Annotated in this window: 38 protein-coding genes; 11 read left to right on the top strand and 27 right to left on the bottom strand. The window is 74.0% G+C overall.

Annotated elements, in window-relative coordinates; translation table 11 throughout:
* Nucleotides 1–52 precede the first annotated feature (52 nt).
* The 3 genes from IGA62_RS25310 to IGA62_RS25300 are packed head-to-tail and all read right to left on the bottom strand — an operon-like array spanning nt 53 to nt 1,706.
* Nucleotides 53–580, bottom strand: a complete 528-nt coding sequence (locus tag IGA62_RS25310; RefSeq protein ID WP_145818542.1) for a hypothetical protein — start codon at nt 578–580, stop codon at nt 53–55.
* Between the two features lie 41 nt (nt 581–621).
* Nucleotides 622–1,176 (bottom strand): hypothetical protein, encoded by a 555-nt coding sequence (locus IGA62_RS25305; RefSeq protein WP_145818543.1) that lies wholly within the window; start codon nt 1,174–1,176, stop codon nt 622–624.
* Complete coding sequence (locus IGA62_RS25300; RefSeq protein WP_145818544.1) at nt 1,158–1,706, bottom strand: RNA polymerase sigma factor; 549 nt, start codon at nt 1,704–1,706, stop codon at nt 1,158–1,160. Before IGA62_RS25300 ends, IGA62_RS25305 begins: the two co-directional genes overlap by 19 nt.
* Nucleotides 1,707–1,844: 138 nt before the next feature.
* Between IGA62_RS25300 and IGA62_RS25295 the strand changes: the two genes are divergently transcribed.
* From IGA62_RS25295 to IGA62_RS25285, 3 genes are all read left to right on the top strand, one after another.
* Nucleotides 1,845–2,420: a GNAT family N-acetyltransferase gene (locus IGA62_RS25295; protein WP_198501111.1), complete on the top strand. Its 576-nt coding sequence runs from the start codon at nt 1,845–1,847 to the stop codon at nt 2,418–2,420.
* A gap of 128 nt (nt 2,421–2,548) precedes the next feature.
* Nucleotides 2,549–2,947, top strand: coding sequence for a DUF805 domain-containing protein (locus IGA62_RS25290; protein ID WP_145818545.1), 399 nt, complete (start codon nt 2,549–2,551; stop codon nt 2,945–2,947).
* Between the two features lie 179 nt (nt 2,948–3,126).
* The gene (locus tag IGA62_RS25285) at nt 3,127–4,338 is read left to right on the top strand and encodes a S8 family peptidase (RefSeq protein ID WP_145818546.1); all 1,212 of its coding nucleotides are present in this window, start codon (nt 3,127–3,129) and stop codon (nt 4,336–4,338) included.
* Nucleotides 4,339–4,379: 41 nt separating this feature from the next.
* Here the strand turns inward: IGA62_RS25285 and IGA62_RS25280 are convergent, their stop codons facing one another.
* The 3 genes from IGA62_RS25280 to IGA62_RS25275 form a co-directional block, all read right to left on the bottom strand.
* The gene (locus IGA62_RS25280) at nt 4,380–5,048 is read right to left on the bottom strand and encodes an FAD-dependent oxidoreductase (RefSeq protein ID WP_198501110.1); all 669 of its coding nucleotides are present in this window, start codon (nt 5,046–5,048) and stop codon (nt 4,380–4,382) included.
* A gap of 29 nt (nt 5,049–5,077) precedes the next feature.
* Nucleotides 5,078–5,272: an FAD-dependent oxidoreductase gene (locus tag IGA62_RS31000; RefSeq protein ID WP_377464279.1), complete on the bottom strand. Its 195-nt coding sequence runs from the start codon at nt 5,270–5,272 to the stop codon at nt 5,078–5,080.
* 108 nt (nt 5,273–5,380) lie between these two features.
* Nucleotides 5,381–5,839 (bottom strand): hypothetical protein, encoded by a 459-nt coding sequence (locus tag IGA62_RS25275; protein ID WP_145818547.1) that lies wholly within the window; start codon nt 5,837–5,839, stop codon nt 5,381–5,383.
* A gap of 217 nt (nt 5,840–6,056) precedes the next feature.
* On the opposite strand from IGA62_RS25275, the gene IGA62_RS25270 reads away from it, so the two are divergent.
* Nucleotides 6,057–7,400 carry a cellulase family glycosylhydrolase gene (locus IGA62_RS25270; protein WP_145818548.1) on the top strand — a complete coding sequence of 448 codons (1,344 nt, stop codon included), beginning with the start codon at nt 6,057–6,059 and terminating at the stop codon, nt 7,398–7,400.
* A 34-nt stretch (nt 7,401–7,434) separates the two neighbouring features.
* Here the strand turns inward: IGA62_RS25270 and IGA62_RS25265 are convergent, their stop codons facing one another.
* From IGA62_RS25265 to IGA62_RS25210, 12 genes are all read right to left on the bottom strand, one after another.
* The gene (locus IGA62_RS25265; protein WP_232624768.1) at nt 7,435–9,750 is read right to left on the bottom strand and encodes a lantibiotic dehydratase; all 2,316 of its coding nucleotides are present in this window, start codon (nt 9,748–9,750) and stop codon (nt 7,435–7,437) included.
* Nucleotides 9,750–10,805, bottom strand: coding sequence for a methyltransferase (locus tag IGA62_RS25260; protein WP_145818550.1), 1,056 nt, complete (start codon nt 10,803–10,805; stop codon nt 9,750–9,752). Before IGA62_RS25260 ends, IGA62_RS25265 begins: the two co-directional genes overlap by 1 nt.
* 43 nt (nt 10,806–10,848) lie before the next feature.
* Nucleotides 10,849–12,192, bottom strand: coding sequence for an MFS transporter (locus IGA62_RS25255; protein WP_145818551.1), 1,344 nt, complete (start codon nt 12,190–12,192; stop codon nt 10,849–10,851).
* Nucleotides 12,185–16,720 (bottom strand): non-ribosomal peptide synthetase, encoded by a 4,536-nt coding sequence (locus IGA62_RS25250; RefSeq protein ID WP_145818552.1) that lies wholly within the window; start codon nt 16,718–16,720, stop codon nt 12,185–12,187. The genes IGA62_RS25255 and IGA62_RS25250 overlap by 8 nt, the downstream gene beginning before the upstream one ends.
* Nucleotides 16,717–20,064, bottom strand: coding sequence for a non-ribosomal peptide synthetase (locus IGA62_RS25245; RefSeq protein WP_190289212.1), 3,348 nt, complete (start codon nt 20,062–20,064; stop codon nt 16,717–16,719). The genes IGA62_RS25250 and IGA62_RS25245 overlap by 4 nt, the downstream gene beginning before the upstream one ends.
* On the bottom strand, nt 20,061–20,795 hold the full coding sequence (locus IGA62_RS25240; RefSeq protein WP_145818553.1) for a DUF6875 domain-containing protein: 735 nt from the start codon (nt 20,793–20,795) through the stop codon (nt 20,061–20,063). The genes IGA62_RS25245 and IGA62_RS25240 overlap by 4 nt, the downstream gene beginning before the upstream one ends.
* The gene (locus IGA62_RS25235) at nt 20,789–22,162 is read right to left on the bottom strand and encodes an FAD-dependent oxidoreductase (protein WP_145818554.1); all 1,374 of its coding nucleotides are present in this window, start codon (nt 22,160–22,162) and stop codon (nt 20,789–20,791) included. Before IGA62_RS25235 ends, IGA62_RS25240 begins: the two co-directional genes overlap by 7 nt.
* On the bottom strand, nt 22,159–25,413 hold the full coding sequence (locus tag IGA62_RS25230; protein WP_145818555.1) for a non-ribosomal peptide synthetase: 3,255 nt from the start codon (nt 25,411–25,413) through the stop codon (nt 22,159–22,161). Before IGA62_RS25230 ends, IGA62_RS25235 begins: the two co-directional genes overlap by 4 nt.
* Nucleotides 25,410–31,394, bottom strand: a complete 5,985-nt coding sequence (locus tag IGA62_RS25225; protein WP_145818556.1) for a non-ribosomal peptide synthetase — start codon at nt 31,392–31,394, stop codon at nt 25,410–25,412. The genes IGA62_RS25230 and IGA62_RS25225 overlap by 4 nt, the downstream gene beginning before the upstream one ends.
* Before the next feature lie 399 nt (nt 31,395–31,793).
* Nucleotides 31,794–32,003 (bottom strand): MbtH family protein, encoded by a 210-nt coding sequence (locus IGA62_RS25220; RefSeq protein WP_145818557.1) that lies wholly within the window; start codon nt 32,001–32,003, stop codon nt 31,794–31,796.
* A 296-nt stretch (nt 32,004–32,299) separates the two neighbouring features.
* Nucleotides 32,300–32,794, bottom strand: coding sequence for a GNAT family N-acetyltransferase (locus IGA62_RS25215; protein WP_145818558.1), 495 nt, complete (start codon nt 32,792–32,794; stop codon nt 32,300–32,302).
* Nucleotides 32,795–32,978: 184 nt separating this feature from the next.
* The gene (locus IGA62_RS25210; RefSeq protein WP_091462436.1) at nt 32,979–33,302 is read right to left on the bottom strand and encodes a TraR/DksA family transcriptional regulator; all 324 of its coding nucleotides are present in this window, start codon (nt 33,300–33,302) and stop codon (nt 32,979–32,981) included.
* Nucleotides 33,303–33,705: 403 nt separating this feature from the next.
* On the opposite strand from IGA62_RS25210, the gene IGA62_RS25205 reads away from it, so the two are divergent.
* Nucleotides 33,706–34,344, top strand: a complete 639-nt coding sequence (locus tag IGA62_RS25205) for an SRPBCC family protein (RefSeq protein ID WP_145818559.1) — start codon at nt 33,706–33,708, stop codon at nt 34,342–34,344.
* A 72-nt stretch (nt 34,345–34,416) separates the two neighbouring features.
* Here IGA62_RS25205 and IGA62_RS25200 read toward each other — a convergent pair whose 3' ends face one another.
* Entirely contained in the window at nt 34,417–35,634 is a 1,218-nt protein-coding gene (locus tag IGA62_RS25200) for a low temperature requirement protein A (RefSeq protein WP_186499879.1), read from the bottom strand.
* Between the two features lie 195 nt (nt 35,635–35,829).
* On the opposite strand from IGA62_RS25200, the gene IGA62_RS25195 reads away from it, so the two are divergent.
* On the top strand, nt 35,830–36,420 hold the full coding sequence (locus IGA62_RS25195) for a hypothetical protein (RefSeq protein ID WP_198501109.1): 591 nt from the start codon (nt 35,830–35,832) through the stop codon (nt 36,418–36,420).
* A 75-nt stretch (nt 36,421–36,495) separates the two neighbouring features.
* Here IGA62_RS25195 and IGA62_RS25190 read toward each other — a convergent pair whose 3' ends face one another.
* Nucleotides 36,496–37,074 (bottom strand): hypothetical protein, encoded by a 579-nt coding sequence (locus tag IGA62_RS25190; protein ID WP_145818561.1) that lies wholly within the window; start codon nt 37,072–37,074, stop codon nt 36,496–36,498.
* Between the two features lie 109 nt (nt 37,075–37,183).
* Nucleotides 37,184–39,697 carry a CHAT domain-containing protein gene (locus tag IGA62_RS25185; protein WP_145818562.1) on the bottom strand — a complete coding sequence of 838 codons (2,514 nt, stop codon included), beginning with the start codon at nt 39,695–39,697 and terminating at the stop codon, nt 37,184–37,186.
* Nucleotides 39,698–39,749: 52 nt separating this feature from the next.
* On the opposite strand from IGA62_RS25185, the gene IGA62_RS25180 reads away from it, so the two are divergent.
* Both IGA62_RS25180 and IGA62_RS25175 read left to right on the top strand, forming a co-directional pair.
* A complete protein-coding gene (locus tag IGA62_RS25180) occupies nt 39,750–41,390 on the top strand; it encodes a glycosyltransferase family 4 protein (RefSeq protein WP_145818563.1) in 1,641 nt (546 codons plus the stop codon).
* A 727-nt stretch (nt 41,391–42,117) separates the two neighbouring features.
* On the top strand, nt 42,118–42,951 hold the full coding sequence (locus IGA62_RS25175; RefSeq protein ID WP_186499880.1) for a glycosyltransferase family 8 protein: 834 nt from the start codon (nt 42,118–42,120) through the stop codon (nt 42,949–42,951).
* 116 nt (nt 42,952–43,067) lie between these two features.
* On the opposite strand, the gene IGA62_RS25170 is transcribed toward IGA62_RS25175, so the two are convergent.
* From IGA62_RS25170 to IGA62_RS25155, 4 genes are all read right to left on the bottom strand, one after another.
* Complete coding sequence (locus IGA62_RS25170) at nt 43,068–43,346, bottom strand: DUF5988 family protein (RefSeq protein ID WP_232624767.1); 279 nt, start codon at nt 43,344–43,346, stop codon at nt 43,068–43,070.
* Between the two features lie 292 nt (nt 43,347–43,638).
* Nucleotides 43,639–44,376: an ABC transporter permease gene (locus IGA62_RS25165; protein WP_145818565.1), complete on the bottom strand. Its 738-nt coding sequence runs from the start codon at nt 44,374–44,376 to the stop codon at nt 43,639–43,641.
* A complete protein-coding gene (locus IGA62_RS25160) occupies nt 44,373–45,314 on the bottom strand; it encodes an ABC transporter ATP-binding protein (RefSeq protein WP_145818566.1) in 942 nt (313 codons plus the stop codon). The genes IGA62_RS25165 and IGA62_RS25160 overlap by 4 nt, the downstream gene beginning before the upstream one ends.
* 229 nt (nt 45,315–45,543) lie before the next feature.
* Nucleotides 45,544–46,215 carry an HAD-IA family hydrolase gene (locus IGA62_RS25155; RefSeq protein WP_198501287.1) on the bottom strand — a complete coding sequence of 224 codons (672 nt, stop codon included), beginning with the start codon at nt 46,213–46,215 and terminating at the stop codon, nt 45,544–45,546.
* A gap of 238 nt (nt 46,216–46,453) precedes the next feature.
* On the opposite strand from IGA62_RS25155, the gene IGA62_RS25150 reads away from it, so the two are divergent.
* Nucleotides 46,454–47,860, top strand: a complete 1,407-nt coding sequence (locus IGA62_RS25150) for an acyl-CoA synthetase (RefSeq protein WP_145818567.1) — start codon at nt 46,454–46,456, stop codon at nt 47,858–47,860.
* 108 nt (nt 47,861–47,968) lie between these two features.
* On the opposite strand, the gene IGA62_RS25145 is transcribed toward IGA62_RS25150, so the two are convergent.
* Both IGA62_RS25145 and IGA62_RS25140 read right to left on the bottom strand, forming a co-directional pair.
* A complete protein-coding gene (locus IGA62_RS25145; RefSeq protein WP_190289211.1) occupies nt 47,969–48,628 on the bottom strand; it encodes a 4'-phosphopantetheinyl transferase family protein in 660 nt (219 codons plus the stop codon).
* 146 nt (nt 48,629–48,774) lie between these two features.
* The gene (locus IGA62_RS25140) at nt 48,775–50,157 is read right to left on the bottom strand and encodes an AMP-binding protein (protein WP_145818568.1); all 1,383 of its coding nucleotides are present in this window, start codon (nt 50,155–50,157) and stop codon (nt 48,775–48,777) included.
* A 1,371-nt stretch (nt 50,158–51,528) separates the two neighbouring features.
* On the opposite strand from IGA62_RS25140, the gene IGA62_RS25135 reads away from it, so the two are divergent.
* Both IGA62_RS25135 and IGA62_RS25130 read left to right on the top strand, forming a co-directional pair.
* The gene (locus IGA62_RS25135) at nt 51,529–54,291 is read left to right on the top strand and encodes a helix-turn-helix transcriptional regulator (RefSeq protein WP_145818569.1); all 2,763 of its coding nucleotides are present in this window, start codon (nt 51,529–51,531) and stop codon (nt 54,289–54,291) included.
* 537 nt (nt 54,292–54,828) lie between these two features.
* Complete coding sequence (locus tag IGA62_RS25130; RefSeq protein WP_145818570.1) at nt 54,829–57,660, top strand: helix-turn-helix transcriptional regulator; 2,832 nt, start codon at nt 54,829–54,831, stop codon at nt 57,658–57,660.
* The last annotated feature ends 11 nt before the right edge of the window (nt 57,661–57,671 follow it).

Here is a 57,671-nt window from a genome sequence, read left to right as displayed (position 1 = left end):
GCGGCTCGCAGCCAGGCGACGACCCAGCGCACCGGGACCGGACGCTCCGGGGTCAGGCAACGATGACGTACAGCCCGTCGCTCGGATCGACCACGGCGTTGAGTCGCGCCCCGACCTTCAGCGCCGGGTGGTCCTTGCACTGCGAGGCGGACCCGAACGGTGCGAACCCGGGCCCACTGATCAGCAGACTCAGCTCGATCCCCTCCTCCTCGCCCAGCGAGGTGGGCCGAATGGCCGTGATCTCGGCGGTCGCGGCGACCCCGACCGTCTCCAGCCGGCGCAGGTCCCGCCGGGCCCGGTCACGAAGCCGCGCCTCGTACCGGACCAGCCCGACGCTCGATGCGGTGACCCCGACCCCGGCGACAGCCATGATCCAACGGTTGGTGGTGGGTTCGTCGGTGGCGAGGAAGGCGGCGGCGCACACCATGAACGGACCGAGGAGCAGCAGCGGGACCTCCAGGACCCGCAGCAGGAGCCGAGCGGATCCGCCGGAGGGCAGGTTCGCCTGGCGCGGCCCCTCGGTGCCGGGCAGGGTGAGCGCGCTCCGGCCGGGCGCGTGTCCCCGCGGCACCGTCGGCATGCCGTCACCCTCACCGAGAGCACCAGCCGACCCAGCGCCGCTCAGCCGCAGAAATCGGGTGCGGGTGCGCCCGTGGCAACGAAGTCGGCGACCGTGACCAGGGTGTCGCCGTCGTCGGCCAGGGCGACCCAGAGCACCTCGTCAGCAGGGATGACACCGGGACGGACGACGAAGACACCGTCGCCGGCGGCGTCGAACGCGTACAGCTCGGGGCGTTGGTCCGGCGACGGCGGGCCGGTCATCGGCGGGTGCGACGGGACGACCGACGGCGCGCCGAGCACGCCGAGGCAGTCGTGGGTCGTGGCGACGAGTTCGATCCGCACGCCCCGGCTCCTCAGGTCGGCCTCGGCCTCGGCCACGTCGTCGGCGTCCGTGCTGTTCATGGTGACCGTCAGGCTGCCGTCGTCGGCGACCTCGATGGCGTAGGCGGGTTGGACCATGGTCAGCCCGGCGAGCGCCGTACCGGTCACCGCCACCATCGCCGCCGCCGCGACCAGCCACGGTTTCCGGCCGGCTTCCGCCCGGGGTGGCAGCTCGGTCCTGAGTTGCGCGAGCAGGCGCTCCTCGAACGTGTTCGTCAGGGCGTCCTCAGGCATGGTTCCTCCTCGGGGGTGTCGACGAGGGCGCGGCGGGCACGGAACAGCCGGGCCCGTGCCGCGCCGGGGCGGATCCGGAGGGCGGCGGCCGCCTCGGTGACCGTGAGACCGTCCACGGCGACCAGTTCGAGGACGGCCCGCTCGGACTCCGGCAACCGTTGCAGCCGCCGGTGCAGCTCCCGGGCGGCCCGGTTGGCGTCGATGCGTTCCTCGAGCCGGCCGATGTCGTCGTCGTCGAGGAGCCGACGACCGGCCACCCGTCGACGCCCGACCGTCTCCCGGGTCCGCCGCCGGGCGTCGTCGACGATGTGGTGGCGGGCGATGCCGTAGAGCCAGGCGATCGGCGTGCCCCGGTCCGGTTCGTACGTCGCCGCCGAGGCGATGACCGCGAAGAACACCTCGGCGGTGATGTCGGCGGCGAGGTGCGGGTCGTCGACGCGGCGCGTGACGAAGTGCAGCACCGTATCGACGTGCGCGCGGTAGAAGGCGGTGAACGCCTCGGGATCGGTCAGCGGGGGCGGGCGACCCATCGGCGGCTCCTCGGTACGGTGGGCGTGTCACCTGTACTTCGTCCCGGAGCCGCGCCGCGTTACGCGCACCGGGAGCCTACGCGGGTGGCCCCGGTCAAATGGTTTGGTGGGTCACCCGGATTGGGCCACGATGGCCCCGTGTCTGACGTCGATGGCTCCACGGATGGCATCACCACCGGGCGTCTGATCCTGCGCGAGCCGACCCCGGCGGACCTGCCGGCGCTGTTCGCGCTGTACGCCGACCCGCTGGTGTGGGGGCCCGATCCACTGAGCCGCCACCACGACACCGGGCAGACCGCTCGGATGATCGAGAACTGGCGCGCGGCGTGGCACCGGGACGGCCTCGGCATCTGGACCGCCTGGCGGGCGGAGCCGGACGGGGACGCCTTCGTCGGGATCGGCGGCTGCTTCGTCCGCTACGGCGTCGCGTGGAACCTCGGCTTCCGCCTCCTCCCCCGGTTCTGGGGGCGGGGCCACGCGCAGGAGATCAGCGCTGCGGCGATCACCGCGGCGCACCGCCTGCGCCCGGACCTGCCGCTGACCGCCTACGTGCTGGAAGGCAACGACCGCTCCCGGCGGGCGGTGGAACGCGTCGGACTGGAATTGGTCTGGCGGGGCCCCGACGCGGGCAACCCCGACGCCTCCGCCGTGCGACTGCTCTACAGCGACCGACCGCTGTCGTCGGAACTGGCGCACACCCTGACCGAGCGCTGAACCCCTGACCCGGCACGACGACGTTCGACACGCTCGTCGGGTCCGCAGAAAAGTACTGGTGGAGGCACCTAGCGGCCGCCGCTTACCCTGATGCCCCGCATCGCAACCGCCGAGACGCTGGAGTCGTCATGTCCTTCACCGCTGCTGTTCGTTCGGTGCTCTCCCAGTACGTCGGGTTCGGAGGGCGGGCCCGCCGCGCCGAGTACTGGTGGTTCGCCCTCTTCTCGCTCCTCGTCGGCCTCGCGGCCTCGATCCTCGACATCGCGCTGGACACCAACATCGGAGAGTCGGTCACCAGTGGCCTCTTCAGCCTGATCGCCAATCTGGTGCTCCTGCTGCCGTCACTGGCGGTCGGGGTACGACGCCTGCACGACACCGACCGTTCCGGTTGGTGGGTTCTGATCGGGCTGATCCCGCTCATCGGTGCGATCGTCCTGGTGGTGTTCTTCGTGCAGGACGGCACACCCGGTCCGAACCGCTTCGGTCCCAGCCCGAAGTACGACGCCACGCCCCGCTGGGCCGTCTGATACGACGATCGTCCCGAACGGGCCGCACCGGTGCCGGGCATTTATTTTCCGTCACCGCGAGCAACCTTCAAAAGCATCGACTGATCTGGATCGACTGGTTAGCGTCGTCGGTACCGTCCGCACCACCGCCCGCCCCGTCCTGGGAGTTCGTGGCGGCCAGAGCAGGGAGGACCGAATCGATGACACTCCTTCGCCCCCGTCGACGCCGACTCGGCGTCGTCGGCATGCTCGCGATCTCGGCCATGGTCGCCGCCACGGCCGGCGTCCCGGCGACCGCCGCACCGGCCGGCGGTGCGATCCTGCGGGCCGGCGGTGCGACCGCCGTCCCGGGTAGCTACCTCGTCGTCCTCCGGGACGGCGCCGTCGGCGGCCCGGCCGGCACCAGCGTCGGCGCCGTGGCGCAGCGGGCCGACGACCTCGCCGACCGGTACGGCGGGACCGTCGGTCACCGCTACGGCCACGCCCTCAACGGGTTCGAGGCACGGCTGTCCGAGCCGGCCGCCCGACGCCTCGCCGCCGATCCGGCGGTCGCCTTCGTCGAGCAGAACCACACCGTGCAGATCATGACCACGCAGCTCAACGCCCCGTGGAACCTCGACCGCATCGACCAGCGGACCACGGCGCTGTCCGGGACGTACAGCTACACCAGCACGGGTCTCGGGTCCACCGCGTACATCATCGACAGCGGCTTCCGGCACACCCACGTCGAGTTCGGCTGGCGGGCCGGGGGCGGCTACGACGCGGTCGACGGCGCGCTGCCCGCCGACGACTGCAACGGCCACGGCACCCACGTCGCCGGCATCGTCGGCGGAAAGACGTACGGCGTGGCCAAGGACGTACGCCTGGTCCCGGTACGCGTGATCAACTGCTTCGGCAGCGGCACGTGGGCCGGAATCATCAGCGGTATCGACTGGGTGACCGCCGACCACGACCCCGGCGAGCCGGCCGCGGCCAATCTCAGCCTCGGCGGCAGTTTCAGCTCCTCGCTCAACACGGCGGTGGCCAACTCCATCGCGGACGGAGTGGTCTACGCGGTCGCCGCCGGCAACAGCAACGCCAACGCCTGCAACTACTCCCCCCAGTCGGTCCGCGAGGCGATCGTGGTCGGGGCCGTCCAGAGCAACGACGTCCGGGCCAGCTTCTCGAACTGGGGTGACTGCGTGGACATCTACGCCCCCGGGGTGAACATCGTCTCGAGCTGGCACAGCGGTGACACCGTGACGAACCTCGCGAGCGGCACGTCGATGGCGGCACCCCACGTCACCGGCGCGGCCGCCCGCGTGCTCCAGAACAACCCGACCTGGACGCCGGCCCAGGTGGCGGCGTACCTGATCGCCCAGGCGACCCTGGTGAACAACCTGCGCCTGCTCTACATGGATCCGCTGACCTGACCCGCCCCGATTCCGTCCGACCGGTGCCCGGCGGCAGCGCCTCAGGTCACTCCCACTCCTTGTAATAGGACGTCAGGGCCTGCCGCAGCGGGTCGTGCAGATCCTCGTCCAGCACGTCGTCGATCTCGACCAGCAGCTCCGACGGCGGCGTGAAGGTCGGGTGCAGCTTGTCGGCGATGCTGCGGTACGTCGCCCGCAGGTTCGACGAGAGGATCCTGGGCCACTCCCCGTTGACGGTCCACGATCTCGTCACGGGTACCGGTCGGCAGGGGTGGGCGGACCGGCACGAAGTCCCGCAGTGCCGGGTGCGCCTCGCGGCCGCCGAGCATGTCGGCCATCTGCTGCGCGAGCAGCGGCGACTGGTGCAGGCCGTCGCGGTAGGTGCCGGTCGCCATCCAGACGTTGGCCGTCCCGTCGAGCCGCCCGAAGAGTGGAAAGCCGTCGGCGGGAATGGGCCGGTTGCCCACCTGGAGCTTCTGGAGGGAGGCGTCGTCCAGCCCGGTGTGCAGCTGGTCCATGGCGCACTCGATGAGGAACTTCAGGTCACTGAGCAGCGCGTACTTCCGGGGCTCGTAGGAGATGATGTTCGTGGCGCCGACGTACAGGCTGCCGTCCGACCGCGGCACACAGTGCAGGCCACAGGCGAAGGAGCGGTTCGGTGTCCGGAGCACGGAATCGGGCACCCGGCCGTCCTCGGTCTCGACGACCACCACCCGCTCGTAGGGCTCGTCGTAGGTCCTCAGGGCCGACTCGATGGCCTCACCTCGCCGAAGCAGCCCAGCATGGCGCCGGACGCCGTCGACGCCGCGTACTTCCGGTTCGGTTCGCCGATGCGGGCGACGCGGGCCCCCCGGCGCGACAGCTCGAAGGCGATGGAGGAGCCGACGACTCCGTTCCCGACTACCACCACGTCGTAGTGACCACTAGATGACATCAGCTTCCCCTGTCCCCTCAGGCTGTGTGTCCCGGACGTCAACTCTGGTTCGCCATCGCCGACTTTCGCCGTGGCACGTCGTCGGGCGGGGTGGCCGGCGTCGCGGCTCTAGTCCAGCAGCCAGGTGCGCAGCTGCGCGCCGTACGGGGTCAGCGTGACCACCGTGACCGACGCGCACAGCAGCGTGCCGACCAGAAGACCCACGAACCGGTCCCGTTCCGTGGCCGCTGTCCTCCCGGCGAGCCGGACGAGCCGGGCCACCCCGACGACGACGCCGACGAGCCCCAGCACGGTGACCCCGGAGAGCACCACGAGAACCCTGCTGACCACGAGGATCCACAGGAGCGGGTTCCACGCCGCGAGGAAGGGCGGTTGCCAGTCCTTGGGGTCGCCGTAGCGTTCGAGGCGGGGGTCGGCCAATCCGGCCCAGTCGCCCGTGCCGGCAGCGGCGGCGAGAAGCGGGTAGACCGCGCCGACCAGGAACACCACCACCGTGGCGTACTGGAACAGCAGGGTCCGACCTCCCGGGCGACGGGGCACGGCCGTGACAGGCGGCTGCTCGTCCATTCTCGACACCGTACCCACCGGGGATGGTGCTGCGCCGGGCCGGGCGGACGCGTTGCGTCGCCCACCGTCCTTGCGTACCGTTCTGCACGAGCCGGGTCGTCCTGTGACGTCCCCCATCGGGCCGACCGACGACCGTCCGGGGCAACGCGTCGTCGGGCCCGTACGCCTGCGATCCGGCCATTCCCCGGTCTCGGGCCTCCCCCATTCGAGGTAGGTCATGAAGAAGCGACTCATCCTTTTCGGTGCCGCGTTGCTGACGCTGGTCAGCTCCGTCCTGATGTTCGTGTCCCCCGCCCACGCGGCCGTCGGCCTGCACGTCGAGAACGGCACCATCGTCGAGGCCAACGGCCAACCGTTCGTCATGCGCGGGGTGAACCACCCGCACGTCTGGTACACCGGCCGGACCGACTCGTTCGCCGACGTCAAGGCGCTCGGCGCGAACACCGTCCGGGTGGTGCTCGGCACCGGCAAGCGCTGGGGCCCGTCGCACGACGTGGCCCAGGTGATCTCGCTGTGCAAGGAGAACCGGCTGATCTGCGTCCTGGAGGTGCACGACACCACCGGATACGGCGAGGAGGGCGCCGCCGCCTCGCTCGACGAGGCGGTCGACTACTGGATCAGCCAGAAGAGCGCGCTGGTCGGCGAGGAGGACTACGTCGTCGTCAACCTCGGCAACGAGCCGATCGGCAACGTCGACGCCGCCCAGTGGACGGACGCGACGGTCGCCGCGATCCGGAAGATGCGGGCCAACGGTTTCGCGCACCTGCTGATGGTCGACGGCCCGAACTGGGGCCAGGACTGGCAGCACGTCATGCGGGACAACGCCCGGACCGTCCTCGACGCCGACAGCCAGCACAACACCGTGCTGTCGATCCACATGTACGCCGTGTTCAACACCGCCGCCAGCATCGTCGACTACCTCGACCGGTTCGAGGCCAACGGCTGGCCCCTGGTCATCGGGGAGTTCGGCTGGCGGTTCCGGGACGGCGAGGTCGACCACGAGGCCCTGCTCGCCGAGGCGGACGCCCGTGGCCTCGGCTACCTCGGGTGGTCCTGGAGCGGTAACACCGACCCGGTCCTGGACATGGCCGTGAACTTCGACCCCGCGCAGCTGACCACCTGGGGTGAACGCATCTTCAACGGCGCCCACGGGATCAGGGCCACCGCCCGGGAGGCCACCGTCTTCGGCGGCGCAACGCCGACCACCCCGCCGACCACCACCCCGCCCCCCACCAGCCCGACGCCCACGCTGCCGCCGCCGAACCGGTGCGCCGCCACGTACTCGGTCGTCGGGCAGTGGCAGGGCGGCTTCCAGGGTGAGGTGACGGTGACCGCCGGCACCTCGGCGATCCGGGACTGGACGGTCGTCTGGACCTTCGCCGACGGGCAGACCGTCGCGCAGTCCTGGAACGCGACGGTCACCAGCAGCGGGCCGACGGTGGTCGCCCGCAACATGGCCTACAACGGCTCACTCGGGGCCGGGGCCAGCACCACCTTCGGGTTCATCGGGGCGGGCAACGGCACCAACAGCAGGCCGACGCTCTCCTGCACCGCGACCTGACCCGACCGGGGCGTCCCGTCGACCGGCCCGCCCGTCACGCGGGCCGGCCGGCGGGCAGCGGGGCGGCGACGACGCGCAGCTCACAGCTGTGTCGACGGCCGTCCGCGTCGGTGAACCAGAGCTGCCCGGGATCCGGGAGCATCTCGGTCACGGCGACCTCGGCGCAGGCACCGCCGGTCCGCTGCGCGCGGCGGGCCGCGCGGCACAGCACCTCCACCGACGCGAGGCTGGCCAGGTCCACGTGCACCGGCTTCCGCTCCCCCGTGCACCGGACGAAGACGTGCCGGGGCAGGCCGTGCCGGCCCGCCCACGCCCGGAGCCGCCGGAAGCGACGCGGCTCGTCCAGGTCACCGGCGAAGTCCACGGCGGCGGCGGGGAACGTCCACGACTCCCGGCTGACCACCAGCCGGTCGATGGTCACCCGGGGCCGGTGCGGCGCCGGGGAGAGCAGCCGGAAGTGGGGCATCAGGTTCGCGGCGACCAGGTCCGCGAAGACCTCCAGCAGGTCGTGGCAGGCGCCGTCGGCGCGACGGCGGACGAGCAGGCGGCCGTCCCGGTCGACCACGTCGCAACCGCCGACCACCAGGTCGTGGCCGGGATCGTGGCCGCAGGTGTCAGGGGCGAAGACCAGCCGCTGGTCCTCTGGGGCGAGCAGTCGGGGCGAGAAGCGGGTGGCGCTGCCGCCCTGACCGCCGGTGGCACCGATCCGGACGACCCCACCGGGCAGGTCCGCGGCCATGGCCCGGGCCAGCTCGGCCGGGTCGGGGTGGCAGTCGACCCAGCTGGCGTAGCGCATGGTGTGGTAGCCGGGGTGCAGCTCGCCGAGGACCCAGTCGACGTCACCGGCGGCGATCGCCGCCAGGTCCGGCGCGGCGATCATCAGGTCCGGGCTGTGCTGGGCCGCCGCCGGCCAGCCGGACGGGCCGGCGGGGAAGGCGGCGGCTGCTGCGGTGCGCAGGTCGGCGGCGGCCCGCCACACCCGCCGCTCGTCACCGGGCGCGAGCAGCCGTTCCCACCGGTGGTGCAGGGCGCGGGTCAGCGGCCGGACGACCGGCCCGGGGTCGTCGATCAGGAGGCCCCGAGCGGCGAGCCACAGCTCGGCCAGGGGCACCGGCGCCCCGGCCCGCCCGGCCGCGAGCTGGTCGAAGAGGGCGCGCAGCGCCCGCCGGTAGAGCGCCGCACCGGCTGCGGTGTACCAGCGGGCGCTCTCCAGCAGCAGGGTCAGCGGTGCGGCGAGGGTGTCCAGCGCCGCCCGGCCGAGCCGGATCGAGTCCGGTCGGCGGCACTCCTCGAAGACGAGGGTCCGGCCGGCGTAGAGCTGACCGGCCTCGCGGACCGGGGCCTCGCCGGTGAGTTCGGTGAACGTCGCACCGAGCCCGGCCAGGGCGTCACGGACCGCCGTGGCGTCGCCGCGTGCCGCCGCCACGGTCGCCGCCGCCGAGGTCAGCCGGTCGAGGGCGGCCAGCGCGGGTGCGCGTACCGCCGGGTCGTCGACGGCGGTGACGACGGTCCGCATGGTGGCGGCGGCGCGCAGGTCGTCTGGAGCGGTCTCCAGGGTCCACTCGATCCGGCCGTCGCCGTGCAGCCGGTCCAGGGCGGACCGGACCCGCGCCGGGTCCGAGGTCGGTGCGGTCGGGTCGGCGCAGACCGCCGCGACGACCTGCCGGGCGGTCCGGTCCGGACGCAGGGCCCGCAGGACGGCCGCCTGCACCGGGTCCAGCGGCACCGGATCGGCCAGCGGCACCCGCAGCGTGTCCCCGTCGACGTCGAGCAGGGGCAGCAGTCGGGGAACCAGCCAGGGACGCAGTGGCGGGGCGAGCGCGCGCCCGAGCGCGGCCAGCGCCCAGCCCTCCAGGTAGAGGGTGCGGTCGCCGGTGGTGCCGTCGTGTACGGCCCGGACCGGAACCGTCTGCTCCGGGTCGATCCGGGCCCAGCGCAGCGGGCCGAAGAAGCCGATCGTGTCGTTCTTCGCGCAGTACCGGTGCAGGTAGCTCGTGACCAGCGCCTCGGTCTTGCGGTGCCGGCCGGTGCGCGGCACGGTCTCCGGGTCGCGGCGCAGCAGGGTGTCGAAGCCGGTGTCCAGCGCGCCGGGATTCTGCCAGGCGACGGCCTCGCGGACCCCCGGGTCCGCGGCGACACCGTGCAGCGCCCGCGCGAGGTTCCGCTCGGCGCGGCGGAACCGGGCCCGGTAGGCGTCGTCGTCGCCCCCCGCGTTGACCGCGTCGGCGAGCGCGGCCAGGTCCGGGTCGGCCAGGGGTTCGAGCAGGTCGACGGGGAAACCGGCGGCCCGGACGCAGAACCAGCGCCACAGGCCCCACCCGCCGCCGAGCGGCACCAGGTGCGCGGGCATCAGCCGGCCAGGACCGCGGTCACCAGGTGGTCGGTGTCGGAGCCACGGAGCAGGTGCTGACGTACGTCGGTGAAGCCGGTCTCGTGCAGCAGCGTGGCCAGCTCGTCGTGGGTGTACGCCCGACCGCCCTGGGTGTGGAAGAGGTTCAGGCTGAACATCCGCACGAACGCCTCCCCCGGTCCGGCCGGCCGGTCCGGCACCTCGGCCAGCGGTTCGAGCAGGACCACCTGACCACCGGGGCGCAGCGCGGCGGCGGACCGGCGCAGCAGGGTGCGCACCGCGTCCCGCTGGTAGCCGTGCACGATGTTGAAGAGGAGCACCAGGTCGTGGCCGGTGCCGAAATCGGCCTCGAAGAGGTCTCCCGGGCGCAGGGTGACCCGGTCGCCCAGGCCGGCGGCGGCGACGGTCCGCGCGCCCTGGGCGAGTGCCCCGTCGAGGTCCACCACGGTGGCCCGCAGCTGCGGGTGGGCGGTGAGGAAGGCGACCGGGTAGGCGGCGTGGCCGCCGCCGACGTCGAGCAGGCTGCGGGCTCCGGGCGGCAGCGGCACCAGCTCGACGATCTCCGGGCCGAGCACGTCGGCGAGGCCGCGCAGCATGGTGTGGAAGTCGGCGAGGGCCTCCGGCTGCTTCTCCAGCCAGGCGTAGAAGTCACCGGTGGGGCCGCCCACGCGGATCGAGGACTCCAGGTCCTGCCACCAGCCGGTCAGCACCGTCGACCAGAAGGAGAGCGCCGGGGCGAAACTGCCCGGCGTGTCGCGCAGCAGCCAGCGGGCCGCGTTGGCGCTGTTGGCGTACTGCCCGTCGGCGCGGGTGAGGTAACCGAAGCCGGCCAGCGCGTCGAGCAGGATCCGCAGGCCCAGCGGGTCGGTGCCGGTGCGGGTGGCGAGCCGGTCGACCGGCAGCGGGCCGTCGGCCAGCGCCTCGAACACCCCCAGCCGCAGGCCGGCGGCGGCGCTGCGGAAGGAGACCGCGTCGAGCAGGTCGAGGTACGCGGCGGGGGCGGCGTCGGATTCGAGGAACAGGTGGGCCTCGTCCGGGCTCAACGGCACCGGCATGGCGGGACGCTCCTTCGGTCGGGTCGGGTACGGGAGGACGGGATCAGCGGTCGGCGGGGACGGTCTCGGGGGCGGCGGGGGCGGCCGGTTCGTCGGGGAGCGCATCCGGCAGGTCGTCGACGCCGCGCAGCGCCGGCCAGGCCCAGGCGGTCGCGGCGAGGAGCACCATCAGCGCCCCGGTGACCGCGAAGACCAGCGCGATGCCCCGGCCGTCGCCCGTGCCGATCACGGTGCCGACCGAGTCGGCGAGCGCGCCGTCCGGCCGTAGCAGCGGCTCGAAGACGCCGTCGGCGATCGGCCCGGCCAGCAGGTACGCCACCGGCACACTGGCGTCGCCGATCACCCGGGCGGTGGCGAGCACCCGGCCCAGCACCGACGGCTCGGTCTTGGTCTGGATCAGCGTCATGGTGGAGCTGTTCACGATCGGCAGGGTGAACAGGAACAGCGGGGCGACCACGCCGATCAGCCACGCGGACGGCGACCCGGCGTGCAGCACCAGCGCCACCCCGCCCACGGCGAGCCCGCCACACACGGCGGTGACCCGCCGCTTCGGTCCGCCCCAGGCGCCCATCACCAGGCTGCCGGCGAACAGCCCGGCCCCACCGGCGAACATCAGCACGCCGAGGGTGTCCGCCGAGGTGAACGAGAGGATCAACGGTTGGACCAGCACCCCGGCGATGCCGAACAGGAAGTTGTAGGCCCCGAAGACCACCATCAGCTGCAACAGGCCGGGACGCTGCCGCAGGTGACGCCAGCCGGCGGCGGCACCGCGCAGCACCGGCTCGACGGGGCCGCCCCCGGCCGGCCGGGTCACCTCGGCGGGCAGCCGGACCAGCAGCAGCGTCCCGGCCGCGACGACGAAGGTGCCCAGGTCGACGACCATCACCCCACCGACACCGATGGTCACCACCAGCACCCCGGCGACCAGCGGCGCGGCGATCTGCACGGCCCGGGAGACCTGCATCAACCCGTTGAACCGGCCCAGGTGCCGCTTGCCGACCAACGCCGGGGTCATCGCCTGGTAGGCCACCTGGTGCACGGTGGACGCCCCGGCGCTGAGCACCGTCGCCAGGTAGATGTGCCACACCTGGAGGGCATCGGCCGCGACCAGCGCGGCGAGCGCCGCGGTGCCCACGGCGGCGAGGGTGTCACTGACCAGCATCAGCCGTCGCCGGTCCCGGCGGTCGGCCAGCGCGCCCGCGAACGGTGCCACCAGCACCGCCGGCAGGGTCGCGGCCAGGAAGATCAGTGAGAACTGGGTGACCGAGCCGGTGCGCTGGTACACCCAGACGCCGAGGACGAACGCGGTCAGGCTGGACCCGATCAGCGAGACGAGCTGGCCGAGCCAGATGGCCACCCAGCGGCGGGCGGGTAGCGCGTCATTCATGGGCCCTCCCGGACGGCGGGTCGAGGAACCCGGCGGCGACGAACGCCGCCAGGTAGGTGTGCAGCAGGTGCCGGTCCGCCGCCGGGCAGGTGATGCCGGCCGCCGCGAGGGCCGCCTCGGTGCCGGTGCAGTCGAAGTCCGGTTGGGTACGCACCGGCGTGGCCGGTCCGAACAGCGGGGCGAACCCGGCCAGCGCGGCGTCCGGCCGGGCCAGCAGGGCCGCCCGCCAACGCGGGTACGGCACCAGCTCGACCGGGTAGCCGAACCCGGCCAGCGCCTCGGCCAACGCCGGGTAGGTGATGGTGCGGTTGTTGTAGTAGTGGTGGTCGCCGGTGGAGCCGGTGCGGGTGAGGTGGCCGATCCCGGCTCCCACGTAGTCCACCGGGGCGAGGTCGGCCGGGTCGTCGATCTCCGGCACCGCACCGAGCTGTACGCAGGTCTTCAGCAGCCGGCTGAAGAAGTCGTCGGTGTTGCCGACCCCGGTGACCGCGTCGCCGGTGATCCGGGCGGGCCGGTGCACGCTCACCGGCAGTCCCCGGTCCCGGGCCGAGCGGACCAGCGCGTCGGCGACCCACTTGCTGGCGTTGTAGCCGTCGTACAGGCCGTCGCAGTCGTCGGGCACGTCACCCTCGCGGACCAGGGTGCCGGTGCGGGACGGGGTGACGAAGACCCCGAGGGTGGAGACGAAGTGCACCGCGCTGGGACGGGTGGCGGTGGCCAGTCGCAGCACCTCACACGTGCCGTCCACGTTGGCCGGGCGCAGCGCCGGGTACGGCTGCACGAAGTTCACCACTCCGCCGTTGTGCACGACCGCGTCGATCCGCTCGCCGAGTGCGGCGAAGGCCGCCCCGGTCAGCCCCAGCCGGGGTGCGGCGAGGTCACCGGGGACGCCGACGAGACGGTCGGCGTGCTCGGGTCGCCAGAGGCCGTACCGGTGCAGGTTGGCGCGGACCCGGTCGACGGCGGCGGCCGGGGTGTCCGCGCGGACCAGACAGTGCACGGTGGCCGCGGTGTGGGTGAGCCAGTCGGCGAGCAGGTACGCGCCGAGGAACCCGGTGGCTCCGGTGACGAGCACCTCCGCCGGCCGGGCCGGGGCCGCGCCGGGCGGTACGGGCAGGTCGTCGGCGCGGCGGGCCTCGACGCGCAGCAGGTCACCGTGGCGGTTCCGGTCCGGTCCGTCGCCGTCGAGGACGGCGGCGAGGCCGGCCAGGTCGGCCGCCTCGAAGAGCGCCCGCAGGGGCAGGTCCGCGCCGAGGGTGGTGCGGATCCGGGTCACCACGGTCGCGGCGAGCAGCGAGTGTCCTCCGAGGTCGAAGAAGTTGTCCCGACGGCCGACCGGCCCGGTGCCGAGCAGGTCGGCCCAGATCTCCGCGAGGGCCTTCTCCGTGCCGGTGGCCGGCGGCTCGTGGGTTGGCCGGTCGGTGACGTCGGCGGGTGGGGGCAGGGCGGCCAGGTCCAGCTTGCCGTGCCGGTTGGTGGGCAGGTCCGGTACCCGGACGAAGGCCGACGGGATCAGGTGCTCCGGCACCCGCCGACGCAACGCGACGCGGGCCGCCGCGCCGTCCGGGGCGTCCCCGTCGTCCACCAGGTACGCGACCAGCCGCGAGCCGGTCGTGGCATGGTCGACCACCACGGCGGCGCGGCGTACCCCGGGCAGGGCGGCGCAGGCCGCCTCCACCTCACCGATCTCGATCCGGTGTCCACGGATCTTGACCTGCCGGTCCGTGCGGCCGAGGAACTCCAGGGTGCCGTCGGCACGGTGCCGGGCCAGGTCGCCGGTGCGGTAGAGCCGGGAGCCGGGCGGACCGTACGGATCGGGCACGAAGCGGGTCGCGGTCTCGGCGGGCCGGCCCAGGTAGCCCCGGGCCGGCGCGGTGCCGCCGACGTACACCTCGCCGGGCAGGCCGATCGGCACCGGCCGCAGGTCCGCGTCGAGGACGTGGACGCGCACGTTCGGCACCGGACGGCCGATCGGCAGCCGGGTCAGGCCGGGCAGTTCCCCGGCGTCGACCGTGGCGTAGGTGGTGGCGCAGACGGTCGCCTCGGTCGGACCGTAGTGGTTGTGGACGGTGACCCGACCGTCGGTGAGGCGGGCCCACCGGCGGACGGTGTCCAGGTCGACGGCCTCCCCGCCGACCATCGCGGCGCGCAGCGGTCCGACGTCGACCGGCCCGGACCGGGCGGCGAGGTCGTCCACCCAGCGCGCCCAGAGCGGCGCGGCGGTGTCGACCAGGGTGATCCGGTGAGCACGGCACAGCTCGGCCAGACCGGGCCCGGTGATCGCCGCCGGCTGCCGGTGCACCACCAGCGCGGCCCCGCTGACCAGGGCCGGGAACAGGTCGCCGACGGAGGCGTCGAAGCTGAGCGGGGGCAGCATGAGCAGCCGGTCGCCGGGGCCGATGCCGTGCAGGTCGGCGAAGGCCAGGGCCAGGTTGACGGCGGTGCGGTGGCCGACCATCACCCCCTTCGGCGTGCCGGTGGAGCCGGAGGTGTGGATGACGTAGGCGAGCTGGTCGGGGTGGACCGTCGCGGACGCCGGTACCGTCGCGCCGCCGACCGTCGTGCCGGCGTCGGGCACGTCGGTGGGCCGACCGTCGGGGTCGGGGGCGTCGGTGGGCCGGCCGTCGAGGTCGACGACGAGCAGCGTGCCGGCGTACGGCCGGTCGTCGGGATCGCTGCTCTCCGGCGGAGCGGCCAGCTTCCCGGCAAGGCCGGCGTCGGTGAGGCAGACGGTGGTGCCGGCGGCGGTGAGCAGGGCCCGCAGCCGGGCCGGCGGGTGGGCCGGATCCAACGGCAGGTACCCGCCGCCGGCCGCGAGGATCGCCAGGATCCCGGTCACCGCTCCGGCTCCCGCCGGCAGGACCAGCCCCACCGGCTGGTCCGGTCGGACGCCGAGCCCGCGCAGTCGGGCGGCGAGCCGGTCGGCGTCCGCGACCAGCCGGCCGTAGGTCAACGGCGCCCGGCCGCCCGCGTCCGGGCTCACGTCCAGCAGCGCGGGCGCGTCCGGGTCGACGGCCGCGCGGGCCCGGACCAGCTCGTGCAGGCCGGCACCGGTCGGGTACGCCCGGTCGGTGGCGTTCCAGCGGGCCAGGTCCCGCCGTTCGGCGGGGCCGGTCAGGTCGAGGTCGGCGAGCCGACGCCGCGGCTCGGTGGCCAGCGCCCACAGCACGGCGGTGAACCGGTCGACGAGCCGCGCGACGGTCACCTCGTCGAACAGGTCGGTGTTGTAGTCGACCACGCCGGCCAGGCCGGTGCCGTCGGCGCGCACCGCCACGGTCAGGTCCAGCCGGGAGGTCTCCCGGACCACCGGGACGGGCCGGACGGTGAGGTCGCCGCACGGGCCGTCCGGACCGTCCTGGTTGACCACCAGCATCACCTGGTAGAGCGGATTGCGGCTCAGGTCGCGGGGCAGCCGGGCGGTCTCGACGATCCGCTCGAACGGCAGCTCGGCGTGGGCCAGTGACTCCACGCAGGTGGCCCGGACCCGGGTCAGCACGTCGCCCAGCGTCGGGTCGCCGGACAGGTCGGTACGCAGCGGCAGGGTGTTGACCAGCAGGCCGACGATGTCCTGCTGGGCCGCGTCGGCGCGCAGCGTCACCGGGGAGCCGACGCAGACGTCGTCGGTGCCGCCGAGGCGGGCCAGCAGCACCTGGAGCCCGGCGAGCAGGACCATGAAGCGGGTGCAGCCGGTGCTCCGGCCCAGCGTGTCGAGGGCGGCGGTCAGGTCGCCGGGGACCGTGAAGCCGTGGGTGCGTCCGGCGAAGGTCTGGGTGGCCGGTCGGGGCCGGTCGGTGGGCAGGTCGAGCAGGCCGGAGAAGCCCGTCAGGCGGCTGGCCCAGAACGTCCGCGCCCGGTCCGCCGCGCCGCCGGCCAGCCGCTCGCGCTGCCACACCACGTGGTCGGGGAACTGCGCGACCGGGGCGGGCGCCGCGCCGGTGCCGGTCCGGTGCCGGTGGTGGCCGTCGAGCAGGCCGGTCAGGACGATGCCGACGGACCGCTCGTCGGCGACGATGTGGTGCAGGCTGACCACCAGCAGGTGTTCGTCGCGGCCCAGCCGTCCCAGCCGTACCCGCAGCAGGGGTGCGCGGCCGAGGTCGAAGGGCGTCTCGGTCTCCCGCCGGACGATGTCGACGACCGCCGCCTCGCGTTCCGCGACGGACCCGCCGGTCAGGTCGTCGACGACCACCACGCACCGCGCCGCCGGATCGTCGGCGGCGAGCACCTCCTGTTCGACCTCGCCGTCCCGGTCGGTGAACCGGGTCCGCAGCGCCTCGTGCGCGCCGACCAGCTCGTCCAGCGCGGCCTGCAACGCGGTCGGCTCCAGCAGCCCGGTGAGCCGGACGGCGTGGCTCATCACGTACGCCGGGCTGCCCGGCTGGAGCCGGTCGAGGAACCACATCCCCTCCTGCGTCGGCGACAGCGGCACCCGGGTGCCCGGAGCCCGGCGCGGGATACCCGCCGGTGCGGCCGGGGCCCGCAGTCCCCGGCGGGCCATCAGCTCCCGGATCAGCCGTTCCCGGTCGGTCATTCCGGCCCCTCCACCAGTGCCCGCAGTTCCTCGTCGGAGAGGCCGGCCATCTCCTGCCGGAAGGCGGCGACGGCGTCGACGTGGCCGGGTGCCGGCTCGGCGGCGCGCAGCGCGGCGGCCATCGCGGCGACCGTGGGTGCGGCGAAGAGCAACGGGATCGGCACCTCCATCTCCACCGCCGCGCCGATCCGGCCCAGCGCCCGCACCCCGAGCAGCGAGTGCCCGCCGAGGCGGAAGAAGTCGTCGTGCACCCCGATGGTGTCGACCCGCAGCACCTCCTGCCAGACCTCGGCGACCAGCTGCTCCACCGCGTCCCGGGGGGCGACCCGGGCAGCGGAGGGGTCGGTCCACCGGGGGGCCGGCAGCGCCTTCCGGTCCACCTTGCCGTTGTCGTTGAGCGGCAGGGCGGCCAGCGGCACCAGGGCCGCCGGGAGCATGTACTCGGGCAGCTGGCGGGCCAGCGCGGGTCGGACCCGTTCCCAGAGGGTGTCCGGGTCGGTTCCGGCCGCCGGCACCGCGTACGCGACCAGCCGGGTGTCGCCGTCCCCGCCGGCCCACGCGGTGACCACCGCGTCGACGACCTCCGTCCGGGCCCGCAGCAGCGTCTCGATCTCGCCCGGTTCGATCCGGAAGCCGCGCACCTTGACCTGGTGGTCGGCCCGGCCGAGGTACTCCACCCGGCCGTCGGGCCGACGCCGGGCCAGGTCGCCGGTGGCGTAGAGCCGGGCGCCGGGCCGGTCGCCGAACGGGTCCGGCACGAAGCGCTCGGCGGTCAGGCCGGGCCGGCCGTGGTAGCCCCGGGCCACCCCGGCCCCACCGACGTACAGTTCGCCGACCACGCCCACCGGCACCGGCTGGAATGCCTCGTCGAGCAGGTGGAGCCGGGTGTTGGCGATCGGCCCGCCGATGGTGACGGCGGCCGGGGCGGGCGGCACCGGGCCGCCGGAGGAGTAGACCGTCGTCTCGGTCGGCCCGTAGCAGTTCCACAGCGCCGCGCCGTCGGCGAGCAGCGCGTCGGCGAGGTCCCGGGGCAGTGCCTCGCCGCCGGTGACCCGCAGCCGCACCGCCGGGGGCACCCCACCGGCGGCCAGCAGGAGCCGCCAGGTGGCCGGGGTGGCCTGGAGCACGGTCGCCCCGCTGTCGGCCAGCCGGCGGCGCAGGGCCGGCCCGTCCCCCGTCTCGTCGGCACCGACCACCAGCAGCGGGACGTCGCACATCAGCGGCAGGAGCAACTCCACCACGGAGATGTCGAACGACAGCGTGGTGACCGCCGCGAACAGGTCACCCGGCCCGAGGTCGAGGTCGTCGCGGAAGGAGGTGAGCAGGTTGAGCACGGCCCGGTGCCCGACGGCGACGCCCTTCGGACGGCCGGTCGAGCCGGAGGTGTAGAGCAGGTACGCCAGCGCGTCCGGGTGCGGGACGACCGCCGGCCCCGACCCGTCCGCGCCCGCGACGCCAGCCCCGGCGGCGGCAGCTCCGGTGTCGGCGGCGGCTTCGGTGTCGGCGTCGAGGGTCAGGAGGGACGGGACCTCGTCCAGCACCCCGGCCAGCCGGTCGGCGACGGCGCGGCTGGTCAGCACCACACGGGTGCCGGAGTCGGCGAGCATGAAGCGCAGCCGCTCCGCCGGCAGGGCGGGGTCGAGCGGAAGGTAGCCGGCCCCGGCGCGCCACACCCCGAGCACCGCGGCCACCATCCCGGCCCCCCGGTCCAGGCAGATGCCGACCGGCGTGTCCGGGCCGACACCGGCGGCGAGCAGCCGACCCGCGATCCGTCCGGCCCACCGGTGCAGTCCGGTCCGGTCGAGTTGCCCGTCCGGCCCGGTGACCGCCGGTGCGGAGCCGGGCGCGGCCGGGCCGGTGGGCAGCAGCTCCCACACCGAGGAGACCTCCGGCAGCGGCCGGTCGGTGGCGTTCCACTCCACCAGGGCCTGCCGCAGCTCCGCGCCGCGCAGCAGCGGGATCCGGTCCAGGGGACGGTCCGGGTCGGCGACCGCCGCCTCCAGCAGGGTGCACAGGTGCCGGCCGAGCCGGTCCACGGTGGCGACGTCGAACAGCGCCGTGTCGTACTCGAACGCCAGCCGCAGCGCCCCGTCGGCGGTCCGCTCCCCGACCAGGGTCAGGTCGAACTTGGCCGAGCCGCTGTCCACCTCCAACGTGGTGGCCGTGCAGCCGGTGAGCCGGAACCCGTCGTACGGCGCGTTCTGGAGGACGAGCTGGGCCTGGAAGACCGGCGCGTGGGCCAGGCTGCGGTCCGGCTGCAACTCCTCGACCAGCTTCTCGAACGGCAGGTCGGCGTTGCCGAGGCCGGCGAGGGCGACCTCGCGTACCCGGTCGACCAGGTCCCGCAGCGACGGCGAGCCGGCCGTCGACACCCGCAGGGCGACGGTGTTGACGAAGAAGCCGATCAGCCCCTCCAGATCGGGGTGGTTCCGGCCGGCGACCGGGGTGCCGACGACGATGTCGTCCTGCCCGCTGTGCCGGGACAGCACCGCCTGGAACCCGGCGAGCAGAGTCATGAACAGGGTGGCCCCGGCGTCCCGGCTGAACTCCTCGACCCGGTGGGTGACCGGCGCCGGGAGGGTGAGGTAGTGCGCGGCCCCCCGCTGGGAACGGATCGTCGGGCGGGGCCGGTCGGTGGGCAGGGAGAGCAGGGCCGGGGCCCCGCGCAGGTGGGACAGCCAGTGGTCGAGCTGTCCGCGCAGGGCGTCCCCGGCCAGTCGTTCCCGCTGCCAGACGGCGAAGTCGGCGTACTGGGTGGGCAGCTCGGGCAGGCGGGCCGGCTCACCGGCCAGCGCGGCGGCGTACGCGGTGTCCAGTTCCCGGAACAGCACCCCCAGCGACCACGCGTCCGAGACGATGTGGTGCAGGCAGAACGACAGGTGGTGCCGGTCGACGTCGGTCCGGAGCACCACCACCCGCAGCAGCGGACCGGTGGTCAGGTCGAACGGTGCCCGCGCCTGCTCCCACACCAGCCGGGTGGCCTCGGCGTCCCGGTCGGCCACCGGCAGCCCGGTCAGGTCGACCACGGTCAGGGCCGGCTCACCGGCCGGGTGGACCACCTGCACCGGTTCCCCACCGGACTCGGCGAAGGTGGTCCGCAGTGCCCCGTGCCGGGCCACGATGGCCGCCAGGGCGGTACGCAGCGCGTCGACGTCGAGCGGGCCGCGCACCCGGAACGCCACCGGGATGTTGTAGACCGGATCGGCGCCGGTGAGGCGGTCCAGGAACCACAGCCGACGTTGACCGAAGGAGGCCGGGTGGCGGCGGGGCGCGCGGGCCCGTTCGGCCAGCAGCCGGGCGAGCAGTGCCCGCTTGTCCCCGGCGGCGGAGTCGGCCGTGCTCATCCCACCTCCTGGTTCAGCAGCCGGCGCGGCACCGGCGTGCCGGCGGCGACGTCGGGCACGGTGAGGCCGTGCCGGGCGGCCGCCGCGGCGATCTGCTGGCGCAGCGCGCCGGGGGCGCTGTGCGCGAAGTACCGCAGGTACGCCGCACAGGTCACCGGGTCGTCGACGAGGAACGGCAGGTCGCTGGCGACCATGTGCCGGACCACCAGCATCGGCACCGGACTGTGCAGGGGCCGGAAGTCGCCGTTCCAGAGGCCGCCCTTGGCCGGCGGCCCGTCGTGGAACTCGCCGAGCATCAGTCCCTGCTCGGTGTAGGCCGGCTTGAGCCGTTCCTGGGTGCGGTCCACCGTCTGGCGGGCCACATCGACCGGGAGGTCGGGCAGGGTGAGCAGGATCGTCTTGAACTGGGCGGACGGCCCGGCCAGCGGCTCCAGCCGGGCGAACCAGTCCCGGTAACCGGCGAGCACCGTGTCCAGCTCGGCCGGGTCGACGGTGCCGCCCCGGTGCACGGCCAGGTAGAACGTGTCCCGGTCCAGCGAGCCCTGGGCGTAGGGACAGACCGGTCCCTTGCGGCCCAGCTCCGGGTGCGGCTCGCAGAGGTACTCCCGGGCCCACGCGACGACCGCCCGCAGCTGGTCGAGCGCCCCGTCGAGCAACGGGTGCGGCGGATCCGCGGACAGGTCGGCCGCGGTGAACAGGATCTGCCCGGGAAGCAGGGAGTGGGTCAGCACGATGTCCCCCCGCCCACGGCCCGGCGCCGGCCGGCGCGTACCCCGGCGGCGAGCGCGACCGCGGCGCCCACGGCGAGACCGGCCCCGGCGCCGCGCAGGACGCGCTGCTGCCGGCGGGCCCGGGCCAGCGCGTCCGCGTACGGGGTGGTGGTGTGGGCGACCATCGTGTACAGCGGCACCCAGCGCCCCGGCAGCAGCCGGGACAGCACCCGGTCGGCGGTGGCGGAGAGGCTGTACCCGACCCGGTGCACCCGGTCCCGCAGGTCGACGAAGTTGGCGGTGGACAGGTCGGCGAGCACGTCGGTGTGCGGCTTGCGGGCCGCCTCGTACGCGGCCAGCGCCGCCGCCCGGTCCGTCGGGTGGTCGGCGAGGCAGCCGTCGAGCACCAGGCAGTCCTCGAACGAGGAGTTCATGCCCTGGCCGTAGAACGGGTAGACCGCGTGCGCCGCGTCCCCGATCAGCACCACCCGGTCGGCGTGCCGCCAGGGGGCGGTGCGAACGGTGACCAGGTGTCCGGTCGGATGCCCGGCGATCTCGTCGACGAGGTCCGGCATCAGGTCCTCGGCGTCCGGGAAGTGCCGGCGGAAGAAGTCGCGCACCGCCGCCGGGGTGTCCAGCGCGGCGAAGCTCACCGACCCCTCGTGGGCCATGAACAGCGAGCAGGTCAGCGAACCGTCCCGGTTGGGGTGGGCGACCATCAGCGCCTCGTGTCCCGGCCAGACGTGCAACGCCTCCAGCCGGACGCGGGGGCGACCGTCCGGGCCGACCGGGATGGTCAGTTCCTTGTAGCCCCAGGGCAGGAACTCCTGGGTGTAGTCCGCGCGCAGCCCGTGCTGCATCTGCTGGCGGACGGTGGAGAACACCCCGTCGGCGCCGACGACCCAGTCGGCGGTGATCCGGGTCGGGTCGCCGCCACCGGTCGGCGCGACCTCGACGGTCGCGGTCTGGCGGTCCAGCCGCAGCAGCCGGCTGCCGAAGTGGAACCGGACCTCCGGCTCGACCTCGGCCGCCTCCACCACCAGCGAGATCAGCTCCTCGCGGAGCACCGAGTGGAGGATCTCGTGTTCCCTCACCCCGTACGGCTGGAAGCGCACCGACCCGTCCGGGGCGTGCACCACCCGGCCCCGCATCGGCACGCTGCGCTTGAGCACGTCGGCGAGGAGGCCCACCCCGTCCAGCGCGCGCATGCCCCGGGCGGACAGACCGAGGTTGATCGACCGGCCGCCCGCGCCCGACGGGGCGGTGCGGGGGTCGGGCCGTCGCTCGTGGACGTCCACCGTGTAGCCGCGCCGGGCCAGGTAGAGCGCGGCGAGTGAACCGGCCAGACCGGCTCCGATGACGACCACCCGTTCCCTGTGCGGGATCATACGCCCTCCTCGGCGATCAGGGTGTCCAGCAGCGCGTCGACCTCACTGTCGGAGAGGTCGTCGAGCGAGGCGAGCAGGTCCTGCGGGGATGGCCCGGCGGGACCGATGCGGTCGGGGCCGGCGGGGGCGGGTCCGCTCCCGGCGGCGACGATGACGGCGAGTTCGGCGATGGTGGGCGCGGCGAAGAGACTGCGCAGCGCCAGCTCGGTGCCGAAGGTGGTGCGGACGCGGGCGATCAGGCGGGTCGCGGTCAGCGAGTGCCCGCCGAGAGCGAAGAAGTTGTCGTGCACGCCCACCTCCGCGCGGCCGAGCACGTCCCGCCAGAGCGCGGCGAGCTGCTCCTCCACCGGGTCACGCGGTGCGGTGGGCCCGCCACCGCTGGTCTCCCGCCAGGTCGGCTCGGGCAGCGCCCGCCGGTCCCGCTTACCGCTGGCGGTGCGCGGCAACGCGTCGAGGACGACCAGGGTCGCCGGCACCATGTACTCCGGGAGGCGGCGGGCCAGCCCGGCACGGACCTGCGGCCAGAGCGACGCGGCGTCGGCGCCCGCGTGCCCGGGGACCGCGTACGCGGCGAGCCGGACGTCCGCGCCCGTGCCCCAGGTGGTCACCACGGCGTCCCGGACGCCGGGCTGGTCGCGGAGGGCGGCCTCGATCTCGCCCAGCTCGATCCGGAACCCGCGCACCTTGACCTGCTGGTCGGCCCGGCCGAGGTACTCCAGGCGCCCGTCGGGCAGTCGTCGGGCCAGGTCACCGGTGGCGTAGAGCCGCCCGCCGGGGCGGTCGCCGAACGGGTCGGGCCGGAACCGGTCGGCGGTCAGGCCGGGCCGGCCGTGGTAGCCCCGGGCCACCCCGGCGCCTCCGATGTGGATCTCGCCGACCACCCCGTCGGGCACCGGCTCGCCGGCCGCGTCGAGCAGGTGGATCCGGGTGTTCGCGCAGGGTCCGCCCAGGTCGACCGGGCCGCTGGCGTCGACCGGTCCGGCCGAGGAGTAGATCGTGGTCTCCGACGGCCCGTACCCGTTGAGCACCCGCGCCCCGTCGGTGCGCAGCCGGTCGGCCAGGTCCCGGGTGAGTGCCTCGCCGCCGCTGATCCGCAACCGCACCCCGGCCGGTACGCCCCGCGCGGCGACCAGCATCCGCCAGGTCGCCGGGGTGCCCTGGAGCACGGTGACGCCCCGGTCGGCCAGGGCCGCGTGCAGGGCGGTGGCGTCGAGGGCGGTGTCCGCGTCGAGCACCTCGATCCGGGCACCGGCCAGCAGCGGCAGCACCAGTTCCACCACGGAGATGTCGAACGCCGGGGTGGTGATGGCGGCGACCCGGTCGGCGGGGGTCAGGCCGAGCAGCCGGTGGAAGCCGACGAGCAGGTTGACCACCCCGCCGTGGGTGACCGCGACCCCCTTGGGGCGGCCCGTGGAACCGGAGGTGTAGAGCAGGTAGGCCAGCGCGTCCGGGTGACCGACCACCGGCGGCGGGTCGGTGGGGAGTCCGGTCGGGTCGAGCTGGTCGAGGCGGAGCACGACCGGCACGTCGGTGCCGGCGGCGGCCACCGCCTCGGCGACGTGCGCGGCGCCGGTGGCGTCGGTGAGCACCACGGGCGGGGCGGCGTCGGTCAGCATGGTGGCGAGCCGGTCGGTGGGTAGCCCCGGGTCGAGGGGCAGGTAGCCGGCACCGGCCCGCCACACGCCGACCACCGCCGCGACCAGGTCGGTGCCCCGGCCGAGGCAGAGGCCGACCGGGGTGTCCGGGCCGACGCCGTGGCGGCGCAGCAGGTGGGCGATCCGGTTGGCGCGCGCGGCGAGGTCCCGGTGGCTGAGCGTGCCGTCCGGCCCGGCGACCGCGACGGCGTCGGGCACGGCGGGCGGGTACCGGTCGAGCAGCTCGGCGACCGTCGCCACGGTGGGCAGCGGCAGGTCGGTGTCGTTGCCGGTGCGCAGGAGCCGCTCCCGCTCCCCCGCGCCCAGCAACGGCAGCTCGTCCACGGGCGTGTCGGGCCGGTCCAGGGTGGCGGCGAGGAGGGTGAGGTACCGCTCGGCGAGGTCGACGATCCTGGTGGAGTCGTACAGGTCGGCGCGGTAGGTGATCCGGCCCGCCAGGCCGTCCGGCCGGTCCTCGACGGTCAACGTCAGGTCGAACTTGACCGTGCCGTTCTCCCACAGGTGCGGGACGATCCGCAGGCCGGCGGCGGTTACCGGGGTCGGCGGTTCGTCCAGGGCGAACATCACCTGCACCACCGGGGCGTGGGCCAGGCTGCGGGTGGGGGCCAGCCGGTCCACGATCCGGTCGAAGGGGACGTCCTGACGGGCCTGCATGGCCGTGGCGGCGGCCCGGGCCTGGGCGAGCACCCCGGCGAAGTCCGGCCGGTCGGCGAACCGGGCCCGCAGCGCGAGGGTGTTGGCGAAGAAGCCCACCACGTCCCGGGTCTCCGGCCGGGTCCGCCCGGCCACCGGCACCGCCACGAGCAGGTCGTCGGCGCCGGTGAGCCGGTGCAGCAGCACCTGGAAGGCGGCCAGCAGCCGGGTGAACAGCGTGCCGTCCCGGCCGGCGCGCAGGCGGGCGCCCAGCTCGTCGGGAAAGAGGAACGGAACCTCCCCGCCGACGTCGGACTGCTCGGCCGGTCGGGGCCGGTCGGCGGGCAGGTCGAGCAGGGTCGGCGCATCGGCCAGCTCGGCGTGCCAGAAGTCCAGGTCGGCGTCGAAGGCGCCCTGGGCGTCCTGTTCCCGCTGCCAGACGGCGAAGTCGGCGTACTGCACGGGCGGTGGGGGCAGGTCGGGGCGGCGGCCGGCGGCCAGGGCGGCGTACCCGGCGGCGAGTTCCCGGAAGAGGATCCCGAACGACCAGCCGTCGGCCACGCTGTGGTGCACCACGACGGTGAGCACGTGGGCGTCGGCGCTCCGACGGATCAGTCCGAACCGGACCAGTGGCCCGGTGGCCAGGTCGAAGGGCTCGCCGGCGGCGGCGTCCACCAGGTCGTGCCAGCACGCACCGGCGTCGACGACCGGCAGCCGGACCGGCGCGGCCGGGGTGACCACCTGGGCGGGTTCCCCGTCGACGGCGGTGAAGTGGGTGCGCAGCGCCTCGTGCCGGTCCACCAGCCAGCTCAGGGTGGACTCCAGCGCGGCCGCGTCGAGCGGGCCGTTCAACTCGACCGCCCAGGCGATGTGGTACGTCACCGCGCCCGGGGCCATCTGGTCGATCATCCACAGTCGACGTTGGGTGAACGACGACGGCAGGACATAGGTTTCGGTGTTCATACTCCCGCCTGGGTGCGGTGGGGACGGCCCGACCGCCGGTCGGCGGTCGGGGTGCCGGGCACGGTCGAGGTCGGTTCGACCGGGTCGGGGACGCGCGTGTCGACGGCCACCAGCCGCAGCTCCGCCGTCCGGTGCCGGCCCTGCGCGTCGGTGAGCCAGGTCTGCTCCGGACCGGGCAGCATCTCGGTGAGCCGTACGGCGGCATCCCGGTCGTGACCCACGCGGCGCACCGCGCGGGCGAAGACGTCGACCGCGGCGAGGCTGGCGAAGTCCAGGTGGAACGGCTTCTCCTCGGCCGGGGTCTTGACGAAGACGTGCCGGGGCAGGGCGTGCTCCCGCTGCCAGCGGCGGACGCGGTGGAACCGCTCGCCCTCGTCGGGCAGCCCGGCGAAGTCCAGCCCGGCGGCGGTGAACCGCCAGCTCTCCCGGGCCAGCACCACCCGGTCGACGGTGATGCGGGGCTGGTGGTCCGCCGGCCGGCGGATGTCGAACCGCTGCACCAGTTGCACCATCAGCGCTTCCCCCAGCACCTCGGTCAACGGCAGCCGGTGCCGGCCGTCCCGGCTGTGCACGGTCAACACGCCGTCGACCGGCCCGAGAAGGCAGTCGGCCACCGGCAGCGACGTGGCCGGGTCGAGTCCGCAGCTGTCGTGGCCGAAGACCAGCCGCAGGTCCCGGTCCGTGACCAGCTTGTCGGTCAGCCGGGACGACGCGCCGCCCTCCTCGCCGGTGGCGGCCAGGGTGAGCCGGCCGTACGGCAGGTCGGCGGCCATCGCGGCGCGCAGTTCCTCCGGCGCGGGGTGCTGGGCGACGAACAGCGCCGAGCGCAGGGTGTTCACCCCCGGGTGCACCTCACCGACCACCCAGTGGAAGTCGCCCCGGGCGACGGCCTCCGGCCCGTCCGCGGCGAGCAGCACGTCCGGGCTGTGCTGGTACGCGCCGACCCAGCCGGGACGGGGTGCCGCGAACGCCTCCGCCACGCGTTCGCGCAGGTCGGTGGAGGTGGCGGTGACCCGGTGGTCGACGGCGTCGGGCAGGACCCTCGCCCACCGGTCCTGGAGGGCGCGCACCACCGGCGCGACCAGCTTCTCCGGCGGGTCGAAGAGCAGGTCGTTGGCCCAGAGCCAGAAGTCGGCGAAGGACACCGTGGCGGTGCCGGTGCGGGCCACCAGCTCCCGGTACCGCTCGACGAAGGCCCGCCGGAACAGCGCGGCACCGGCCGAGGTGAACCAGCGGACGCTCTCCAGCAGCAGGCTCAGCGCCGGCCAGCAGGTGGCGACGAGGTCGGTGGAGAGGGTGACCTCGGTGCCCGACCGGCAGTCCTCGTAGACCAGGGTCCGCCCGGCGTAGGTCCGGCCGGCGCGGCGGGTCGGTGCGGTGCCGGTGAGCGCGCGGAACCGCTCCTCCAGCGCCTCGATCGCGGCTCCGAGCCGGTCGGCGTCGCCGGCCGCCGCGGCCACCTCGTCCCGGGCCCGTTCGAGGTCATCGAGGGCGGCGAGGGCCGGCTCGCGCACCGCCGCGTCGCCGATCGCGGTGAGCCGGGTCCGCAGCGCGCGTTCCGGGAAGACGTCCTCCTTGGGCACCTCCAGCGACCACGAGATCCGGCGTTCCTCCCGCAGCTCGGCGAGCATCCGGTAGACCTGCTCGCCGGTGGCGATCCCGGTGGTCGGGTCGGCGGCCAGCTCGGCGGCGATCTCGCCGGCCGACCGGGTGCCGTCGCAGGCGCGCAGCAGCCGGGCCGTCACCGGCGGCAGGCCCACCGGTGGGGTCAGTGGCATGCGCAGTTCGTCTCCGACGACGGCCAGGAAGGGCATCCGGCGCGGCACCAGCCACGGCCGCAGTCCCGGGTCGCGGGCGGCGAGCGCCTCGGCCACCTCCACCACCGCCCAGTTCTCCAGGTAGACGGTGCGGCGGGCGAGCGGTGCGCCGCCGTGGTGGACGGCGAGCCCGGGTGGCGCGTCGGTGATCCGGGCCCAGCCGACCGGGCCGAAGAAGCCGATGGTGTCGTTCTTGACGCAGTAGCGCTGGAGGTAGGTGGCGACCAGTGCCTCGTGCTGGCGGTGCCGGGAGTCGCGCCGGTCCCCGGCGGTCAGGACCGGGTCCACGCCGGTGCGCAGTGCGTGCCGGTTCTGCCAGGTCACGGCCTCGCGGAACAGCGGGTCGGCGGCGGTGGCGCGCAGGGCGGCGGCACGTGCCGCGCCGGCCCGGTCGTACGCGGCCCGGTACGCCACGAACGCGCCGTCCCGGTCGGCGTGGGCGGCGCACAGCGCCGCGTGGGCGCGGACGAGCGCTCCGCCGTCGACGGACGCGGAACCGGCGGGCAGCGGCTCCGGTGGGGTGTCCCGGCGGAGCTGACGAACCGCCCGGTTCCAGCCGGTCCGCTCCCCCGCCGGGCTGGCCGCCCGGACCCGGTGCACGCGTTCGGCCAGCTCCCGTCGGGTCGCGGTGAGCCGGTCCTCGGCGGCCAGCAGCGTGTCGGCGGCCCGCACCAGGTCCGGGTCCCCGAGGGCGGTCAACGTCTCGACCGGGAAGCCGGCGGCCCGCAACCCGACCCAACGCCACAGCGCCCACGGGCCCTCGACCGGGCGGACCAGATGCGCCGGCCCTCCGGCGCGGATCGACGCGGGCGGAACGGCAACCGGCGCGGGCGAAACGGCCGGCACCGACGCGGAGGGGGCGGCAACCGGCGCGGAGGGGGCGGCAACCGGCGCGGACGGAACGGGCGGCACCGCCACCGCCGGGGTGACCGGCACCGACGGGCCCGGCGCCGACCGGTACCCGCTCCGGTCCCGCCGGACCACCCCGGTGGACGCGGCCCGCACGCCGGAGGCGCGGTCGGCGATGGCCTCGGCCAACGCGGCGAGTGTCGGCCGCTCGTACACCAGGCGGACCGGCAGGTCCACGCCGAACCGGTCGGCCACGACGAAGGTCAGCCGGGTGGCCAGCAGCGAGTTCCCGCCGAGGACGAAGAAGTCGTCGTCGACGCGGGCCGGCGCGGTGCCGAGCAACCCGGCCCAGACCTCGGCCAGTCGGAGGTGGACCGGGTCGGTCAGGTCGGCGGGCGGACGGTCCGGTGGTGGTTCCGGCAGGGGCAGGGCCCGCCGGTCGATCTTGCCGTTACGGGTCAGCGGCAGGGCGGGCAGGACCAGATGGGCGGCCGGGCGCAGGTGGGTGGGGAGCCGCTCGGCGGCGTACCGGGAAAGATCCTCGGGGCGCGGCGCGTCCCGGCCCGGTCGCGGGGTCAGGTAGGCGAGCAGCCGGCGTCGTTCCCCCTCCCCGTCGACGACCACGACGGCGTCCCCGACGTCCGGATGGGCCCGCAGCGCCGCGGCGACCTCGCCCGGCTCGACCCGGAAGCCCCGGATCTTGACCTGCCCGTCGATGCGGCCGAGGAAGTCGAGGGTGCCGTCCGGACGCCAGCGGACCAGGTCGCCGGTGCGGTACATCCGGGCGCCCGGACGCGGGTCGAACGGGTCGGGCACGAACGCCGCCGCAGTCGCCGCCGGACGGTTGAGGTAGCCCCGGGCCAGGCCCGCGCCGCCGGTGTGGAGTTCGCCGGGTACGCCGACCGGCACCTGGCGACCCTGCGGGTCCAGGACGTACACCGTGGACCGGGGCACCGGACGGCCGATCGGCACCGGGTCCGGTACGGCCTCCGGGTCGGTCATCGGGTGCACGCAGGTGAAGGTGGTGTTCTCGGTCGGGCCGTACCCGTTGACCAGGGGCGCGCCGCCGCGCACCCGGAGCGCGCGACGGACCGCCTCGGGGGCGAGCACGTCCCCGCCGGCGAGCAGTTGGCCGACCGCGGCGAGGCACTCCGGGTCGAACTCGACCAGTTGGTGGAAGAGCCCGGCGGTCAGCCAGAGCACGGAGATCCGTTCGCGGCGTAGCAGCCGGGCCAGCTCGGCGAGGTCGGGCGCGCCGGCCGGGGCCACCACGAGACGGGCACCGTTGGCCAGGGCGCCCCAGATCTCCAGGGTGGCCGCGTCGAACGCCACCGGGGCGAGGTGCAGCACCGTCTCGTCCGGGCCCAGGCGCAGGTAGCCGGGCCGGTGCACGAGGCGGACCACGGCGGCATGCGGAACCGCGACCCCCTTGGGGGTGCCGGTGGACCCGGAGGTGAAGCTGACGTAGGCCAACCCGGCCGGGTGTACCCGGCCCGCCGGCACGGCATCGGGCCGGCCGACAGCGGTGGGCTCGTCGACGTCGACGGGCTCGTCGAGGCGGAGCAGCCGGGTGGCGCCCGGCACCCCGCCGGTGGCCAGCACCAGCGGGTCTCCGGCGACGGCGAGCAGTTGCCGGATCCGGGCGGGCGGGTCGTCGGGGTCCAGGGGAAGGTACGCGCCACCGGCCTTGAGCACGGCGAGAAGGGCGACCACCAGTTCCACCGACCGGGGCAGGGCCACCGCCACCGGCTCGTCCGGTCGCACCCCGGCCGCGACGAGCCGGCCGGCCAGACGGTCGGCGCGTTCCTCCAGCTCCCGGTAACGCAGGGTGGTGCCGTCGGCGCCGACCAGGGCGACCGCGTCGGGCTGCCGGCGGGCCACGGCGGTGACCAGCTCCGGCACCGTGGCGTCGACCGCCCCGGCGGGGTCGGCGGTGGTGCGGAAGCCGGCCAGCAGGGCCCGGTCCGTCGTGTCGAGCAGGGGCAGCGCGGACACCGGCCGCGCGGTTCCGGCGGCCAGCCCGGTGAGGACGACCAGGAAGTGGCGCAGCATCGCGTCCGCGCCGGCCTCGGTCAACCGGCGGCGGTCGTGGTACAGGAGCACGGTCAGCGTCGGCTCACCGTAGACACAGACGGTGACCGGTGGGCCGGGGTGCCGGTGGACGCGGGCGACCCGGTCGCCCCAGCCGGGCACCGACCGGCTCAGCGCGGTCTGGAGATCCTGGTGCTCGTACATGAGAAGGCTGTCGAAGAGCGGGCTGCTGGCCGGCACCCCGCTCCACCGCTGGATCTCGCCCAGCGGGGCGAGCTGGTGCGGGCGTACCTCGTCGACCTGCCGACGGACGCCGCGCAGCCAGTCGCGTACCGGCTGGTCCGGTTCGACCCGGATCCGTACCGGCACCGTGTTGATCAGAAGGCCCAGCATCCGTTCGGCGCCGTCCACCGTGTCCTGCCGGCAGGTACGGGTGGAGCCGAACACCACGTCGGTGACTCCGGCGTACCGGTGCAGCAGCACCGACCAGGCCGCGGTGACCAGGGTGCCCAGCGACACGCCCACGGTCCGGGCGGCGGCGACGAGCGCGGCGGTCGCCCCGGCGTCGAGGGACCGGCTCGCCTCCCGGACCGACGACACCCCGTGGGGCGGCGCGTCCGGCCCGCCGGTCAGCGGCAGCGGGGTCGGCAGCGGCACCCCGGTCAGCCGGGCGCTCCAGAACCGCTGGTCGGCGTCCAGTGGCCGCCCGGCCGCCCACACCGCGTAGTCGCGGAACGGTGGACGGCGCACAGCGGCGTACGGACGACCGGCGACGAGTGCGTCGTGCTCGGCGCAGACCTCGTCGAGCAGCATGTGCACCGAGCGGCCGTCGAGGATGGCGTGGTGCAGGGTGACCGCCAGGGTGTGCCGGTCCGGCCCGTGCGTGACCAGGGTGACCCGGGCCAGCGGCGCGGTCGAGGAGTCGAAGCCGGCAGCCCGGTCGTCGGCGAGGAAGCGGGCCAACCGCTCGGCGCGACCGGCGGGCGGCTGGGCGGACCAGTCGTGGTGCGCCACCGGCAGGCTCGCCTGCGCGCGCACCTCCTGCGCCGGTTCTCCGCCACCGGGCCAGACGAAGGCGGTGCGCAGCACCGGGTGCCGGGCGGTGGCGTGCTGCCAGGCGGTCCGCATGGCGGTCGGATCCAGCGGCGCGGGCCAGTCGACGACCACCTGGAGGATGTCGATACCCGACCCGGGCTGGTGTTCCTGGGTGAAGAGCATGCCCGGCTGCAACGTGACCGTGCCGTACCGGCCATCGGCGGCTGCGTCGGAGGGCGATGCCGGCACCTTCACTCCTTCACGTCCGGCGGGCCGGACAAGAAACACCCTGGAAACCACACACGGCTATGGAAAAGCGGATTTCTGGTGCCCGTGATCCGCCTTGGTGAGCACGATTTACGGTGGCGGGGACGGCAGACAAGAAGCTACGAGGGCGATTCAGGTCTGTCAACCAGTTGCGATCCCGGTGCCGGTCGCCCGATAACGGTCTGGATCGGACGGATCAGCGGCGGTTCGCCCGAGGAGAGAGGCTTTTGTGGCAACCGGGAAAACTCCACAATGGACTATTGGAGTAGGTGGCCGCACAACGCCGACCGGGGCCCGGGTCGGCGTTCCCGTCAGGCGGCGCCGGCCGTGCGCACCGCCGAAACCGGGTACGTCACGGCCTGCGGCGGCCTCCCGGGCGGGTCAGTCGCGGGTGCCCAGCCAGTCGCGCAGGCTGCGCGGGCGCATGTCGGTCCAGACCTCGTCGATGTGCGCCAGGCAGACGGCCCGGTCACCGCTGACACCCACCGGCCGCCAGCCGGTCGGAATGTCCGACCCGTCCGGCCAGATCGAGTACTGCTCCTCGTCGTTGACGACGACCTGGTACCGACGTCGGTCCTCGAATTCCCCCATCGCCCCTCTCCCGGTGCGCTCAGGCCCACGAATTAGACCGCGACTGTACCGTCCATTACGACTGGTCATAGTTGACCGATCGGCGATGCCCGACCACCCGATCGATTGTCGAGAATTGACTGATCGCGCATCGACGTCGAACCGGTGATGCGAACGGACGCCGACCGCAAAAGCGTCACCACGGTGACGCCGACATCTCGCACGGTAACCGTTTTCGCCGATTCCCCGCCGTCCGGCGCGTCGGCTCGGCGGCACGAAGGTGAGGGGCAGGGGTTCGACGTCCCGCCGGCCGACCACTAACCTCCGAGGGTCTTGGTCATGACGTGCTCGCGGCGCAGACCGTCGGGCATGAGGCCGCCGAGTTCACCCGTGTCACGGAAGCCGTTCCGCTGGTACAGGGCCCAGGCGTGCCGGTTGCCCTCCGCCACGGCCAACCGCAGCGTCCGCGCGCCCACCCGCCGGGCCCACTGCTCGACCGCCCGGACGAGGTGGTCACCCACGCTCCGGCCACGTCCCGCAGGTGCCACGTACATCGAAATCAGTTCGACGACCCCGTCGTGTTCGGTCGGCACCCCGCTGGCCATCCCGACGGCCTGCCCATCGAGCATCGCCACGATGTTGTACGAGCCGGGGATGGCCAGCCGACCGCGCCAGCGTTCCTCACGGTCGCCGTCACCCTGCCAGTCCGCCAGCTGGGCACCGAAGGCGTAGCCCGCCTCCGACAGCGCGGCGAGCCGCAGTTCCCGCCACGTCTTCCAATCGCCCTCGGTGAGCACACGCGTCGCCACCATGCGGGAGAGGCTGCCGCAGGTACGGGACGCGGGCAACCCGGTATCCGCGCACCGCGCCCCCGCCGCAGCCGGCCCACCGGCCACCGCGTCCCCGCCGGCTACCCGTCCCCGCCGGCTGCCCGCACGTGCGGCAGGGCCGCCTCGCTCCCTCGCAAGACGGCCCTGCGGGCTGCGGTTAGAGTGGTCAGTGGCCGTGCTTCTGCTGGCACGGCACGCAGAACCGGGCGTGCGGCAGTGCCTGCAGGCGCTCGACGGGAATCGCCCCGCCGCACTTCTCGCACACCTCGTAGCGCCCCTCGGCGATCCGCCGCAGTGCGCCGGTGATCTGCTCCAGGCTCTGCCGGGTGGCCGCCACCAGGGCCGCCTGGGTGTGTGCCTGCTGCGGGTCTCCGGTGTCCGCGGTCAGTTGGGTCAGCCTGGCGCTCTGCTCCTCGAAGTGGGACACCAGCGTGGCGCGCAGATCGGTCAGCCACTGCGGCTGGGTCGTGTCGGGGGTCTGGATGCTCATGTCGATGCCCTCTCGTCCGGGAAAAAAGAAAAAGGCCGAAGCGGTATGCCGCTTCGCCCTGGGGAGATGACCGATGTCGACCACTGGGTGGTCATCTCCGGGAGGGCCGCGACCGGCCGGCACCGGGCTCGGCAGCCCGCAGCGGACCACCGTGGGCGGGCACGCGACACCGGCGCTCCCCGCTCCCCCGCGCAGCGCCGCACCCGCCACCGAGGTGACGCGGAACGGACGGACGAGCGGGCGCATCGGCCCACCATAGGCCGTTCCCGCGAACAAGCCAACCGGACATCGCGCCCCTGACCGGGCACCGGGCGAACCCGTGGGCGCGGCAGACGGTTCAGGCGTGACTTATATAAGTCTTTGTTGATAATGTCACGGCCCGACCAACAGGAACGGAAGATCGATGATCGATATCGTCAACCAGCTCAGCGCGATCCACCGCCAGGTCAGCAGGGAACCCTCCGATAGCGGTGAGATCGTCACGGTCCTGCTCCGGCGCGACTACGGCGCGCCGATCGACGACGTCTGGCACGCGGTCACCGACCCGGAGCGGCTCCGGCGTTGGTTCCTGCCGATCAGCGGTGACCTACGGGTCGGCGGGACGTTCCAGCTCGAAGGCAACGCGGGTGGGGAGATCCTGACCTGCGAACCGCCCCGGCTGCTCCGGGTGACCTTCGGCGCGCCCACGAGCCTGGTCGAGTTGCGACTGTCCGCCACCGACGAGGACGACACCGCGCTCGAACTGGTCCACACCGTACCCGTCGATCTGGCCGGCGGCGGCGCGGGCGCGCTCTACGTGGGTCCCGGCTGGGACGGCGCGCTCCTGGCCCTGGACCTGTTCGTTCGCGGAGAGATCAGCGACGACCCGGTCGCGGCGGCGAACTCGCCGCAGGGGCAGGAGTTCTCCCGGGGGTCCGTGCACGCCTGGATCGACGTCGTCACGGCCTCCGGAACGGCCAGCCCCGAGGAGATCACCGCCGCGACCGAGGTGTCCCTGGCGCAGTTCGCCCCCGACGTGGCCGCTGCCGACCGGCAGGACTGACCAGGTCCCACCCGCCGACGGCCCTGCCCGGAGCACGGGCAGGGCCGTGGCCGCCGCGCCGGGGCGTCCCGGTCAGTGGGCGGGTGAGGGCGACTCGCTGGGCCGCCCGGCGGCGTGCCAGGCGTCGGCGGACGCCACGCCGAGCAGCACGACCATCGCGACCACCAGGGCCACCAGCGACGGGGCGAACGTGAGCGGCACGGACACCGCCGCCAGGACGGCGATGGCGACGACCCGGCGCCGCGACAGGCGGTTGAAGACGACACGTTCCAGGCGGATCCGGCCGTAGAGGAACAGCGCCGGCCCCCCGATGATCACCGCCAGCCACGACGGCTCGGGCCGGCCGCCGGGATACTTCAGGACGACCTCGAAGCCGACCGCGGTGGCGACGATGCCCACCACCATGACCAGGTGCGCCACGCCGACCGCCCGCCCGGCCGCGATACGGTCACCGGCTGCCTCGACCGCCTCCGCGAGCACCTGCCCGGAGCGGTAGAAGTAGATCCGCCACAGCAGCACCGTGGACAGGAACGCCACCACCAGCGCGGTCCAGGTGGCGATGGTGAAACGCTCGCCGGCGAAGGTGATGCCGGCCGCCAGCACACTTTCGCCCAGAGCGATCATCAGCAACTGCTGGTAGCGCTCGGGCAAGTGGTAGCCGCTGTCCATCGCCCACGCGCCGATCGGCGGGCGTTTCAGCCCCGGCACCGGCCAGCGCAGGTGGGCCGCGACGAGGTCCACCGTGATGGCGATCGCCCACACGGCGGCCCGCGCGTCACCGGCCACGGCCACGCCGCTGAACCAGATCGCCGCGGACGCCGCGCACCACAGCACCGACCGCAGGTAGAGGTCACGCAGCGCGTGCCCGCGCAGGGCCGGAATCAGGATGAGCGGCCGGACGACGCGCAGGAGCACGTACGGCAGGACGAACGCCGTCCCCCGGCCGCGGAACGCCTCCGGCAGCGACGCCGACATCACCAGCAGCCCGAAGGCGCTGGCCAGCACCATCCACTGGATCCGGCGGCGACGGGGGTCGAACCAGCTGGTGATGTGCGCGGTGGTGACCCACAGCCAGATCAGCGGCAGCGCCAGGACGAGGAGGTAGCCCAGGGACCGCACCCGCACGACCGGGTTGTCGTCGACGATGTCGCGGACGACCCGGTTGACCACCCCGGAGAGGGCGAAGACCAGCACCAGGTCGACGAAGAGTTCCAGGAAGTTCGCCTGCCGCACGTCCTCACGGCGGCGCAGCAGATCCTGCCCCCACCTCGTCGTCCGGCGTATGCCCATGACTGCCATGCTCGCCGGTGACACCCCGGTCCACCGGCGGGATGGCCATCCTCCCTCCCACCGGGTCGCAAGCGGTGGTCCCCGACGCGTCACCCGGAACGGTCCCAGTTCCCGCGAACGCGGGCGGGGATCACTTTCGCCGTCCTACGGTGGGTAATCGACCGCAGACCCAACGCGCAGCCAGGGGAGCCAGCCATGCAGATGACCGCGACCGACAATCACGCCGTCGCCCAGGCGGTCCACGACGTCGGATCGGCGTTGTGGTTCGGCGGCACCGTCATGGGGGTGGCCGGGGTGAACAAATCCGGCAGCGACCTGACGCAGGGCATCGACCGCATCCGGGTGGCGGAGTCGGCGTGGAGCCGCTTCGGTCCCGTCCAGTGGGCGGGCATCGGCGCGACCCTGATCGCCGGCCTCTACCTCGCCCGCACCGGTGGCCGCCGGATGGCGTTGCAGAAGGGCTTCGCGTCCATCGGCTTCGCGAAGGCGGGTACCGCGGTGCTCGGGGCGGCGGCCACCGGTTACGCCGCGTACTGCGGCACCCGCATCGGCCAGCTGGCCGAGGAGGCCCGGCAGCGGGGCCGTCAGGTGGAGGTCAAGGACGCCACCCTGCCCACCACGGGCACCCCAGAGGAGATCGCCGTGTGGCAGCGCCGGCAGCGCATCGCCCAGTACGCGGTGCCCGCGCTGGCCGGCGCGAACATCGTGCTCGGCTCGTACCTGGTCCAGTCCTACCGCAGTGTCGCCACCGCCCGGGGCGTCCTGCGCCGTCTCCTGCCGGACTGACGCGCGATCCCGCCGTCGCCCCGGCCTCGTGGGGGACGCCGAGGGTCACGTCGGCCCGGTAGCCGACGCCGCGGGTCAACTCGGCCCGGTAGCCGCCGCGGTCGCTCCCGGCCCCTCCCGGGCCGGTGCGACGCACGCGGAGCAGCCCTCCCGCTCCGACCAGCTCCGTCGGTCCAGGTCCGCCGGTGCCAGCACGGCCTGGTCGAGGTCCGCACGCGCCGCCATCCTGAGCTGCCAGACCGCCTCGGCGAACGCGTGGTAGGCCAGGTGGTACTCCCTCGACGGGAGGGTCGCGCCCGACCGTACCGCGTTGCGGACGGCGATCAACCGGTGGTAGGCCAGCTCCCCGGCCTTGACGAGATCCACCGTGCCGGACACGAGCAGCCTTTCCCGGGCCGCGAAGACGCCCGCCTGATGGACCGCCCGGTTGGCGGGCCGGAGCCGGTCCCGCGGATCGTCGTGGCCCTGGGCGACCTCCCGCAGCGCGCTGTGCGCCGCGTCGAGCGCCAGGGCGAACTCCAGACAGTGCCGAACCCGCTCCGCCTCACGGTGCTGACGGCGCAGCGCGCGGTTGTGCTTCGACTCCACCATCAGGGCGGTGGCGAGGGCGATGACCGCCCCGCAGACCACGCCGACAACCGGGATCCACTCCACCCGTCCAGTCTGTCCCGAGCGTGACGCGATCACCACGGACGGTCGTATCCAGTTCACGCAGGCGAGGAAACACCGGGAAACCGGCCGGGAATCGCCGGCGACCGGCAGATCACCTGCCGGCACCCACGCCGCACAGGCCGGCCCAGTCGAACGGACCGAGATCGGGATGCTCCGCCCGGATCTCCCGTTGCGCGTGTCGCAGGGCCGTGAGCACCGGTACGCCCCGCCCCACCTGGTGGACGAGCCGCGCGCCGACGTGCGCCGACGCCACGCTGCCGATCCGCCCGATGCCGGCGACCACCGTGTCGGCACCACCGAGCAGGGCACCCACGGCCAGACTCAACGGGTCGTAGCCGTACCGACTCGACGCCGTGCCGCTCCAGCAGCCGTTCAGGACCACCAGCGGCGGCAGCCGTCGGGGGGCGAGGCCGTCCATCGTGACACCGTCCGGCCCCAGCAGCGCGGCGGCACCGGGACGGTCACCGTGCCCCGAGACGTACAACAGCGCCGGATCCGCCACCTGGTCGACCGCCGACAGCCCGGCGACGTGCCGGTGGCCGCCGGGCCAGCCGTCGAGGGCGGCCGCTTCGACGCGATGGCCGGGCAGGCCGTGGTCGAGCAGGCTCACCGCCGGGCCGGTCGGCGTCGCGCCGGGGGCACGGGTCAGCAGCAGCTCCAGCGTCCGCAGGCTCGGCGTCAGACTCACCTCGGCCACGTCGCAGAGGTACGCACCGTCGCGGCGCAACGCGGCGTGCGGCAGGTGCCACAGTCTCGGGTCCGGGGTGATCGCCACCGATCGGGGACGCTCCGGCGAACCGGCCCAGACGGCCGGATCGGGCAGCAGGAACGCGCCGAGTTCCTCCCACACCGCGCGGGGTACGCCACGGGGCGGCAGTTGGACCCCGGCGACCAGGCTGTCGAGCCGGTCCGCCAACGCCGCGGAGGCGGTGCGCAGGGCCGCCCGCCACGCGCCGTGCCGGGGTCTGGTCAGGACCGACGACCACCAGCCGTCCGGGCCGCGCCCCAGGTTGACGACCACCACGACGTCGGCCATCGTGTCCAGGACTGCCGGCGGCGGCAGGTGACCCGGCAGCGGTGGCAGCGACACGCGGTCGGGAGCCCGTCCGGAGCGGATCGCCCCGACGGCGAGCCGGGCCACCGCGAAGACCTGGTCGGCCGACCCGGGATCGGCCGGCGGCGCGGCTATCCGGGACTCGGCGACGGTGCCCTCCGACCCGCCCGACCGGGTGGCGAGCAGCTGGTTCAGCACGTCCGCGCGGCCCGTCTCGGCGACGCGTGCGGTGCTCTCCGGCTCGTCGAGGCCGGTGTGGGCCAGCACCGCCGCCTGGTACACCTCCTCCCGCTGGGCGTGCATCGCCCAGCGCACCCCCGGTTCGTGCAGCGAGTCGCGTTGCAGGTCGGCGGCGAGCAGTGCGCCCCGCCCGGCGGCGTGCCGCAGCGACGGCGACAGCGCGTCGGTCTCCGGCGTCCGGTGCAGGTCGTGCAGCGCGAGCATGGTCCGGTTGAGGTCCTGCCGTCCCGGACGTCCGGCCAGGTCGAGCACCACGGCCAGGTGCCCGGCCACGGTCGCCCCGTCGCCGCCCGAGGCGATGAGGTTGCGGGCGACGTGTCGGTGCCAGCGCAGCGCCTCCAGCGTGTCGGCCCGCTCGTAGTACGGCCTCGCCTCCTCCAGGGTGGCCGCGACGGCGGCCGTGTCCCCCAGGCTCTGCAGGACCTCGGCCCGCTCCAGCAGGACCTGACCGAGCCGGTACGCGTCGCCGCGCGCCCGGAACCGGTCCGCCAGGTCGGCGGTGATACGCAGCGCCTCCTCGGGCCGCCCCAGCGCGCGCAGCGCCGCGACCTCGCGCACCCGCGTGTACAGGAGGTTGTTCTCGCTCACGCCTTCGAACGCCGCCGCGGCGCGCCGGTAGGCGGCGAGCGCCTCCTCCGGCCGCCCGAGGACGATCTCCAGACCACCCCCCCGGAGCGAGACCAGCCCTCGGGTGAACGCGTCGACGTCCCGGGTCTCGGCGAGTTCGCGGGCCTCGCGCAGGAGTTCCCGGGCGGTCACCAGCTCGCCCTGGATCCGCTGGACCGCCGCCGCCTGCAACAGGGCACGCACGTGCCGCCCGACGACACCGGGTGCGTCGGCGTACCGGTGGCACACCGCGATGGCCCGCTCGCAACAGGACAGGGCCTCGTCGTACTGGCAGGCCACCTCCCGCACCGCCGCCAGTTCCCGCCACGCCTGCGCGTGGAGCCGGGCGGTGTCGGCGCCCAGGGGTTCCCGCAGCAGGACGCGGTTCCACACCTCGGCGGCGGTGAATCCCCCGCTCAGCCGGTGCCACTGGGCGAGGATGACGACCGCGTCGTGGAACCGTCCCCGGTCGCCCGTCCGCAGCGCCACCCGGCTCTCGGCCAGCAGGAGCCGGAGCGCCAGGGCGCGGTGCTGTTCCCGCCAGGCCACCGCGGACTGCCGTTGGTAGAGATCGGCCAGGGGTTCCCAGCCGCGCTCCGCGTACAGGCGTTCGGCCGCGGTCCGGTGGGGATGGTCCGGCGGCAACGCGGCGGCGGGATCGACGAGGTGGTCGAGAAGGGTCGACCATGGTCCGGGACGGCTCATCGTGCCACCATCCCACCCACACCATCGACTGTGGACTGTCATCATGGTGCCCATGACACACTCGGCTCCCGGGCAGGCGGTCGTCAAGTTCGTCGAGGACGTCGACGACGCGGCCCGGGCGCGGCTCACGGCCCGGCTGGAGCACCTGGGGCTGTCGGCGCGGACCGGGCTCGACCTGGGTGACCGGGGCCCCCTGTGGGAGCGGTTCAACCCGGTGGCGGTGGTCACCCTCCTCGACGATCTCGCCGGCGTGGGCGCGGAGGTCGTCACCGGGGTGACCCGGGTCGCCCGGGACTGGTTGATCGCCACGGCCGTGCCGGGTTTCGTCGAGGTGGAACTGCGTTCCACCGACCGGGTGATCCGGGTCCGGGCGCGCGATCCCGAGGCGGCGACCCGACTGCTCGCCACCGTCCTGCCCGACGCCCCCACCGGGCCGCTGGGATGGACCGGCAACGGGTGGGCCCCGGAGCCGGAGCCGGCCGCCGGCCCCGCCGGGGGCCGGTCGCCCCGGGTGCTCGCGCTGGACACCCACTGGTTCTCCGCCAAGGGCGGGCTGAGCACGTTCAACCGTGCCCTGTGCGCCGCGCTCGCCCGGGCCGGCGCGGGCGTCGTCTGCGTCGTGCTCCGGCCGTCCCCGGAGGAGATCGCCCACGCCCGGGCCGCCGGAGTCACCCTGGTGGCCGCTCCCCCGGCGGCCGCCGACAGCGCCGAGCGGGACGCGCTGCTCCGCCGGCCGCCGCTGCCCGACGGCTGGGAGCCGGACCTCGTGGTAGGGCACGGCCGGATCACCGGTGGACACGCCCGGATCCTGGTCGAGGACCACTTCCGCTCGGCTGCCCGCGCGCACGTCGTGCACACCTGGTCGGACCACATCGAGTGGCAGCGCCGGGACCGTCCCGACGCCGGCGCCATCGCCGAACGGCGCTGGAAGGAGGACATCGAGCTGGCCCGTACCGCGACCCGCGCCTTCGGGGTGGGGCCGCTGCTGCACGGTCTCCTCGAACGGGACCTGTCCGCCTATCCCGACGTCGCCGCGCCCGGACGGATCGACCCGGGCTTCGACCTCGACGACGACACGCCCCGGACCCCGTCCCGCTGGCACCAGCGCCAGGTGATGCTCTCCGGGCGGCTCGACGACTGGCCGGTCAAGGGGCTCGACCTGGCGGCGCGCGCGGTGGGTGCGGCGGTGGAACTGCTCAGCCCGGGCGGCACCGAGCCGGAACTGCTGCTGCGCGGCGTGCCGCCGACCGAACACGGGACGCTGCGGGAGATGGTCCTCGGGTGGGCGGGCCGCCCCGGCCTGCAGGTCACTCCCCGGGCCTACTCGACCAACGCGGGCGACGTCCGCGACGACCTACGCCGGGCCAGCCTGGTGCTCATGCCCTCCCGGGCCGAGGGTTTCGGCCTGGTCGGACTCGAGGCCATCGTCGCCGGCACCCCGTTGCTGGTCAGCGCCAACAGTGGGCTGGGGAGGCTGCTGCACGAGGTGCTGCCGCCGGAGGACGCGGCGCTGGCCGTACTGCCGATCGACGTCGACGAGTCGGTCGCCACGCGGGTCTGGGCCGCCCACACGGCCCGGGTCCTGCGCGATCCGTCGGGTGCCTTCGCCGCGGCCGAGCGGATCCGCCGGACCATGGCCGATCGGGTCACCAGCGCGGACGCGGCGGCGGCCGTGCTGCGCACGCTGCCCTGACGGTCGCCGGCAGCCCAGCCGGCCTGATCACCGCGCTGTCGCGGGTCGACGCGCTCAGCGCACCGGCCCTCTTCACGCTGCTCACGCTCTACTCGCTGACCAGCCCGCTCACCTCGGGCGGGGTCCGCACGCTCTTCGCGCGGTTCATCCCCGAAGCCGCCTACGACCGGGCGAACGCCCTGGACCTCAGCACCTTCCCGGTGATCGACGTCGTCGGGCCGCTGACCGCCGGCACCCTCTTCGCCTGGATCGGCCCCGATCCGACGCTCGTCTGCGTCCGCCCGGTTCCTCATCCCCGGTGGGACGTGACTGGCCCTGCCGGCCAGCGCCTCGAATTCGCAAGGGTCGTGACATCGGCACGGGACCGACCGTCCGGACCTGCCGGAATGGCCTTTCCGGACGCATTCCGCCACCGGTCCGGGAATCCCCGCCCGAAAGCCTCCACGGCGGGCGCACCTGCCGTACGGTGCAGGGGCGACAGCCCACCGGACCCCGTCCCACCAGCGCCGACGCGGTCACGGCACGACCGCCCCGCCGCCGGTCAGGAGCGGCCGGCACGACCGCGACCGACCGACGCGGCGGTGTCCAGCGATGGGGCCGAATTGAAGGGTTCTTTCTGGGGGTTTGATTTCCGAACCCCTAAACGAACGTTCACACCCTTGCCTGCTTCGCAATTGTCAGGTTAATTTCTCCGGGTTTACCGCACCCTGTGCCCAGGAGAGCGCCTGTGGACCTCACCCTGACCTTTGACGCCGCGTACGCAGCGCACGCCGCGGTCGTCGTGTCGACCGTCGCCGAGTCGAACCCGGGCGAGACGCTCCGGTACTGGCTGATCGCCGCGGACGACGTGTCAGCCTCCTCGCGGGCCGCCATCGCCAAGGCGGCGGGGCCACACGCCTCCATCGAGTACCTGAAGGTGGACGCCTCCGCGGTCGACCTGCCCAAGGGGAACGACCCGGTGATGGCGTACCTCTCCCCGGCGATGTACCTGCGCCTGCTGGTGCCCGCCGCGCTGCCGCAGGACGTGGAGCGGGTGCTGTACCTCGACTGCGACACCCTGGTGACGAACAGCCTCCAGCCGCTGTTCGAGATGGACATGGGCGGCGTCCCGCTCGGCGCGGTCCGCGACCCGTTCAACCGCCGGCTCTACGACATGGGGGGCATCCCGGGCCTGGCGGCGTACGAGAATCTCGACCCCAAGGGCTTCTACTTCAACTCCGGGGTGCTGCTGATCGACGTCGCCCGGTGGAAGGAGTGCGAGGTCACCGAGAAGTCGCTGGCCTACCTCGTCCGCCACGCACACGAGTCGCGCTACCCGGACCAGGACGCCCTGAACTACGCTACCTACGGCAACTGGCTGCGCCTGTCCCACCGGTGGAACGACCTGATGGCCTGGCGGCTGGAGCCGGAGTTCGGCGGCAAGCTCAGCGATTCGGCCATTCTCCACATGGCCGGACCGGTCAAGCCGTGGCAGCCCGGCTTCGCCAAGGGCGCCCGGCGGGACCTGTACTGGCGGCACCGACGCACCAGCGGGGGCCTGACCCGGACCTTCGGCAGGTAGACCTCAACCGGGGCGGTCGCCCGCTCCCCCGCCACCCACCCGGATCCGGTGTCCGGCGCGACCGGTCACGACCGCGCCGGACACCGGATCCTGGACGTTCACCGACCGGCCTGCGGCTACTCGGCGATCCGGGTACGGCCGCTCCACCGGAAGACCACCGGCGCGCCGTCGGCGACGCCTGCGGTGTCCCGCTCGAAGTGCTCGTACCCCCCGTAGTGGCGTACCTTGATCTTGTGCTCCACCAGGGGGACCCGGTGGCTGCGCAGTTCGGCCGGCAGGGTGGTCGGCCCACCCTCCAGAACCGCGTCGACGATACCGCCGGCCTCCCGGACGATGTCGGTTCGTACCTGTGCTGAGGAGGCGATCCGGTCGTCACCGTTGACGAAGGGATCCACCGTCCGGACTGTGGGGGCGGGATCGAAAGAACCTGTCATCGCACGACCTCCGTCGCTCGTCGTTCCGCCTCGCCATGCGCCGGTCCCTGCCGCGGCGCCGGTGCCGACGAGAGGGCCGCAGCGTCCCGTCAGCCGGAGACGCAAGCGGCGGGACCAATGGTCCCGCCGCAGGTGAGACGGCCCCTCGTCCGCCATGAACGTAATCCAGGTCACACCCGGCCAGAACCCTTAGTCGCCCCCTAGCCTGGGCTCCGCCGGCGCGCCACCGTCACGGGCGGAGCGGCCGGGCCCCTCACTCCCAGCGGAAGAAGCGGACCGCGAGCAGGCAACCGACCACGGCGGTGACCGCCAGGGCCACCAGCTGCGGTACGGCCGGAGCGTCCCCCGCCCACGCCGCGGCGACCGTGTCCACCGTGGCCCCCAGCGGCGAGTAGTCACCGATCCGCGCCAGCACGGCCGGCATCTGGTCGCGCGGCAGCCAGGCCCCGGCGAGGAAGAGCAACGGGAAGAAGAGCGTCGGACCGATGGACTGGGCCGACCGGGCCGACGGGGCGAGCGCGGCGATGAGCAGCCCGAGCCCGAACAGGCAGGCCACACCGAGCAGGAAGGCCAGCACGAAGCCCGGCACGTTGGCCGGGGCCGGCTGGTCCAGCAGGAACCGGACGCCGATGGCGGTCACCACCGCACCGGCCACGCCCATCGCCAGGTTGACCACCACCTGCGCGACGAGCAGCAGGGCCGGGTTGACCGGCGTGGTGGCGAGCCGGCGCAGCACCCGCCGTTCCCGGTAGATGCCCAGCGCCATCGGTAGGGTGAACAGGGCGAGCATCCCGATGGTGAGGGAGAGCGCGAGGGCCGGGAGGAACGTCAGCTCGCCGTGCTGACCGGTGCCCCCCTCCGTCGCGCCGCGCGAGGGCAGCCCGAACACGAGCATCAGCCCCAGCGGCAGGGCGAAGACGAAGAACAACGACACCGGCTCGCGCAGGAACAGCTTGGCCTCGACCGCGACGAGCTTGGACAGGGCGTTCACGATGACCTCTCGTCGATCGTCTGGGTGGCACCGGTCCGGACGGCACGACCGGTCAGGGAGACGAAGGCGTCGTCCAGGGTGGGCTGCTCCACGCGCAGCCCGCTGTAGCGGACCTTCCGGTCGGCCAGCGCCGAGAGCACCGCCTGGGCCACGCCTTCGGGGCCGCTCACGGTCACCTCGTCGCCGTTGCGGCGCACACCGGTCACCTCCGGCAGCGCGTCGAGCACCGCCTCGTCGAGCGGGTCGAGCGGACGGAAGTGCACCTGGTGGGCCGAGCCGACGCGGGCGAGGAGACCGGACGGGGTGTCGATGGCGACGACCCGGCCGCCGTCGATCACGGCGAGCCGGTCGCAGAGCCGCTCCGCCTCCTCCATGAAGTGGGTGACCAGCACGACCGTCACACCCCGGTCACGGATCCGTTCGACCAGGTCCCAGGTGTCCCGCCGACCCTGCGGGTCGAGCCCGGTGGTCAGCTCGTCCAGGATCGCGATCTCCGGACGCCCCACCAGGGCCAGCGCCACCGAGAGGCGCTGCTTCTGGCCACCGGAGAGCTTGTGGAAGGCCGTGTCCCGCTGACTGGTCAGACCGAGATCCGCCAGGAGTTCGTCGATGTCGGCCCGGTTGCGGTAGAAGGACCGGTACAGGTCCAGGGCCTCGCGCACGCGCAGCTTGTCGGGGAGCTGGCTCTCCTGCAACTGGGCGCCGACCCGCTGGCGCACCTCCGTGCGGTCCCGCACCGGGTCGAGACCGAGCACCCGGATCTGCCCACCGTCGGCGCGGCGCAGCCCCTGCACGCACTCGACGGTGGTGGTCTTCCCCGCGCCGTTCGGTCCGAGCACGCCGAAGATCTCGCCCTGCTCGACCGTGAAGGAGACGTCGTCGACCGCGACCTTGTCGCCGTACCGTTTGTGCAGGTGCTCGACTTCGATGACCGGCATGGGTGGTCCTCCGTCACGTGCGGCTGCCGTCGTGAGGGCGGGACCCTCGGGATGTCGCGGCGTCGGTGAGTGGGAAACGATCCGGAATCGACCCGGGGGCCGACGCCGCCCATCATCCGGGCAACCGAGGCGGTGATCAACCCGTTGGACGATGGATCGGGGTGTAGACCCGGAAACCACCGGCCCGTCAGGGGTTCTACGGGTTCACGCAGAGTGTCCGTCCTGTCGGTCAGCCGCCGAGGCAGAGCGCCGCCAGTTCCCCGACCCGGGTCAGGGTGACGTCCGGGGCGGCGGCCCGCAGGGTCTCCGGGTCCGACTCGCCCCAGAGCGCGGCCACCGCGACCACTCCGGCGCTCCGGGCGCTGGCCAGGTCCGCCGGCGCGTCGCCGACCATCAGCGCGCGTCCGGGTGGCACGTCCAGCAGGTCGAGGGCCCGGCGGACGATGTCCGGGGCGGGCTTGGGCCGGGGCACCTCGTCCGCGCCGACCACGTGGTCGACCAGGGGCAGCAGACCGACCCGGTCCAGGACGAACCGGGCCCGCTCCCCGCTGCGTCCGGTCGCCACGGCCAGGCCGATGCCGTGCCCACGCAGCTGTCGAAGGAGTTCCGGTACGCCGGGCACCGGCGTGACCAGGTGCGCCAGGCGGTTGCTCTCCCGAGCGAACGGTTCCGCCATCCCGGCCGGCAGGCCCATCAGCCGCAGCACCTCCGGCAGGTACCGGCCGGGGTGGCGACAGTACTCGTCGACCGGGACGACGCCGTCGCCGACCACCTCCCGGTAGGCGAGGGTGAACGCCGTGCGGGCCACCGCGAGACTGTCGACGAGCACGCCGTCGAGGTCGAGCACGACCGCACGGACCCCGCCGGGCACGAGCGGCCCACCCGCCGGGCCGGCTCCCACCGGGCCAGCTCCCACCGGGCCTGCGGAACCGGACACGGGTGCCACCTCCTCCGCCACCGCCGTGGTACGACACGCCCGGACCGATAGGGGTGGCCGACCCCCGTGCGGCCCGACTACGGTCGCAGGCGTCCGGCCGGACGCGTAGGGGCGTCCCGGCCGCCCACCGACCGTACCGGGGCCCGCGCCCCCGCCGGCCGGCGGCACGCCGCCGGGTGGTCCGCGCAGAAGGAGCGCCGTCGTGCCGCTGCTGAGCTGGCTGTCCGAGTCCACCGACGAGCGGCCGGACGCGATCCGGGTCGACGACCGGTCGGTGTCCTGGGTGGAGTTGCGCCGGACGGCCGCAGCGGTCGCCGACGACCTGCGCGGCGTCCGGCGGGTGGCGGTGACGGCCACCTCGGGCCTGGAGACCGTGGTCGCGGTCGTGGGCGGGTTGCTGGCCGGCGCGGCCGTGGTGCCGGTGCCACCGGACGCCGGGCCACGCGAGCGCGACCACATCCTGCGGGACTCGGGAGCCGAGGTCCTGCTCGGTCCCGCCGGCGCCGAGCCGACGGATCCGTCCGGTCCACCGGTCGTACCGGTCGATCTCGACCGGCGGTCGGACACCCACCATCCGGAGCCGGCGCCGGAGGCCACCGCGCTGATCCTCTACACCAGTGGCACCACGGGCGCACCCAAGGGCGTGGTGCTCTCCCGGCGGGCGGTCGCCGCCTGCCTCGACGGCCTCGCCGACGCCTGGTCCTGGACGCCGGACGACCGGCTGGTGCACGGCCTGCCCCTGTTCCACGTCCACGGTCTCGTCCTCGGTGTGCTGGGCCCGCTCCGGCTGGGCAGCCGGTTGCACCACGTCGGCCGTCCCCGCCCCGAGCGGTACGCGAGCGCGGCCGGCACGCTCTACTTCGGCGTACCCACGATCTGGTCGCGGATCGCCGCGGACCCGGCCGTGGCCCGGGCGCTGCGCCCGGCGCGGCTGCTGGTGTCCGGGAGTGCCGCGCTGCCGGAGACCGTCTTCGGCGGTCTCGCCGCGCTGACCGGTCACCGGGTCGTCGAGCGGTACGGCATGACCGAGACCCTGATCACCGTCAGCGCCCGGGCGGACGGGCCGCGTCGGGCCGGCACGGTGGGACTGCCGCTGCCCGGCGTGCAGACCCGCGTGGTGGACGAGCGGGGCGACGCCGTACCCACCGACGGGGTCGCCATGGGCGAACTCCAGGTCCGGGGGGCCACCCTCTTCGACGGGTACCTGCACCGGCCGGACGCCGACGCGGCGAGCCGGACGCCGGACGGCTGGTTCCGCACCGGCGACGTGGCCACCATCGGTCCGGACGGCTGGCACCGGATCGTCGGCCGGGCCGCCACCGACCTGATCAAGAGCGGCGGCTACCGGATCGGCGCGGGTGAGGTCGAGGACGCGTTGCTGGCCCACCCCGGCGTCCGGGAGGCCGCGGTGGTGGGGATCCCGCACCCGGACTTGGGGCAGCAGGTGACCGCGTTCGTGGTGGGCGACGGCGTACGGGAGACCGAGCTGATCGAGTTCGTCGCCCGGCACCTGTCGGTGCACAAGCGGCCCCGGCAGGTACGGCTGGTCGACGACCTCCCCCGTAACGCGATGGGCAAGGTGCAGAAGAACCTCCTCACCGACGTCTGACGCCCACCGCCGCTGGGGTGCTCGTTGGTTGCAGGGGCCCCCTGCTACCGCCTGGTGATGAGCAAGGTGCCCCTGCAAACACCCGACGCGGGTGCCGGGCGCGTGCCGTCAGGCGGTTGGCGGAAGGGTGACGGCGGTGAGGATCAGTCCGTCGTCGACGAGGAACCGGCCGGGGAAGGTGGTCACCTGCGTGCCCCCCAGTACCGGCCCGGGCACGAGCAGCCGGGCGGCGAACGTCCCGTCCGGATCGACCACGATGTCGGCCTCGGAGAAGTCCAGCCATCGGCCGGTCAGCGGAAACCATGCCTTGTAGACCGACTCCTTGGCGCTGAAGAGCAGGCGGTCCCAGCACACCGTCGGGTCGGTGGCGCGCAGCGCGGCCGTGCGTGTCCGCTCGGCGGGCAACGCGATCGCGTCGAGCACCCCGTCGGGCAGCGCCGCGTGTGGTTCGGCGTCCACCCCGACGGAGGCGACCGACGCCGCGGGGGCGAGGGCCGCACCCCGGTAGCCGTCGCAGTGGGTCATGCTGCCGACGACGCCGGTCGGCCAGATGGGCACGCCCCGCGCACCGGAGAGGACCGGGGCCGGGGGGATGCCCAGCCGGGCCATGGCGCGGCGGGCGCAGTCCCGCACCGTGGTGAACTCCCGGCGGCGTTTCTCCACCGCGTTCGCGACCAACGGTTCCTCGTCGGGGTGGAGCGTCAGGTCGGTCGGGTCGGTGAAGGACTCGACCACCACGACGGCCGGGGGCAGGATCCGCTCGATCACACCCGGCATGCTAGGCGCCGCGTCGTCCCGCGCCGACCCCGGAAGCGTCGCCCGCGACCCGCCGGTAGGGGTCGACTACGGGTGGCCGGCGGGGTCGGTGACGCCGTCGGTCCGGGCGTCGACCGGTCGGGCGGTGCTCCGGAAACTCACCCCGCAGCGATCAGCAGGGACTTCCTGACCCGCCCCTGGGCGCTGCGGGGCAGTTCGGCGACGAAGTACACGCGACGGGGCCGGTGGGCGGCCGACAGCATCCGTCCGACGTGGTCGATGAGCATCTGCGCGGTGAGTCCGTCCGCCGCCACGACGTACGCGACGATCATCTCGCCGAGGGCGCGGTGCGGCGCGCCCACCACGGCGACGTCGTGGACCCCGGGGTGGGTGAGCAGGACCTCCTCGACCTGCCGGGCGGGTACCGCCTGGTTACGGCAGTGCACCACGTCGGCCCGACGCCGACCGAGGATCCGGTGGCAGCCGTCCGGGGCGACGGTGGCCAGGTCTCCGGTGGCGTGCCACCCGTCGCCGGGGGTCACCTGGTCCGGTTGGCCGACGTACCCGCTGAACAGCGTCGGCCCGCGGATGCTCAGTTCGCCGACGGACTCGCCGTCGGCGGGCACCGGCCGCCCGTCCCCGCCGAGCAGGCGGGTCTGCACGCCGGGCAGGGCGATCCCGGCGGTGTCGGGGGTACCGCGCGCGTCGGCGCGGCCGGTCACCGCGATGAGGGTCTCCGTGGTGCCGTAGCCCTGGATGAGGGAGTGCGAGGTGAGCAACCGGATCCGCTCGTTCACCGCCGGTGCGAGCGGCGCGTCGCCGGAGACCAGGATCCGCGCCCCGGACAGGGCCCGGGCGCACGGGACGTCCCGGGCGATCCGTGCCCACTGGCCGGGCACGGCCAGGTAGATGGTGCCGACCGGACCGGTGGCCGGGAGCTCGTCGAGGTGGACGAAGCGGCTACCCACCCGCAGCGCGCCGAACAGGCCGGCGACGAGGCCGTAGGCCCGGAAGAGCGGCGCCTTCTGGACGAGGACGTCGTCGGCGCACCACCGCCAGGCGTCCGCCAGCAGGTCCAGCTCGGTGGCGATCGCCCGGCGGGAGATACGGACGCCGCGTGACGATCCGCCGGCCCCACCGGTGTACAGGATGACCGCGTCGGCGGTGGGTTCCGCCTCGGGCTGGGTTGCCCAGGACCGCTGCCGCAGGTCGACGGGGACGACGGGCAGGTTCGTACCGTCGGCGGCGGCACCGAGGAACAGGTCCGCGCCGGACTCGCGCAGGATGCGGCGACGCTCCTCCGCCGGGGCCAGCGGCGGCACCGGCACCAGCGGTACGCCCGCCTGGAGGGCTCCCACCATGCCGACCATCGCCTCGATGCTCGGCGTGGCCTCGACCGCCACCGCGCGTGCGCCCCGGATCCGGTCGGCGACGGCGTTGGCGCAGCCCTCGAGAGCCTCGCTGGAAAGGGTCCTGCCGGCGACCCGGAGCGCGTCGGCCCGGTCGACGCCGGACCCGCGGAGTGCCGGCAGCAGAGTCATCCGAGTTAACCCCTGTCGGCGGCGTCGACGAGTCTCGGCAGTGGCTGGAGCATCGCGCCAGGGAACCCTTCGTACTCCGGGTGTGCGGGGGCCTCGGTGTCCGGTCGTCTCCCAATCGGAGCGGATTCCCCGAAATTAGGCTGCCCCCGGGTCGCCGACAACCCCTAGCCTGCTTGTCGGCCCACACCTGCGGGGCGGGGGCACGGGGTGTGCCACGTCCCGCCTCGACGACGGCGGCAGCCGTCCGACGCGCTCCGGTGCGGTCGGCCCGCCGATCACCGGCGGAGCACTGCCGGCGCGGGCCGGCGAGGGCCGAATGCCCACACGAAGGTGCGCCTGTTTCCGCCAATAGTTCCCCGGTTGGGGCGAAGGCGTGGGCAACGGCCCGGAAGGGTCGGCGAGAACCGCGTCGCAGAACGGCGCACCGCCGATGGTCGCAATCCACGGCGCTGACCGAAAACCAATCAGCATTGATCGGGGTTTTGCTTTCCCGATTCAATTACTCATTGACGGACGGTTTGCCCCACTCCGCGCCGACCGAATGCGAAAAGGCGCCAATGGGGCCGGGACGGGCCGGCGAAACGATACCGCATCCGGGATCCCCGGCGGCGGCGGGGCGGATCCGACAGCGACGCGACGCCGGGCGGCGCACCCGCGCGGGGACCGCCGCACCCGGCCGGCGGGACCCCCGGGGCCGAACCCCCTCCCGCATGTCAGCGGGTCGGAACCATGTGTGACGAGGATCCGGCCTGACCGCACAGAGGCGGGCGACAGGACGCCACAATCGGCCCCACGCCAGCCAGGGCCCACCGCCGGACGAGCCCCGAGTCGGAGAGCGTGCCGCCACCCGCGTCCCCCAATACCGGACAGCCACGGATGAAATGGACGCCACCCGCGACCGGAAGCGCTCCCGGCGTCGCAGTCGGCGGCATAGCCGTTCACGAACGCAATGCCGGTACCCTGAAAACACATTGGCGGGTAGCCTGCAATACGCCACGACCAGCCGGGAGAGGATGTTCGATGTCACGCTCCGAATCGCCACTATGACGTTACGCTTCCGGCCGGACGGCACCTCGCACGGCCAGTGGCGCGACAGAGCAGGTTTGTCTATCCTTTACATGGATCGACTTGCCGCTCAATTGCTGGACTGCCATACTCCACATCATGCACTGAGATCGATAGCCGGGGACACGTCGGAGCAGCCCCCGAATTAGGGAATGCATGGGCACACGCCGCACGAACGTCATCGGCCTCCGCAGCAAAATTGGTCAAGGATTTGTGGGTCTCTGACTTCGTTGAGTGACATGGGAGACCACAGCGGATGGACAACCAGGCGACCTCGGTCACCGCGCCCGCCACAGGACCCGCCCGATGACGCTCACCGAGCGGGACCGGCAGCTCGACATCCTGACGCATCGGCTCAACGACCTACTGCGGGCCGACGAGCCGTCGCTGTCCGGACCGGTGACGGTGGTGAGCGGGCCGGTCGGTACCGGCAAGACCAGCCTGTTGCAGACGTTCGCCCGGCGGTGCGCCGAGGCCGACGTCAGCTTCCTGGTCGCGAGCGCCTCCCGCAGCGAGCGCACCGTGCCCCTGGAGATCATCCGCCAACTGGTCCGTCGGGCGTCCCTGGACGAGAGCACCCGGGACCGGCTCGGGCGGTTGCTCGACCGGGGTGCCCTCGCCTGGTCCGAGGCGCACGACGACGGCGGGGATGCCCTCGCCCCACTCACCGCCGCGATCGGCGGTGAGCTGCTGGCACTCGCCGCGCAGCGGCCCCTGGTCATCGCGGTCGACGACGTGCACCACGCCGACGGGCCGTCGCTGCACTGCCTGGCGTACCTGGCCCGACGCGTCACCGGCCTGGCCGTGCTGATCGTCCTCACCGAGGCGCACCGCACCCGGCCGTGGCATCCCACCATCCACACCGAGCTGTTGCAGCCCGCGCGGTCGCACCGCGTACGGCTCCCCCTACTCTCCCCCGACGGGACCTACCGCGTCCTGGCCGACCGGCTCGGCGCTCCGGTGGCCCGCCGTATCGCCGACGAGGCGCACCGGATCAGCGGCGGCAACCCCCTGCTGGTGCACGCCCTGGCCGACGACCACCTCACCGGCGCGGGTGGTGACCGGCCGGTTACCGGAGAGGCCTTCCGCGAGGCCGTGGTGAGCTGCCTCTACCGGTGCGAGCACCTCGTGCTGAAGGCCGCCCGGGTGCTCGCGGTGACCGGTGGGCCGACGCGCGGCCCGCTGCTGCCCCTGCTTCTCGACCTTCCCGGGGAGCCGGACGTGCGTGCGGTCGACGGTTCGACCAGCGCGGGTCTGGTCACCGAGGAGGGGCTCCGGCACCCGGCGGTCGTCCGGGCGGTGCTGGAGAGCATGACGGTGGAGGAGCGCGGCCGGTTGCAACGGGCCACCGCCCGCCTGCTCCACGACGACGGCGCGTCACCCGAACGGATCGCCCCGCACCTGCTCAAGACCGACGGGCTCGACGAACCCTGGATGCTCCAGGTGCTGCTGGAAGCCGGCGAACAGGCCCTGACCGACGGTGACGCCGACGGGGCGCGACAGTACCTGCGACGGGCCAACCGGGACGCCACCGACGACTGTCTGCGGGCGCGGATCCGTTCCGTCCTCGCCCGCGCGGAGTGGCGGCTCGATCCGCAGGCCGCCGTCCCCCACCTGCTCGGCGTCGCCTCCGCCGTCCAGGCCGGGCACCTCAGCAGCCGGCAGGCCGCGGGCCCCATCCAGTACCTGCTCTGGCACGGGCAGACCGACCGCGCACTCGAACTGATGCGGCACCTCGGGGAACGCGCCGAGGGTCACGACCCGCACTCCGCCACCGACCTGATCGTCATGAAGAGCTGGATGTCCACCCTCTATCCGGGGACCCCGGCCGGCGGCCCGACCGCCCACTCGGCGGGGCGGGACCCGCTGACCCTCGCCCGGGTCAAGGGGCAGCTCCGGGGCGTCACCCTGCTCGGCACGGCGCTGGAACGGGGCGACACCAGCGTGGCCGAGGACGCCGACCACGTCCTCGCCACCCTCCGCCCGGACGACGAGACGAGCATCTGGAACGCCGTCTGCGCGGTGATCGCCCTGATCTACGCCGACCGGCTCGACCTCGCCGGTGACTGGTGCGAACGGCTGGACCACGGCGCCACCGGCCGGCACCGTACCCCGCGTGCGCTGCTCGCCGCCCTCGCCGCCGCGGTGGCCGGTCGCCGGGGTGACCTCACCCGGGCCCGGGAGTTGACCGAGGTGGCCCTGAGCCGGCTCTCCCCCACGGGGTGGGGTGTCCTGATCGGCATGCCACTCGCCGTCCGGCTCCGGGTGCTGACCTGCCTCCAGGAGTGGGACGAGGCCGCCGCCTGCCTGCGTACACCGGTACCGCTGGCTCTCTTCGAGACCCCGTTCGGCCTGCACTACCTGCATGCCCGTGGACTGCACGCGCTCGCCTCCGGCAACCCCGAGGTAGCGCTGGCCGACTTCCAGCTCTGCGGTCAGCTGATGACCTCCTGGCGGCTGGACCTGTCCTCCCTCGTGCCCTGGCGCACCGAGGCGGCCCGCGCGCTGCGGCACATGGGCCGCCGGCAGCAGGCCGAGAAACTCGTCCGGGAGGAACTGGACCGGCTGCGTCCGGACCAGGCCCGGCTCCGGGGAGCCGCGCTGCGGGTGCTGGCCACCGTCGAGGAGGGCACCGACCGTGTCCGGCACCTGCGCGGCGCCGTACGGCTGCTGCGGCAGTGCGGTGACCGGGTGGAGCTGGCCCACGCCCTCACCGATCTCGGGCACGCGTACCAGCAGGCGGGGGACCTGCGACAGGCGCGGGAGGTGTCCCGGTGCGCCCGGGTCGTCGCCGACGAGTGCGGGATTCCGGTGCTGCGGCCGACGGCCCGGCCCACCCGCAACGGCGCGGGCGACCCCGGGGACGAGTCGATGGTCCTGCTCACCGGGCTCAACGACACCGAGTCCCGGGTGGCCACGCTGGCCGCGCAGGGGCACACCAACCGGGAGATCGCCGAGAAGATGTTCCTCACGGTCAGCGCCATCGAACAGCGCCTGACCCGCATCTACCGCAAGCTCGACGTCACCTCCCGCAGCGAACTGGCCGCCCGGCTCCGGCTCGACCGCTGACCCCTCCCGGCACCAACCGACCGTCGACGCCGCCCGGCGTCGACGGTCGGTGGCCGTTCGCACGAGGTGCACGCCACAAAGAGGTGGTGACACCATGAGTAGAACAGCTACCATTGGGTGTCCGTGCTGCCACGCTGACTGTCCGTAGCGTCGCGCCGGCCGTCCATGGCGTCCTACCGCCCGTCCATCCTGGCGTCGCCGGTTGTTCACCCGGATCGCCGGATACCCCTGACGGCCAGCGGCGCAACCCCTAACGGCCTATTCGGACCACAGGTTTACCCGCGCAACGGTGGGGTCTCGCGACCGTTGTCGCACATCAGTGCCGATGCCAGACTCCCTGCAACCGGATCACCGTCCGCTATCGGCGGCGGTCCGGAGGGCAGGATCCAGGTCCACCCGGCGGCGCGGCCCGGTGCACGTCCACCCCTACCCGGCACTCGGGTACGGGTGGAGAGGGGCCGCAGGCGGCATCGGGGGGGGCGGTGCCGGGCGACGTGACCTGTGCGGCACCGCGTATGAGAAAGGCTGACACAAACGGTGCTGGTGCAGCGAGAGGAACAGATCACCCGGCTGCGGGAAGCCTTCCGGATGTGCGAGAAGCAGCAACGGGGACACGTCTCGCTCGTGACGGGCGCGGTGGGCAGCGGCAAGACCAGCGTGCTGGAGGCGTTCGGCGAATGGGCGGCCGACGCTGGCGGGCGGGTGCTCAGCGCCGCGGGTTCCCGGGCGGAACGCGGACTGCATCTGGGCGTGCTGGGGCAGCTGTTCCACAGTGCGCGGCTCGGCCCGGAGACCGCGGAGCGGATCGAGAACCTGATGCGGGAGGCCCCGTCCGTCGTCCCCCTGCTCGAGGCGAGCCTGGAGACGACGGACGAGTCGTCGGCGTGCAACCGGGCGTGGGCGCCGGTGCTGCACGGCCTGTTCAACGCGCTGCTCGACCTGGCCGAGCCCGGACCGCTGGTGCTGACCATCGACGACGTCCACCACGCCGACCCGGCGACCCTGCACTGTCTGCTGTACGTCACCCGCCGGCTGCGGCACGCCCCGATCGTCGTGGTGCTCACCGAGGCCAAGATGCTCCGTCCGCCGCACCCGCACTTCCGGGCCGAGCTGTTCAGTCAGCCGCACTTCACCCGGATCACCCTGCCGCCGCTGACCGTCGAGGCGATCGCCCAGCTGGTCGACGGCGGGGCCGAGGCCGCCGCACGGGAGACCGCCGAGCGCTGCCTGAACGTCACCGGCGGCAACCCGCTGCTCACCCGGGCACTCATCGACGAGCAGCTCCGCGAAGAGTCCGACGAGGACCCCGCCCCCGACACCACCTTCGGGGACGCCTTCGACCAGGCGGTGCTCGGTTGCCTCTACCGCCACGAGCCGGGGGTCCGGCGGGTGGCGCAGGCCCTGGCGGTGCTCAGTCGGCCCGCGCCGAACGAGCTGCTGGGCCACCTGCTCGACATCGTGCCCGAGTCGGTCGTACCCGCCGTGCGGGTGCTGCGCACCTCCGGGCTGATGAACGGCGACCAGCTGCGACACCCCCGCATCCAGCGGTCCATCCTGGCCGACATGTCCCCGGAGGAGCGCCGGGGTCTGCACCAGCGCGCCGCCGAGGTGCTGCACGAACACGGTGTCGACCCGCGTACGGTGGCCGAGCACCTGGTCGCCGCCGGCTGGGCGGGAGCCGCCTGGACCGTGCCGGTGCTCCAGGACGCCGCCGCGCACGCCCTGGCCTCCGGACGACCGGACGAGGCCGCCGCCTGCCTCCGGCTGGTCAGCCGGGCCGACGTGGACGACCAGCAGCGCACCACCACCACGGCGATGCTGATCAACGCCCGGTGGCAGGTCAACCCGCTGACGGTCAACGGACACCTCACCCAGCTGGTGCGGACGGCCCGGGACGCCGGCTGGCCCGCCGACGCGACCCTGTCCACTGTGCCGTACCTGCTCTGGCAGGGCCGTGCGGAGGAGGCCGGCGAGGCCATCGCCGGCTGCGTCACCGACGACGACCAGGGCCACTCGGCCGACGCCAGTCGGTTGCGGGCCATGCGGCTGATGCTCTCCCTCTCCCACCCCGACCACCTCCCGGCGGTACGGGAGGCGGTCGCCGCGGGGGGTCGGATGCCGGTCCTGCCCGCCGTCGGTCACCTGCAACTGCACGCCCTGACCGTGCTCGGCTCGGCGTTGACACCCGCCGCCGAGCAGGACGCGGTGGCCACCGCCGAGCAGCTGCTGCACCGGCACCACACCGACGACGGCGTCCTCCCCGTGTTGACGGCCCCGCTGCTGGCGCTGCTCTGGTCGGGCCGGTCGGACCGGGTGGCGGTCTGGAGCGCGGCGCTGCTGGACCGTCCGGCGGTGCGGCACACTCCGGTGGTACGGGCGGTGATCCGCGCCCTGCGCGCCGAGGCGGCCCTGCGTCTGGGTGACCTGTCCAGCGCCGAGCAGCACGCCCGGGCGGCGCTGGAGGACCTGCCCGTCCCGGCCTGGGGGGTGGCCGCGGCCGGCCCCCTGGCCACCCTGATCGCCTGCGCGACGGAGTCCGGCCGGCACGGCGAGGCCGACCAGTGGCTGGCCCAGCCGGTGCCGCCCGGCGCGTTCCGCACCCCGCTGGGCGTGCACTACCTGGCCGCGCGGGGCCGGCACCACCTGGCGCTGGGCCGGGCCCACGCGGCAACGGCCGACCTGCGCCGCTGCGGGGAACTGATGCGGACGTGGGGCATCGACGTCGCTGGCCTGGTCCCCTGGCGGTTGGAGCTGGCCCGGGTGCAGCTCAGCGTGGGCAACAAGGCGCACGCCACCCAGCTGCTCCAGGAGCAGCTGCGCGTGCCGCACGGCGTGGACGAGCGGACCCGTGGTCGTACGCTCCGGCTGCTCGCCACCACCGCCGCCCCGGACCACCGGCGCAAACTGCTCTCCGAGGCGGTCAACCTGCTGCAGAACTGCGGCGACCGGCTGGAGCTGGTCCGGGCGCTGGGCGACACCGGGCAGACCCTGCAACGGGCCGGCGACTGGGCGCAGGCCCGGCTGCTGGTCCGCCGGGCCTACCACCTCGCGCAGGACTGCGGGGCGCCGGTGCTGGCCCAACGGCTGGTCCGCCGCGAGCCGGGCGGGTTGCCGGCGTACCCGCCGGCCGAGACGCCCGAGCCGGAGGACGGGCTGAGCGAGGCCGAACGGCGGGTGGCCGCGCTCGCCGCCCAGGGGCACACCAACCGGCAGATCTCCAGCAAGCTGTTCATCACGGTGAGCACGGTCGAGCAGCACCTCACCCGGGTCTACCGGAAGCTCGACGTCAAGCGCCGCACCGACCTGCCGGCCCGGCTCGTCGCCTACGCGGAGCCGCTGGCCGAGGAGGTACAGGGCGCGGCGACCTGACACCACGACGG

The organism is Micromonospora sagamiensis (assembly GCF_014680085.1).
Taxonomy (GTDB): domain Bacteria; phylum Actinomycetota; class Actinomycetes; order Mycobacteriales; family Micromonosporaceae; genus Micromonospora; species Micromonospora inyonensis.
This window is presented reverse-complemented; position numbering and strand designations above follow the sequence as displayed.

Coding starts and splice junctions, on each gene's coding strand:
- IGA62_RS25310 (WP_145818542.1), bottom strand. CDS start 580: ATGCCGACGGTGCCGCGGGGACACGCGCCCGGCCGGAGCGCGCTCACC.
- IGA62_RS25305 (WP_145818543.1), bottom strand. CDS start 1,176: ATGCCTGAGGACGCCCTGACGAACACGTTCGAGGAGCGCCTGCTCGCG.
- IGA62_RS25300 (WP_145818544.1), bottom strand. CDS start 1,706: ATGGGTCGCCCGCCCCCGCTGACCGATCCCGAGGCGTTCACCGCCTTC.
- IGA62_RS25290 (WP_145818545.1), top strand. CDS start 2,549: ATGTCCTTCACCGCTGCTGTTCGTTCGGTGCTCTCCCAGTACGTCGGG.
- IGA62_RS25285 (WP_145818546.1), top strand. CDS start 3,127: ATGACACTCCTTCGCCCCCGTCGACGCCGACTCGGCGTCGTCGGCATG.
- IGA62_RS31000 (WP_377464279.1), bottom strand. CDS start 5,272: ATGTCATCTAGTGGTCACTACGACGTGGTGGTAGTCGGGAACGGAGTC.
- IGA62_RS25275 (WP_145818547.1), bottom strand. CDS start 5,839: ATGGACGAGCAGCCGCCTGTCACGGCCGTGCCCCGTCGCCCGGGAGGT.
- IGA62_RS25270 (WP_145818548.1), top strand. CDS start 6,057: ATGAAGAAGCGACTCATCCTTTTCGGTGCCGCGTTGCTGACGCTGGTC.
- IGA62_RS25265 (WP_232624768.1), bottom strand. CDS start 9,750: ATGCCCGCGCACCTGGTGCCGCTCGGCGGCGGGTGGGGCCTGTGGCGC.
- IGA62_RS25260 (WP_145818550.1), bottom strand. CDS start 10,805: ATGCCGGTGCCGTTGAGCCCGGACGAGGCCCACCTGTTCCTCGAATCC.
- IGA62_RS25255 (WP_145818551.1), bottom strand. CDS start 12,192: ATGAATGACGCGCTACCCGCCCGCCGCTGGGTGGCCATCTGGCTCGGC.
- IGA62_RS25250 (WP_145818552.1), bottom strand. CDS start 16,720: ATGACCGACCGGGAACGGCTGATCCGGGAGCTGATGGCCCGCCGGGGA.
- IGA62_RS25245 (WP_190289212.1), bottom strand. CDS start 20,064: ATGAGCACGGCCGACTCCGCCGCCGGGGACAAGCGGGCACTGCTCGCC.
- IGA62_RS25235 (WP_145818554.1), bottom strand. CDS start 22,162: ATGATCCCGCACAGGGAACGGGTGGTCGTCATCGGAGCCGGTCTGGCC.
- IGA62_RS25230 (WP_145818555.1), bottom strand. CDS start 25,413: ATGAACACCGAAACCTATGTCCTGCCGTCGTCGTTCACCCAACGTCGA.
- IGA62_RS25220 (WP_145818557.1), bottom strand. CDS start 32,003: ATGGGGGAATTCGAGGACCGACGTCGGTACCAGGTCGTCGTCAACGAC.
- IGA62_RS25215 (WP_145818558.1), bottom strand. CDS start 32,794: ATGGTGGCGACGCGTGTGCTCACCGAGGGCGATTGGAAGACGTGGCGG.
- IGA62_RS25210 (WP_091462436.1), bottom strand. CDS start 33,302: ATGAGCATCCAGACCCCCGACACGACCCAGCCGCAGTGGCTGACCGAT.
- IGA62_RS25205 (WP_145818559.1), top strand. CDS start 33,706: ATGATCGATATCGTCAACCAGCTCAGCGCGATCCACCGCCAGGTCAGC.
- IGA62_RS25200 (WP_186499879.1), bottom strand. CDS start 35,634: ATGGGCATACGCCGGACGACGAGGTGGGGGCAGGATCTGCTGCGCCGC.
- IGA62_RS25195 (WP_198501109.1), top strand. CDS start 35,830: ATGCAGATGACCGCGACCGACAATCACGCCGTCGCCCAGGCGGTCCAC.
- IGA62_RS25185 (WP_145818562.1), bottom strand. CDS start 39,697: ATGAGCCGTCCCGGACCATGGTCGACCCTTCTCGACCACCTCGTCGAT.
- IGA62_RS25180 (WP_145818563.1), top strand. CDS start 39,750: ATGACACACTCGGCTCCCGGGCAGGCGGTCGTCAAGTTCGTCGAGGAC.
- IGA62_RS25160 (WP_145818566.1), bottom strand. CDS start 45,314: ATGCCGGTCATCGAAGTCGAGCACCTGCACAAACGGTACGGCGACAAG.
- IGA62_RS25140 (WP_145818568.1), bottom strand. CDS start 50,157: ATGACTCTGCTGCCGGCACTCCGCGGGTCCGGCGTCGACCGGGCCGAC.
- IGA62_RS25135 (WP_145818569.1), top strand. CDS start 51,529: ATGACGCTCACCGAGCGGGACCGGCAGCTCGACATCCTGACGCATCGG.